This is a genomic window from Streptomyces sp. NPDC058291 (genome assembly GCF_042880855.1).
Taxonomy (GTDB): domain Bacteria; phylum Actinomycetota; class Actinomycetes; order Streptomycetales; family Streptomycetaceae; genus Streptomyces.
Genome location: NZ_JBHVYK010000008.1, coordinates 1 through 49,231, shown reverse-complemented (window position 1 = coordinate 49,231; position 49,231 = coordinate 1). Strand labels below are relative to the sequence as shown.

The following is a 49,231-nucleotide window of genomic DNA, read 5'->3' as shown; positions in this document are numbered from 1 at the left end:
TCACCCGCTTGGGGGCGTCCGTCCCGCCAATGGCGTCCGGCCGCGCGCGCTCCGGGCGCCCCCGGGCTGTGATGGCGGTGGGGCGGTGACGCCCCGTCCCGCCGCCACCGGCCGAAGGAGCCGTCCCATGGGTCGCACCGCCCACTTCCTCTCCGCCCTCGCCGTGGCCGGCGCCGTCCTGGTCGCCGTCGCTCCGGCCGCCTCCGCGGACCCGGCGGCGGAGGTCAGTCCGGGGAGCGTCGCCCCCGGCGACAGCGTCAGCGTGTCCGTCGCCTGCGGACCCCTCGCCGCCTCGGCGCCGGAGAGTCTCGACGCCACCTCGCAGGCCTTCGCCGAGGGCACCGTCAAACTGAGCAAGGTCCCGGGCGACGACGCGCAAGCCGGTGCCGCCTACCGGGGCACCGCCCACATCACCCCCGCCGCCGACCTGGAGGCGAGCCCGGACGCGGTCGGGGCGGACGCCGCCTGGACCGTCGACGGCACCTGTCCGGCCGCGCCCGGCGGCCAGGGCAAGCCCTGGAGCGCCACCCTGGAGGTCGCGCGCGGTCAGGAGCAGCCGTGCGCCGCGCCGACCGGCGGCGCGTCCTGCGCCACCGGCCGGTCGTGCCCCCAGGCCCCGGGCGCCTCCCAGCCGCACCCCGAAGCCTGCCCCACCGCCCAGCCGTGCGCCCGGCCGGAGCCGCAGCGGCACACCGTCCCGTCGGACGGCGCCTCCTGCGGCCCGGCGACCGTCGACCACGGCGTACAGGCCGGCGAGGGGGGCGCCTTCACCGACTCGGCGCCCGCCCTGGTGGGCGGCGGACTGCTGATCGCCGGCGCGGTGGGCGCCGCCGTGCACCGGCTGCGCCGCCGCTCTTCCGCCGGTGAGGCCTGACCGCGCCGGACGGACGGCCCGGCCCCCGCCATGTGACCGGCGCAACGCGAACGTCCGGTCATGGAGCGTGGACCCACCGGGTACTCGGCAGCCGCGGGCACGATCCGCCTCGTACGCGGGCCCGGCCCCCCGGCGAGCGCCGAGCCCCGTAGGAGACGTCACGCACCAACGTCCCGCGACGCCGTCCCGCGGCCGGGACGGCACAGCGCGCCGACGACGGCGCCAGGGAAGGACTGCGCGGAGGTCGGATGCGACGGACGGAACCGGGGGACCACGGCCCCGTCCACGACCGCGGGCCCGGCCGGCGCCAGGAACCCCCTCACCACGGGGACGACGAACCGGTCCGGGGCGAGGACCGTGGACCGGTCCGGGAGGAGGGCTCCGCGCACGGCCACGGTCCCGTCCGCTACGGCCCGCCGCCCCTCTCGGACGGACTGCCGGTGCTTCCCGAACTCGCCTCGGTGCTCGCCCGGGCGGCCGGCCGCGCCGAGGGCGAACCGGTCGGCGGGGGCCCCGCCCTGCTCGACGCCGCCCGCGGCTACTGGTCCCGGCGCGGCGCCCCCGCCCACCCGGGCCGGGTGGCGGCCGGCCCCGGCGCCCCCGCCCTGCTGCTCGCCCTGACCGCCGCCCTCGGCGGCGACGTGCTGGTGCCCCGGCCCTGCGCGGCCTGGTGGGCGCCGTACGCGCGCCTGCTGGGACGGCCCGTCTTCCATGTGGCGACGCCCGCCGAGTGCGGCGGCGTGCCGGACCCCTACGCCCTGCTGGAAACCGTGCGCCGGATGCGCGCCGAGGGCGGCGACCCGCGGCTGCTGGTGCTGTCCGTCGCGGACGACCCCACCGCGACCGTCGCGCCGCCCGAGGTGCTGCACGAGGCCGTGGAGGCCGCCGCGGGCGAGGGTCTGCACCTGGTCAGCGACGAGACGTGGCGCGACACGCTGCACTCCCCGCACGAGACCGTGCTGGTCAGCCCCGCCGAGATGCTTCCCGGGCAGGTCACCGTCGTCAGCGATCTGGCCGGCGCCCTGCTGCCCGCGGGCTGGCCGGCCGCGATCGCCCGCTTCCCGGCCTCCGCGGCCGGCGACGGCCTGCACGCGCGCGTGCTCGACGTGCTCACCGCCCTCGACGCGCGCGTGGCCGCCCCGGTGGCCGCCGCTGCCGCCTACGCCCTGGCCGAGCCGGAGCCCGTCACCGCGCGCGTGGCCGCCGCCGTACGCCTGCACGCGCGCGTGGCCGACGCCCTGCACCGCGCCGTGGTCGGCGCGGGCGGCCTGGCCCTGCCGCCCAGGGCCGGCCGTCACCTGTACGCCGATCTGAGCCCGCTGCGCGAGGCGCTGTCCGCGCACGGGGTCGGCGACGCCCAGGAACTGGAGGACTTCCTCTCCGCCCGGCTCGGCATGCCCGCGCCGGGCGGCCACCGCTTCGGGGACGACCTCGGCGCCCTGCGGGTCCGGCTGTCCACCGGCATGCTCCTGGACGGCACCGACGCGCAGCGCACGGAATGCCTCACGTCACCCACCCCGTGGGAACTGCCACACGTGCAACGCGCGTTGACGCTGGTGAGGTCCGTCCTCGACGGCCTCCGTGACGACGCTCAGCGATGGGAGCCTCCTCGATGACGCAGCAGTCCGAGACCACCGCCGACACGGTCGCCGCACGCGAGCCCACGCCCGCCGTCGGCCCGCTCGCCGCCCGCGACCACGACGCACCGGCCCCCCTGTCGTCGCCCGCCCCGCCGCTCGCCGGGCCCCGTCCGCTGGGGGAGCGGCGGGTGTGGCCGCGCAGCTTCCACGACCGGCTGACGTCCCCGCTGCCCGACTTCAAAGCCCTCGCCCGGTTCGCCCGCGAAGGCTCGGTACGGCCCGGCAGGGAAGGGCTCGCGGACATCCCCCGACTGCCGGTCGCGCCCGCCCCGCCGCCCCGCGTGGACGCCCGCACGATCGCCGTCGCCTGGGCGGGGCACGCCAGTTGGGTCGTGAGCATCGGCGGCCTCACCGTCCTGACCGACCCGGTCTGGTCCCGCCGCATCCTCGGAACACCGGCCCGCATCACCCCCGTGGGCGTCCCCTGGGAGGAGCTGCCGCGCGTCGACGCCGTCGTCATCAGCCACAACCATTACGACCACCTGGACGCCCCCACGCTGCGCCGACTCCCGCGCGACACACCGGTGTTCGTGCCGGCCGGGCTCGGCCGCTGGTTCCTGCGCCGCCGGTTCACCCGCGTCACCGAGCTGGACTGGTGGGAGGCGGCCGAACTGTCCGGCGTGCGCTTCGACTTCGTGCCCGCGCACCACTGGTCCAAGCGCAGCCTCGTCGACACCTGTCGCACCCTGTGGGGCGGCTGGATGCTCACCGCCCCCGACGGACGGCGCGTCCACTTCGCCGGGGACACCGGCTACGGCCACTGGTTCTCCCGCATCGGGCAGCGCTACCCGGGCATCGACCTGGCCCTGCTGCCCATCGGGGCCTACGACCCGCGCTGGTGGCTGAGGGACGTCCACTGCGACCCGGAGGAGGCGGTCCGCGCGGCCCTCGACCTCGGCGCCCGCCGGATGGCCCCGATGCACTGGGGCACGTTCGTGCTGTCGGCGGAGCCGGTGCTCGAACCCCTCACGCGCGTCCGCGCGGCCTGGGAGAAGGCGGGCCTGCGGCGGGACGACCTGTGGGACCTGCCGGTGGGCGGTTCACGCGTCCTGGAGTGACCCCCGCCGAGCCGGCCGTCCCGGGGACGCGGCCTCGGCCTGGGGGCAACGCCGCCCGGACGCCGCCCGGGGGCGGGCGATCCGACGCGGGCTCAGGCAGTGCGGGTGCGCCGCAGCCGGCGCCACAGGCTCGGGGCCCCGCCGACGGCCACGGTGAGCACGACCGCGGCGACCACGCCCTCCCAGGGCTCGGGGAACAGCGAGCCGCCCAGGATCCCGATCAGCTGATAGGTCACCGCCCACGCCAGACACGCGGGCAGATTGCCCCGCACGAAGCGGCGCAGCGGCCACTCGGCCAGCAGACAGGCCAGCATCACCGGTATCCGGCCCGCCGGCACCAGCCGGGACAGCACCAGAACGGCCACGTTGTGGTCGGCCAGCTTGCCCTGCGCCTGCTCCAGCCGCTCCTCGGGCGCGCGCGAGCGGATCGCCTCCAACCAGCGCGAGCCGTTCTTCGACCGCATCCCGCGCCGCCCCAGCCAGTACAGCGCCGCGTCGCCGCAGAACGCGGCCAGGGACGCCGTCACGAACACCAGCGCCAGGGAGAAGGGCGCCTTCTGGTGGAAAGCGACCACCGCCGCCGTGCTCACCAGGGCCCCCGTCGGCACGACCGGCACCAGCGCCCCGATCAGCACCAGCAGGAACAGCGAGGGATAGCCGAGCGCCTGTTGCGTGGCCTGCGTCGGTATGACGGTCGAGGCCGCGGCGGCCAGGACCGTCACCGGGCGGCCTTCAGGCGCACGCTCTCCCCGTGCCCGAGCCGGTGCACCGCGACCCCCGGCGCACGCTTCGCCGCCAGGCGCACGAACTCCTCGCCGGGAGCATGGAACTCATGGGGGCGCACGGCGTCCATGCCGATCGGCCAGTACGTCCCGTAGTGCACCGGCACGGCGCTGCCCGGCGCCAGCCGGCGCAGAGCCTCGGCCGCGCGCCCCGCGTCCAGATGCCCCTCGCCGAGATTCGGACCCCAGCCGCCCACCGGCAGCAACGCCGCGTCGACCGGCCCCACTTCCTCGGCCATCTCCTCGAACAGGCCGGTGTCCCCGGCGAAATAGGTCCGTGCCCGGCCCTCGATCACATAGCCCAGCGCGGGGGAGCGGTGCCGGCCGACCGGCAGCCGGCGCCCGTCGTGCCGCGCGGGCACGGCCCGTACGAGCACGTCGCCGACGACCGTCTCGTCGCCCGGCGACACCTCGCTGACCAGCAGGTGGCGCAGCCGGCGCAGTCCCGGCACGGCGCGCGGAGCGCCCCGGGGCACCAGCAGGCGCGTGCCCGGCGCTAGGCGCGCCAGCGAGGGCACGTGCAGATGATCGGCGTGCAGGTGGGAGACGAGCGCCACGTCCGCCTGCCAGGCCTCGGGCGGGGGCACGGCGCCCCGGCGGCGGCGCAGATGCGCCAGCCGGCGGGCGAACAGGGGGTCGGTGAGCACACGCACGTCCGAATCCTCGACCGTGCAGGTCGCGTGACCCCACCACGTGATCTCCACCGGCACCTCTTTGCCTCCTTCGCGCGACTCCCCCGAAGCCTACGGGCAGGAGTAGGGTCGGCGGCGAAACCCGGAGGTGAGGGGGACGCCATGGGACCGGTGCGGGTCATGCGGGTCACGGCGATCGCGAGTCTGACGCCGCTCGAGGAACTGGACGCCGATCCCTTCCTGGTGGACTCGCGCAGTCAGCACGCGATGTGCGCGCGGTGGGCGGCGGAGCGCGGATACGTCGTCGGCCGGGAACTGCTGGTGCGCGGAGTGCGCGCCGACCACTGCGTGCTGTGGGACGGCGTCCGGCCGGGGGCCGACCTGTTCGTCGCGCCGAGCCGCCGGGTGCTGGAGAGCGCGCTGTCCTCCGTCGAGGAGTTCTCCGCGGAGTGCGCGCGTCGCGGGGTGCGGGTGGAGACGGTCGGCAGCGCCGAGCCCGCCTACGACGCGCAGATGAAGGCCCGCGTGCACCGCAGGCTGTCGATGCCGACGGCCGGCTACGACGGACGCTGACCCCGACCGCGCCCCCGACGGCGGTATGACAGGGTGGACGACGCCCCCCGACGGGCGTGGGGCCGGAACGCGAGGTGTACGGGGCGTGCGTGGGGTGCGGTGGCGGCGGGCCTTCAGCCAGGCCGGGCGCAGCGTCGCGGTGTGGGGCGTGTCCACGCTGACGATGCTGGTGCTGGCCGGGATACTGCCGGACTTCCGGCTGCAGTCCGCCGACGGCGACAGCTCCACCACCATCGCGGTGACCGCGGCCGTCGGCGCCGGGGTGTTCGGCGTGCTGTCGGCCCTGGTCTGGCCGCTGCTGGTCCGTCTGCTGCTGCTGGTGCCGGCGCTCGTGCTGGGACTGCTCGTGTTCTTCCTCAACGGCTCGCTGCTGTTGCTCGCCCTGCGGCTGAACCCGTCGGGGCAGAGCGAGGCGGCGCCCGAGACGGCCGTCATCGTCGCCGCCGTGATGTCCGCCGTGGCCTCCGCGACCGGTGGCGCCCTGGCCGTCCGCGACGACGACGCCTACCGCCGCCGTCTGTACCGGCTGGCCGACCGCCGCCGAAGAGGCGGTCCCGCCTGTCCCGGCACGCCCGGCACCGTCTTCCTCCAGCTCGACGGCGTCGGCCACGACGTGCTGGAGACGGCCGTGCGCAAGGGGCTGATGCCGACCGTCGCCCGATGGCTGGGCAGCGACCCCGGACCGGGCGGCGCCCCGGACGCCGACCACGGCGCCACCCACCGGCTGACCCCTTGGCGCACCGACTGGTCCAGCCAGACCGGTGCGAGCCAACTGGGCATCCTGCACGGCAGCAACCACGACGTGCCCGCCTTCCGCTGGTACGAGAAGGACACCGGGGAGGTGATGGTCTGCAACCGCCCCACCAGCGCCGCCGAACTCCAGCGCCGTGCGGTCGAACGCACCGGTGACGGCGGCCTGCTGTCCGCCGACGGCGCCAGCCGCGGCAACCTCTTCGGCGGCGGGGCCGACGAGCAGGCGCTCGTGCTGTCCATCGCCGCGCGCCGGCGCAGCCGGGAGACCCGGTCGCGGGACGGCTACTTCACGTACTTCTCCGACCCGGCCAACGCGGTGCGCACGGCCCTGTCGTTCGTCGCCGAGGTCGTCCGCGAGATCGCCCAGTCCACCCGCGCCCGCCTGCGCAAGGAGCGCCCGCGGGTGGGACGCGGCGGCCTCTATCCGCTCGTGCGCGCCTTCGCGACCGTCGTCGAACGCGACGTCGTGGTCGCGGCCGTGACGGGCGACATGCTGGTCGGCCGCACCGCCGTCTACGCCGACCTGGTGGCCTACGACGAGGTCGCGCACCACTCCGGCCCGCTGGGCCGTGACACCGAGCAGGTCCTCGGCCGGCTCGACCGGGCGCTCGCGCTGATCGAGAGCGTCGCCGAACACGCCCCGCGCCCCTACCGGATCGTCGTGCTGTCCGACCACGGCCAGAGCCCGGGCGAAACGTTCCACGCCCGCTACGGCCTCACCCTCGGCAACCTGGTCCGGGCCGGCTGCGGGCTGCCGGTGCCGCGCAGGGCCGAGCGCACCCACAGCGGCGCCGAGGCCCGAGCGGCCGTCCGCGCGGCGCTGCGCCGGCCCGTGGAGGAGGGCGGCCGACGGCACCGCCCGGCCGACCGCCGCTCGGAGCCGATCGTGCTCGCCTCGGGCAACCTCGGCCTCGTCTCCTTCCCGGACGTGCCGCACCGGATGAGCAAGGAGGAGATCGACGCCCGCCACCCCGCGCTGCTGTCGACGCTCGCCAACCACCCCGGCGTCGGCTTCCTCCTGGTGCGCAGCGAGCGGCACGGCGGGGTCGTCCTCGGCGCGTACGGCGCGGAGATACCCCTCGACCGGCTCGACGACGACCCGGGCCCGCTGGCCGCCTTCGGGCCGGGCGCGGCCGACGCCGTGCGCCGCACCCACTCCTTCCCGCACACCGCCGACATCATGGTCAACTCCTTCCACGACCCGGCCGACGGCGAGGTCCTCGCCTTTGAGGAGCAGATCGGCTCCCACGGCGGCCTCGGCGGCGCCCAGGCCCGGCCGTTCCTCCTCTCCCCGCTCACCCTGTCCGCGCCGGACGACGCCGGCGCGGAGCCGGTCGGAGCGGAGCACGTGCACCGCGTGCTGCGGCGCTGGCTGCGCGAGTCCAACGGACCCGAGGTGCCGCTGGAGACCGCGCCGCAGGAGCACGTCGCCTGACAGCCGGCCGCGCCCGCGGCTCCCGCCGCCGCGGCCCCGCCCGGGCCCCGACCCGCACCCGGAACCTCACGGATCCCGCAGGGACGCCGGCCGCGCCCGCGGCTCCCGCCGCCGTGGCCCCGCCCGTGCCTCGACCCGCATCAGGAACCTCACGGATCCCGCAGGGACGCCGGCTGCCGTCCACGGCTCGGGAGCCGGTGTTCCGGGTGCGGTGAGCGAGAGTGTGATCGGATGGGGGGACGGAAAACCCGTCCCCCGACGGGAAACCCACGCGAAAGGAAGAACCGTGGCCACCACGCGCTCCGCACACACCGTCTGGGAAGGCAACCTGATCGAGGGCAACGGGGTCGTCACCTTCGACTCCTCGGGCGCCATCGACCAGCAGCCCGTGACGTGGGCCGCCCGCACCCAGGAGGCGAACGGCAAGACCAGCCCCGAGGAACTGATCGCGGCCGCCCACTCCAGCTGCTTCTCCATGGCCTTCTCGCACGCCCTGGCCGGCGCCGGCACCCCGCCCGCCAAGCTGGTCACCTCGGCCGACGTCACCTTCCAGCCGGGCGAGGGCATCACCGGCATCCACCTGACCGTCGAGGGCACCGTCCCCGGCCTCGACGAGGAGGCCTTCCTCGCCGCCGCCGAACAGGCCAAGGTCAACTGCCCCGTCAGCCAGGCCCTCAAGGCCGTCCCGATCACTCTCTCGGCCAAGCTCGCCTGAGCGAACCCGCCACCGCACCGCCGACCGCGCCCGCACCGGCGGCCCCGCGAAGCGCCCGCGGCGGACGATCCGCCTACGGCGTGCCCGCGGGGCGGACGATCCGCCTAACGGCGCGCCCGCGGCGGTGCGGCCGGCGCTCGTCGGTCCCCGGGCAGCATTCGGCGACGCCGACCGGAGACGACCGGGGACGGACCGGACCGGCACCTGCGGGTCGGCGACCCGCGTCGGTCCGGACGCCCACCGCCGCCGGCCGGGCCGGGACAGGGCGAGGGCCGGACCAGGCCGCTGGATCACACCAGGCCGCTGAGACCCCTGATCGCCTGCCCGGCGGAACCGGCGAACACCACGCGTCCCTAACGGAACCGACTGCCCGTCAGGGTGGCGGCCGCGGGGCGGCCGCACTTGGACGCACACCCCGCCGGGCGCCCGTACCTCCACCCGGTCCAGGACGAGGGTGCCCGCCTGGCAGTCGACGACACCGGCGTCGGCGTCGCGGCCGATGAGCACGAGACCTCGCACCACGACCGACCCGAGGGCGTCGAGCACCGGGCCCCGCGGCCGGGTCGCCACCACCGAGCCGGGCTCGCCGAGCGCGACCAGCTCGACCTCGTCGCGGACGGTGAGCTGTTCCTCGTAGGGGCCCGGAGCGATCTCCACCCGCGCCGCCCTGCCCCGCGCCGCCCTGCCCCGCGCCGCCCTGCCCCGCGCCGCCCTGCCCCGCGGGGCAGGGCGGACCCGGTGTCGGGATGGGCGCCGCGAACCCCGTGCGGCGACACGACGTACCTCTTGACCCTGCCCGCTTCCCCCGCCGCACCGACCGTGAAGAACCGTCCACTCAAGGTCACCGATGCCAAGGAGCGGATCACACGACGGGTGGGTCGTGCACGGCCCGCACCCGCCCGCCGACCGGCCACCCGGTCTGCCCCTGGAGAGTCGGTCCGGGACAGGGGAGACGTTCAGAGGCCGGCGCGGACGTCGCGCAGGATCTTCTTGGTGTGCAGCGCGGACGCGGCGTGCGTCGTCATGTGGTCGAGGACCTCCAGATGCGCGGAGACCTCCTTGCGGTCGTCGAGATACAGCGCGCCCGTCAGATACTCGGTGACGACCATGTCGGGCAGCTCGGGCTCCGCGAAACGGAACAGCGAGAACGGCGCGGACGTCCCCGGATGCGGGCCGGCCGCGAACTCGGAGATCTGCAGAGTGACCCGGTCGCGCTCGGCGAACTCCATCAGCTTGTCGATCTGTTCGGACATCACGGCGACGTCCACGCTCACCGGCCGGCGCAGCACCGTCTCGTCCATCACCACCCACAGGTGAGGCGGGTCCTCGCCCTCCAGCAGTCGCTGACGCGCCATGCGCAGCGACACGTGCCGCTCGATCGCCTGCGGGGTCGTCCGCCCGACGGTGCCCGCCTCCAGCACGGCCCGCGCGTAGTCCTCCGTCTGGAGCAGCCCGGGCACGAAGTGCGGCTCGTACGAACGGATCAGCCGGGCCGCGCCCTCCAGGCTCACATAGAGGCTGAACCACTCCGGCAGCACGTCGTGATAGCGCTGCCACCAGCCGGGCCGGTTCGCCTCCTCGGTGAGTGAGACGAACGCCTCGGTCTCGGCCTCGGGGACGCCGTACGCCTCCAGCAGCACCTGCACATAGGGGATCTTGAGCGCGACGTCGGCCGTCTCCATGCGCCGCACCGTCGCCGGGGCCACGCGCAGGGCGCGGGCCGCCTCCTCACGGCTGAGGCCGGCCGCCTCACGCAGCTCCTGCAGTCGCCTGCCGAGCACCACCTGGCCCACCGTGGGTGCGGGCCGCCGTTCACTCACGCCACGTCTCCCCTACACGTTCGGGCACACGGGCCAGTGTGTCACGTTCCGGCGTCCGACTCACGGGAACGGAGCCGTCCATTCCTCGCGGACTCCGCCTGCCGGCACGTCAACCGGACGACATGTGGAGGTATTTGACAGTCGCGGGGTCGGCCGGGAGGAACGTCTCGACGGCCAGCTCGGCGACGGTCACGTCCATGGGGGTGTTGAAGGTGGACACGGACGAGATGAAGGAGAGGATCCGCCCCTCGTGCTCGATCCGCATCGGCAACGCGAAGTACGGAACGGGCTCCGAAGGAACGTCCGCAGCGGCGCTCTCGGCCACGGGGTAGGCGGCGACCTCGTCGTACAGCTCCCGCAGCGGCGCCGAACGGTACAGCGCGATCTGGCGTTCCATCTGCGCCAGCAGGTGGCCGCGCCACTCGCGCAGGTTGCGGATGCGCGGTGCGAGACCCTGCGGGTGCAGGGTGAGGCGCATCGCGTTGAGCGGCGGCGTGAGCAGGGCCTCCGGCACGCCCTCCAGCAGCATCATGACGCCCCGGTTGGCCGCCACCACGTCGTACCGCGCGTCCATCACCAGCGCCGGATACGGCTCGTAGCCCCGGATCAGCCGCTCCAGGCCCGTGCGCACCACGTCCAGTGCGGCGTCGTCCAACGGGGTCTGCGGGTAGCGCGGGGCGTAACCGGCGGCCAGGAGCAGGGCGTTGCGCTCCCGCACGGGCACGTCCAGCCGTGCGGCCAGTCGTAACACCATCTCCTCGCTCGGCCGGGACCGGCCCGTCTCGACGAAGCTGATGTGCCGGGCCGAGGAATCGGCGCTCAGCGCCAGCTCCAGCTGGCTCATCCGCCGGCGCTCCCGCCAGGCCCGCAGCAGCGGACCGACACCCCGCTCGGCGGCAGCGGCGGCGGGGACGGAGGCGGAGGCGGGAACGAGGGGAGACGCGGGGGAGGCGGGGGGCGCGGCGGAGGCGGACGGTGCGGAGGCGGGGGCGGCAGGAGCAGCGTTCGTACCGGTCGCGGCAGTGGTCATGGAGAAGACCGTAGTTGAGGAGCACAGGCCTGGACGAGTGGCGGCCGACGATCGGGCGGTCGGAGCCGGTCCATCGCGGGCCCCGTCGCCCACTGACCCGGGCAGCTCCCTGACCAGGGCCGGAACGGTGTTCCTGTGGCACGCTGGACAGGTACGCGACACCCAGGAAGGGAGCCGGGCATGGCCGTGGAACCGCTGTCGAGCAAGGAGATCGAGGAGCTGCTGGCCGAGCTGCCCGGCTGGTCCCTGGACGGCGACCGTCTCACCCGCTCGTACCGGCTCGGCTCCCACTTCGCCGCGACGGCCCTGGTCGTCCATGTCGCACGGATCCAGGAGGAGCTCGACCACCATTCCGAGCTCACCCTCGGCTACGACACGGTGTCCCTCGCCGTGCACACCCACAGCGCGGGGGGTGCCGTCACCCGTCTCGACGTGGACCTCGCCCGCCGGGTGGAGGAGGCGGCCTCCGCGCACGGGGCGCGCTGACCGCCTTCCGTCCGGTGCGCGCAAGGCGAGAAACAAGGGCCAAGAACCAACAACAGGAAACAACAGGAAACAACAGGAAACGGCGGGGCCACCACCCGGAATCAACAGGAAACGGTGGGGCCGGACGGCGGCCGGGGGACGGGGAGCGCGCGTGCTGGACTACGACAAGGAAGCCGAGCGCTACGACGTCTCGCGCGGCGGAGAGCCCCGGGCCGAGGCCGCCGCCGAGGGCGTCCTCAGCCTCGTTCCGGCGCGGGCGCGCAGTCTGCTGGACGTCGCCTGCGGCACCGGCATCGTGACCCGGCGGCTCGCGGCCGGACGGGCGGGGCTCCGGGTGACGGGCGTGGACCGGGCCCCGGTCATGGCCGGGCACGCGGCCGCCCGGCTGCCCGGCGCCGTCGTCCTCGCCGACGGACGCCGACTTCCCTTCCGGAGCGGCGAGTTCGACGCCGTGAGCAGCGTGTGGCTGCTCCACCTGGTCGAGGATCCCGCGGACGCGCGGAGGATCGTCGCCGAGTGCGCGCGAGTGCTGCGGCCCGGCGGGACGTACGTCACCACGGTCGACAAGGGCGCCTCGCACAACGTCGGCAGCGACATCGATGTCGTGCTGGCCGCACGTCCGCCCCGTCCCGCCTCCGACACCGCCGAGGTCGTGGAGTCGTACGCTCTCGGATGCGGTCTGCTCCCGGCAGGGGAGGCCCGGTTCGCCGGCCGGGGGCAGGGCCGCAGCCCACGCCGGGCCATCGCCGACCTGCGACGCGGCTGGTTCGTCACCCTGCCGCCCGGTCACCCGCTCGCCGACGACTTCGCCGACCGCCTGGCCGCCCTGCCCGACCAGGACCGGCCCCGCCCGGACCCGGTGTTCACGCTCAGGGCGTTTCGGAAATCGCTTCCCGGGGTGTTTCCGGATGGCTGGCCTCGGCAGGAGCAACGCGGTGCGTAACCGGTTTCGCAACCGGACCCGCGGTGTTCCCGCTCAGGGCGTTTCGGTAGCCGCATCCCGGGTGTTTCCGGCCGCGGGGCTTCGGCAGGAGCAACGCGGTGCGTAACCGGTTTCGCAACCGGACCCGCGATGTTCACGCTCAGGGCGCTTCAGTAACCGCTTCCCGGGGTGTTTCCGGACGGGTGAAGTCCATGATCCAGTTGGTCAGCCAGGTCTCGCCGCCGTCCGACGAGAAGGCCTGCTCCCAGCGGGCGGACGTGTCCGAGACGCCGGACCAGATGTACCGGGCCCGGATGTCCTTTCCGTCGTGGACGTCGTCGCCGTAGAACTCACCGCGGCGGGGACGGTTCTCACCCGAGCCGCCCCGGCCGGCGCTTCCCTCGACGTCGTCGAAACCGCCGATCACCGGGGGGTAGAGGCGGCCGCTGCGGCTGGACGACCAGTTCAGCGACCACTGGCCGCTCTCCCGGTCGAAGAGTCGCAGCGTCAGCCCCTTCGCCCCGAGGTGCGGCATGTCGATCTCGTCGATGTTCGCGGCCCCGTCGAACAGCGGCCGACAACTGCTCGTGGACCCGAACTCGTCCCACGTGCTGTTCGGGTCGAGGAAGTCGGTGCGCCGACGGTGGCGCACCTCCCACTCGCCGTGGAGGAAGTCGAAGTCGTGCGGGCTGCTCATGAGCGGTCCCCCGTGGTTCCCTCGGCCAGGGAGTCGGCCACGTAGGCGTCGAGGCGGGCGTCGAGGTCCCGGGTGTCCGACGTCTCGCGAGCGAGCAGGTGCCGCACCCACGCGTCCCGTTCGTGCAGGATCGGCGGCAGTTCCCAGACGCAGCCGATCCACGGCCGCTCGGTGCGCACGAAGTGGGCGGGGTCGTGGTCGGGGCAGCCGAGCACCGGCTGGCCCGCGGCGGCGCCCCGGAAGTGCAGGACGTTGTCCCACACCCAGCTGTACGCGTTGAGATAGGCGCCGTCGTCGCCACCGCGGTGCAGGACGACGAACGTGGCCGGCGGCGTCCCGTCCGGCTCGGGCAGCAGTTCGGGGAGGATCGCGTAGGCCGCCTCCTCGACCTCGGGCGCGATGCCCGCCGGGTCGGCGGTGACGTGGTAGCGCTTGATCCTGCGCCCCGCCACCTCGATCGGGGCAGGCGCGGTCAGCAGCTTCTCGGCGAAGGCCACCAGAGGCTCGGAGGGCGCGGAGGACACGGAGGGCGCGGTCGGGGCGGCGGAGGCGGTGGACGCGGGGGGCGCGATTCCGCCGGGGGGCGGGGCCGAAGAGGCGGAGAAGGTCATGAGCGGGACGGTAGAGCCGCTTCACTGACATCCTGTGTCAGTGAAGTCCAGCCGTCTCGTCTCGATCCTGTTGCTGCTCCAGACCCGGGGGCGTCTGACCGCCGCGCAGCTCGCCGAGGAGCTGGAGGTGTCGGTGCGCACGGTCTACCGGGACGTCGAGGCGCTGGCCGCGGCGGGCGTGCCGCTGTACGGCGACGCGGGTCACGCGGGCGGCTACCGGCTGCTCGACGGGTACCGGACCCGTTTGACGGGACTGACCGCCGACGAGGCGGAGGCCCTCTTCCTGGCCGGCGCTCCCGGCGCCGCCGCCCAGCTGGGCCTCGGGTCGGTGCTGGCCGCCGCCCAGCTCAAGGTCCGTGCGGCGCTCCCGGCGGAGCTGCGGGCGCACGCCGACCGGGTCAGCGGTCGGTTCCATCTGGACGCGCCCGGCTGGTACACGGAGGCGGGCGCGCACGAGGCGCCGTATCTGACGGCGGTCGCCGACGCGGTCTGGAACAACAGGGTCCTGCACGTCGTCTATCGCCGGTGGCGGGAGCCCACCGACGTCGAGCGCCGTCTCGAACCCTACGGTCTGGTTCTCAAGGCGGGCCGCTGGTACGTGGTGGCCGGCCCGGGACCGCGCACCTTCCGCATCGACCAGATTCTCGAACTCACAATCACGGAAGCGGAGTTCGAGCGCCCCGCCGACTTCGACCTGGCCGCGCACTGGACGGAGTACCAGCGCGGATTCCATGAGCGGCTGTACCGGGACAAGGGGGAGGCGGTGGTGCGGCTCGCGCCGGGAGCGGCGCTCGCCCGGGCGAGAAGGCTGAACGAGGAGGTGACGGCGGACGGTTGGACGACGGTCGCGGTACCGATCGAGTCCGTCGAGCACGCTCACGCCGAGTTCCTGCGCCTGGGCGCGGACGTCGAGGTGCTCCAGCCGCCCGAACTGCGGGCGCGGATCGCGCGTACGGTGACCGAACTGGCCGCCAGGTACGGTACCCGCGGCACCTGAGCCGCTTCCGGGCCGCCGGTCCGGCACGCCCCGGCGCCCGGGCCGCCGGTCCGCACCGCCTGACACAGGCGGGACCAGGCCCGCCCGACCTCCCCGCCCGACCTCCCCCGTCGGCACCCTTCCCCGTCGGCCCCTCCCCGTCGGTCCCTCTCCGTCGGTCCCCGCCGACCTCCCCCGTCGGTCCCTCCCCGTCGGGCCCCTCCCGACCTTCCCCGTCGACCTCTCCCATCGGCCCCGCCCGACCTTCGCCGTCGCCCCCTCTCCGTCGCCCCCTCTCCGTAGGCCCCGGCCCGTCGGGGCCGAACCGGGGCGTCAGGTCGGCTTCTGCCGGCTTCAGAGCACCGTGCAGCTCTGATCGCCGAATGTGAACGTGGTCGGTTTCGCGTTGGACGCCGACCAGTTGCCGGTGAAGCCGAAGCCGACCGACGATCCGGCCGCCACGTTGCCGTTCCAGCCGATGTTCTTCGCCGTCACCACCGGACCCGACTGGCTGTAGTCGGCGTTCCAGAGCTGGGAGACCGTCTGCCCGTTCGGGAAGGCCCAGTGGAGACTCCAGCCGGACCACGCGCTCGTACCGGTGTTGGCGAGCTTGACGTCCGCCTGGAAGCCGCCCGACCACTGGTTGGTGATCGTGTACGTCACCGCGCAGGCGCCCGTCGGAGTGGGCGGCGTGGGGTCCGTGCCTCCACCGTCGCCACCGCCCCCGCCGCTGGTGTCGGAGGTGTCGCCGTAGACGACGCCCCGGCCGTTGGTCGACACGTACACCCGCCCGTACACCCTCGGATCGCCCGTGATGGCCCCGCCCGTCCAACCCCACTGGTGGGCGTCGTCGTTGACGCGGGTCCAGGTCGCTCCCTTGTCCGTCGAGCGGAAGATGCCGCGGACGCCGGCGATCTTCGCGCTGGTGTACAGGGTCTGGTAGGACGCTCCTGGCGCCGCCTTGCCGAAGCCGATCGTGTCCGCCTGCTCGACGTTCGACAGCTTGGTGAAGGTCGCGCCGACGTCGGTGGAGTGCCAGAGCCCGTACGCGCCGTCGCTCGCCCCGCCGGCCAGCCAGACGTCGCCCCGGACGCCGGGCAGTGCCTTGAAGCGCACGGTGTCGCCGCTGGGCAGGCCGGTCGCCGCGGATCGGGTGAAGGTCGCGCCGCCGTCCGAACTCACGTAGAGCGCACCGGACTTGAAGCCGTAGAAGACCTTGGGGTCGACTCGGTCCGATTCGACGACCGCGCCGGCGGGGATCCCGCTCGCGGTCTGCCAGGACGTGCCGAAACCGGTGGTGTACTGCACCGCGGCGCCCGCCGGGCTCCAGACGAACCGGCTGCCGTCCGCCGCCGCGGCGACCGTCCCGCCGCCGCTGACGCCCGCGGGGTCCGTGCCCGCGAACCAGTTGGCGCCGTTGTCCGTGGAGAACGCCACGTGCGGCCCCGCGTCGAGGTCGCCGACCCGCACCACCGTGTCCGGGTTCTTCTCGGCGAAGTCCAGACTCGTCGTCGTCGTGAAGTTCGGTGAGGTGAACATCATCGAGGGGGTCTTCGTCAGGTCCGTGTGGCGGAAGCCGCCGACGTCGCCGAGCGCGCTGAGCAGCGGGGCGCCGGACGGGGGAGAGGCGAGGTCGTTGACCGCCGTCTCCTCCAGCCCCTGCACCATCGGCTTGATGGCGATCTGCCCTCCGCTGTCCCAGTTCGCGAGGTTCTCCGTACCGTAGATCGTCGCGCCCGTCCCGTACATCATCCGGTTGGAGTCGAACGGGTCGATCTCCAACGCCTCGGTCATCCACCCGAGCTTCGGGCTCTGCTCCGGCGGCGACGGGTTCGCTCCCCAGGACAGCCACGGCGCCGAGGAGACGTCCATCGTGTACCGGTTGGCCCGGTTGGGGTACGACGTGTAGTCCCACGCCTTGGTCCAGGAGCCGCCGCTGTCCGTCGAGCGGAAGATCTGCGTGTCCGGCCACCAGGAGCTGTACGCGGTGGCCATGATGGTGCCGGGTCTGCGGCGGTCGACGGTCAGCCCGCTGAAGCCGTAGTAGGTGTCGGCCTCCGCGACCGGGCTGATGTCGGTCCAGGTCCCGGTGGTCGTCGCGTACCGCCACAGCCGGCCCTTGCCGCCGTCGTACGGTCCGCCCGTGTCGCTGTACGCGAGGTAGAGATAGCCGTTGACGGCGTCCAGCACCGCCTTGTGCGCCAGGTATCCCGTCGGCTGTCCCGCCAGCCGCGTCCAGGTCGCGCCCGCGTCCGTCGAGCGGTACACGGCGTTGTCCTTGTCCGCCACGCCGACGTAGACCGTCTTCGTCGCGGTGCCGGACGTCCCCGTGGACTCGTCGAAGGTGACCCAGACGACGCCCTGGTTGTCGGAGGCGTACCCGCTCGCGTCGGTCGGATCCTGCCGGTAGTTGCCGACGTTGGGGAAGTTCGTCACCTGCGACCAGGTCACGCCCGAGTCGGTCGAGCGCCACAGGCCCTTGCCGCTCGGCGCGCCCAGGTACAGCACGCTGTTCTTGTGGGGGTCGACCGCGAGCCGCTCGCCCATGCCCCGGCCGGGCATGTTGCCGCCCAGCTTGAAGGGGAGGTCGGTCCTGTGCCAGCTGGCGCCCCGGTCGGCGGAGCGCAGCACGGCGCCGTTCCCGGGGTCCCAGCTGTTGGTGTAGGTGCCGACGGCCGCGTACACCTTGTTCGGGTCGACGGAGTCGGAGGCCAGGCTCACCACGCCGGTGTGCCCCCAGTCGGTCCAGCCGACCGAGTCCAGCAGCGGGGTCCAGGTCCTGCTCGACTCCTGCCAGCGGTACGCTCCGCCGATGTCGGTGCGGGCGTAGGCGAGGTTCTTCTCCTTGCGGTTGAAGACGATGCCCGGAACGAAGCCGCCGCCGTCGATCCGGGCGTTCTTCCAGGTGTACGACTCGGCGGCGAGCGTGGCCTTGGGGCTGTCCGACGCGAGCGCGGGCGGGCTGCCCGCGATCAGGCCGGCGGCGAGCGCCAGCACGGCCGTGAGGATGCGGGTTCTTCGCACGGTGGGGGTCCTTCCTCGCGGAGCCATGGGTGCGGGGGGATGGTGGTGCCGGGGGCGGGACGTGCGATGGCCGGGCGGCCCCCTGTGCGGGTGGGGGCCGCCCGGCCAGGACCCCGTCGTCCGGTGACGGGGCCACGTACGCGAAGCCTTCGAGCGGTTCCGCGGAGCGGGCGGCGTCACCCCGTGTCCCGGAGCGCCCGAAGGGCGACCAGGGACGCGGGGAGCCGCACGACCGGCCACGTCCGGCCGGCGGACGGACGCCGTCCGACCCGCGGAGCGCTCAGCGGGGTTTATTCGAGAAGCTCCGCGTACGAGCCCATGGCCAGGGCGATGTCCGCCTGGGCCCAGAAGCGGTGGTACGTGAACACGGGCGCGGCGCCGCCCGCGAGGTAGCTCTGGATCTTCGACCAGGCCGGGTCGTTCTTGTAGAAGGAGCGCAACGAGGCGAAGGTCGAGGAGGAGTTGACCGTGTCGCCGTTCGGCATCTTGCCGTTGAAGGTGCTCGGGACGTACACGGGGTCGTCGAAGCGGTTGTAGTCGGCGCGGGTCTCCGGGACCGCGATGCCCAGGGCGTCCTGGTTGTTGGCCCACATCCCGTCCAGCAGCGCCTTCGCCGTCGTCTTGGCCTTCGTGTCACCGGACTTGGCGGCGTAGTACGTCAGGGTCTTGGCGTACGCGGCGGCCACACCGACGTCGTTGGTGTAGTCGGCGACGGTGACGTGCAGGCCGGTGTTGGCGCCCGGACTCGACGCGTTCCAGGTGTCGGGCTGGCCCGACCACTGGAGGGTGGAGGGGATCAGGAAGGTGCCGTCCGGGTTGATGGTGGTCTTGGACAGCGCCCAGTCGACCCACTTGTCGAGGACCGCCTTGGCGCTCGCGTTCCCCGTCTGCTGGTAGTACTCGGCGACCCGCTCCATCGACCACGCCTGGAAGCCGAACCACTGGTTGGACGGCGGGTCGTGGTAGACGGGCTGCTGGTCGTAGTACATGCCGTAGAAGGTCGAGGTGCCGGCCGGGGGAGTCGCGTAGCGGCCCGCCCAGCTGTTCGTCGCCCCGCCGGCGATGGCGCCCTCGCTGGACTGCAGCCAGCGGTAGAACTCCAGTTGCCGGGTCAGCGATTTCGACCAGTCGGCCTGTCCTGTCGCCGACTTGGGCTTCAGGTCGGCGTAACTGCTGAGCGCGTAGGCGGCCAGGGGGTTCTGGTAGCCGCCGTGGGTGTGACTGGATCCGATGCGCCAGGCCCAGCCGGCGCTGGTGTCCGTGGCGCCGCCCCAGGCGTAGTACCAGGACAGCAGGTAGTGCGAGGCGTCCTTGCCGGTGCCGGCCGGGCAGGCGGTCGGCCCGACGCAGTTGCCGATCTTCTTGAAGTACTTGTCGTACATGGCGTAGCGCAGGTAGTCGCCCATCTTCGCGGCCTTGCCGACGGCCGCGGAGACGTCACCGCCCTTGCCCTGCGCCTTGGCCCAGACGTCCGCCCAGTACGCGGCCTGGACGACCCGTGCGTCCGCGTCGGGGGCGTCGGTGTACTTCCACTGCTTGGCGTAGGAGGAGTCGCCGGTGAACAGGTCCAGGTAACCGTTTGTGCCGCCGTACTTGAAGGCGTCGCAGGTCGGTTGCGGAACCGTTTCCCACACCGATTCCTGCGCACCGCGCTGGAAGGTGTTGATGTAGGAGGGACCGGTGTCCGTCGGGCCGGCCTCGCACTTGCCGGGCGCGTTGCCGTAGCCGTACGTGTTGTCGACGTCCTGCAGCCAGTGCATGCCGTAGACGTCGTCCGTGCCGTACGCGGACTTCAGCTCACCGGCTATCGGGTCCGTACCCACGGACGCCCCGGTGTCCAGCTTCGCCGGATACTCGTTCGGCGTGTCCAGCTCGGGCGCGTACGTGGCCGGCTTGGACGCGTTGTAGAAGGAGTTGGTCGGCTGGTCGGCGTGGGTGGGGATCATGTACTTCTCCATGATGTCCCAGGCGCCGTTGAACTTGGTCCAGTCGCCGGTGATCTTCCCGTACATGGCCTGCAGCCAGAGGAGGTAGCTGTACGCCTCCGACGTCGTCTCGTGGCCCTGGTCCGGGGCCTCGACGATCAGCGTCTCGACCGAGTGGTACGGGATGCCCTCGGGGGAGAAGTAACCGTTTGCCGGGTTGGTGATCTTTCCGTAGAGATCGAGGAACCGTGCGTCGTACGCCTTGGCGCCCGGAATCTCGGTGGCCGTGACCGAGGCCTTGGCGTGCCCGGTGGCCGTCGACTCGAAGGTCGCCGCGCCCGTGCCGGAGGCGTTGGCGGTGATGGTCACGGTCTGCGCCGTGCTCCAGTTCGACGGCGTGAAGGTGAGGCTCGCGCCGCCGGTCACCGTCAGTCCCGTGTTACCGGTCGTGCGGGCCGTCGTCACGGTCACGTTGGCCGAGGGCTGCGTCGACAGCTTCAGCGAGTAGGTGCCCGTCTTGCCCTGCTGGACGGCCAGTTGGTTCGTGGAGGCGACCACCGCGGGGCCCGAGGCGACCGTGATGCCGACCGGCGTCGACGACGCCGACGCGCCGAGGCTGTCGTACGCCTTGGCGACCAGGGAGTGGCTGCCCACGGACAACCCGGAGGCGGACAGCGTGTACGGAGCGCTTGTGTCCGTCCCGAGCAGGGTCGTGTCGTCGTAGAACTCGATCTTGCTGATCGTCGCGTTGTCGGCGGCCGCGGCGGTCGCCGCGAGCGGCACCGCGTCGCCCTGCGTGTAGACGGCGCCGGCTGTCGGGCTCGTCAGCACCGCTACCGGCGGCTGGTGTGCGCCGACGCAGGGGGCGCCGTTGACCGCGAAGCTCGCGGGAGCGGCGTTCGTGCCGCTGTAGGTGAACTGCGCACCCGTGCTGACGGCCGCCCCGGCGGCGATCGTCCCGTTGTACGAGGCGTTGTTCACGGTGATCTGCTGACCGGACTGCGCCCAGCTGCCGTTCCAGCCGTTCGACAGCTTCTGGTTGCCGGCGTAGGAGTACGTCAGGGTCCAGCCGCTGATCGGGTCGGCGCCGCGGTTGGTGAGGGTCAGATCCGCGGTGAATCCGGAGCCCCAGTCGTTGGTCTTGTAGTCCACGTTGCACTGAACTGCCGCAGCCTGCGCGGGAGTCGTGCTCGTGCTCAGCATGGCGAAGGGGAGGGCGAGGGCCGCCACGGCGGCGGTCCACAGGCGCCGCGCCCCGCGGCGTCTGCGTGAGGGATCCATGTGCTGGTCCTCCTTGCGGCTCGGAGAAGTGGGGGAGGAGCAACAAGCCTTGAACCAGTGGGAGCGCTCCCATAGTGGGGATGGGGGTGTACCCGGTCAAGATGCTTGAAGAGTCGAAAAGATTCGACGCGTCAAGTTGAGGGAAAGTCAGCGACCCCTCTGTTCTTTGCCAGCACTTGGCGCTAGCTTCGAAACACCAGTGGGAGCGGTTCCATTCAGTCGACGCGTCCGTCGCGACGCGCCTGAGCTGCAAGGAGTCGCTCATGCGACACCCCCCGCGTTCAGTGCTTTCCGCCGTCTTCGGCACGGTCGCCCTCGTCTCGGGCGCCCTGCTGCCGGTCGTCACGGCGCAGGGAGCAGCGTCCGTCTGCACGGTGGAGTACTCCGTCACCGGTCAGTGGGACGCCGGCTTCCAGGGCGCCGTGAAGATCACCAACAACGCGGCGGCCGTGGACGGTTGGAGTCTCGCCTTCGACTTCGCCAACGGTCAGAAGGTCACCCAGGGCTGGAGTGCCAAGTGGTCCCAGTCCGGCACGACCGTCACCGCGGTGAACGAGAGCTGGAACGGCTCTCTGGGTGCCGGCGCGAGCGTCAGCGCGGGTTTCGTCGCCTCCGAAGTGGGGGCGAACACCGTACCGACGACGTTCAGGCTCAACGGCACGATCTGTAACGTCGACTCCCAGCCCACACCCACACCGACCCCCACGCCCACACCCACACCGACCCCGACGTCCACACCCACACCGACCCCGACGCCCACCGCGCCTCCCTCGACCGATCCGCCGGGCACCGGTGGCAGACCGCCCGCGCTGCACGTGTCCGGGAACAAGCTCGTGGACGCCGACGGCAGGAACCGCCGCCTGCTCGGCGTGAACCGCTCCGGTGGCGAGTTCATGTGCGTACAGGGACGCGGCATCTGGGACGGCCCGGTCGACGACGCGGCCGTCCGGGCGATCGCGGACTGGAACGTGAACACCGTCCGCATCCCGCTCAACGAGGAGTGCTGGCTCGGCCTGTCGAACATCGGCTCCCCCTACCGGGGCGCGACCTACGTCGCCGCCGTCAAGGACCTGGTGGCGCGCGTCGAGGCGCACGGCATGACGCCCGTCGTCGAGCTGCACTGGACCTACGGGCAGTACACCGGCAACTCGGCGGGATGCGCTGACGTGCACGCCAGTTGCCAGAAGCCGATGCCGGACATGCAGTACTCGCCGTCGTTCTGGTCGTCGGTGGCCGACACCTTCAAGAACGACCAGGCCGTCGTGTTCGACCTGTTCAACGAGCCCTACCCGGACCGCGCCACCTCCACGACCACCCAGGCGTGGCAGTGCTGGCGGGACGGCGGGGCCTGCCCCGGCATCGCCTACCAGGTCGCCGGAATGCAGGATCTCGTCGACTCCGTACGGGCGACCGGAGCCAGGAACGTGATCCTGGCCGGCGGACTCGCCTACTCCAACGACCTCGGCCAGTGGCTGACGCACAAGCCCGACGACCCCACCGGCAATCTCGCCGCCGCCTATCACGTCTACAACTTCAACAGCTGCGCCGACGCCCGCTGCTGGAACTCGACGCTCGCCCCCGTGGCCGCCCAAGTGCCTCTCGTGGCGGGCGAGATCGGGGAGAACACCTGCTCGCACGGTTTCGTCGACCAGGTCATGAAGTGGTTCGACGACCACGGCCTGTCCTATCTGGGTTGGACGTGGAACACCTGGGACTGCTCGACGGGGCCGTCCCTGATCTCGGGCTACGACGGTACGCCCACGACGTACGGCACCGGCCTGCGCGACCATCTGCGCGCACTCCACGGCTAGGTGCACCGAACAGACACACCGAAGAAACGGACACTCCTCCCCGCAACCAAGAAGGAAACCCGCACTCATGAGCCGTAGCAGAACAGCGGTACTCGCCGCGCTGGCGCTGGTCGCCGGCGCCTCAGGGACGGCGCTCGCGGTCGTCCCGGGCGACACGGGCGTCGCCGCCATCCCGTGCAGCGTCGACTACAAGGTGCAGAACGACTGGGGCAGCGGCTTCACGGCCGCCGTCACAGTGACCAACAACTCGGCCGCCAAGTCGAGTTGGGCGGTGAAATGGACGTACGCCGGCAGCCAGAAGGTGACCAACGGCTGGAACGCGAAGGTCAGTCAGTCGGGCACGGCCGTCACCGCCGCCAACGAGACCTACAACGGGACGCTGGCGACCGGCGGTTCGGTCAGCTTCGGGTTCCAGGGCACCTACAGCGGCACCAACGCGGTCCCGGCCACGTTCACCCTGGACGGCGTGACCTGCAACGTCGACGGCGGAACCGGCGGACCCACCGACCCCGGTCCGACCGACCCGGGCCCCACCGACCCGGGCACCCCGTCCACCAAGGTCGACAACCCCTACGCCGGCGCCAAGGTGTACGTGAACCCGGAGTGGTCGGCGAAGGCCGCCGCCGAACCCGGCGGCTCCCGGGTCTCCAACCAGCCCACCGGCGTCTGGCTCGACCGCATCGCCGCCATCAACGGCGTGAACGGGGGCATGGGCCTGCGCGCCCACCTGGACGCGGCCCTGGCCCAGAAGGGCAGCGGCGAGGAAGTCGTCCAGCTGGTCGTCTACGACCTTCCCGGACGTGACTGCTCGGCCCTCGCCTCCAACGGTGAGCTCGGCCCGACGGAGATCGACAAGTACAAGACGCAGTTCATCGACCCGATCGCGGCCATCCTCGGTGACAGCAAGTACGCCTCGCTGCGGATCGTCACCACCGTCGAGATCGACTCGCTGCCCAACCTCGTCACCAACACCGGCAGCCGGGCCACCGCCACCCCGACCTGCGACACCATGAAGGCCAACGGCAACTACGTGAAGGGCGTCGGCTACGCGCTGAAGAAGCTCGGCGCGATCCCCAACGTCTACAACTACATCGACGCCGGTCACCACGGCTGGCTCGGCTGGGACGACAACTTCGCCCCCTCCGCCCAGCTCATGTACCAGGCCGCCACCTCCGAGGGCGCCACCGTCGACGACGTGCAGGGCTTCATCACCAACACGGCGAACTTCAGCGCCCTGAAGGAGAACAACTTCACCATCAACGACTCGGTGGCCGGCAAGTCGGTCCGCGAGTCCAAGTGGGTGGACTGGAACCGGTACGTCGACGAACTGTCGTACGCCCAGGCGTTCCGCAACCAGCTGGTGACGACGGGCTTCCGGTCGAACATCGGCATGCTGATCGACACGTCCCGCAACGGCTGGGGCGGTACCGCCCGGCCCACCGGCCCGGGCGCCACGACCAGCGTGGACACCTACGTCGACGGCGGCCGCTACGACCGCCGTCTCAACACCGGCAACTGGTGCAACCAGGCCGGCGCCGGCCTCGGCGAGCGCCCGAAGGCCGCACCGGCCGCCGGGATCGACGCGTACGTGTGGATGAAGCCGCCGGGTGAGTCCGACGGCTCCAGCTCCGCCATCGCCAACGACGAGGGCAAGGGCTTCGACCGGATGTGCGACCCGACGTACACGGGCAACCCGCGCAACAACAACAACCTGTCGGGCGCCCTGCCGAACGCCCCGCTGTCCGGGCACTGGTTCTCCGCCCAGTTCCAGCAGCTGATGCAGAACGCCTACCCGCCGCTGTAGGCCGATGCGCCGATCCGGGGCCGCGGACCCACGACGACGATCCGCGGCCCCGGGGCGTCGACGACGGCCCGCCCACGCGGTGAGGCGTCGACCTTCCGTGTCCGCCGTGAAGGGACGCCGTCGCGTGTCCGCGGTGCGGGGGCGGTGATCCGCCGGTGCGCTCGGTCCTCCCGGGCCTGCCCCGGCGGATTCGACCGCGGAGTCATCCCGAAGGGCGCTCCAAGTGATGGACTGCGAGACGCACTTGGGTGTGGGCGCTGCGTCAACCGGCCGGCGTGGACGTCAACACCGTCGTCGTACGGCCGATCGGCCAACCCAACTGACGGGCCGTCACGGCGCGTCGAGGGCGCCCCCGACCAGGGGCGCCCTCGACGTCGTGTGCGGAGCCGGCCCGCGGTGGGTGCTCAGGCGACGTCGAACGTGGCCGGGTCGGGGCCGATGCGCCGGTCCTCGTTCAGGGCGCTGATCGCCGCCAGGTCCTCCTCGTCCAGGCTGAAGTCGAAGACGTCGATGTTCTCCTGGATCCGCGACGGCGTCACGGACTTGGGGATGACGACGTTGCCGAGCTGGAGGTGCCAGCGCAGCACGACCTGGGCCGCGGTGCGCTGATGCTTGCGGGCGATGGCGACGATCGCCGGGACCTCCAGCAGCCCCTTGCCCTGACCGAGCGGGGACCAGGCCTCGGTGGCGATGCCGCGCGCCGCGTGGAACTCGCGGGAGGCCCGCTGCTGCAGGTGCGGGTGCAGCTCGATCTGGTTGACCGCCGGGACGACCGAGGTCTCGCCGATCAGCCGCTCCAGGTGGTCCGGCAGGAAGTTGGACACGCCGATCGCCCGCACGCGGCCGTCCGCGAGGAGCTTCTCGAACGCCTTGTACGTGTCGACGTACGTGTCACGGGCCGGGAGGGGCCAGTGGATGAGGTACAGGTCCACGTAGTCCAGGCCGAGCTTCGCCAGGGAGGTGTCGAACGCGCGGAGCGTCGAGTCGTATCCCTGGTCGCCGTTCCAGAGCTTGGTGGTGACGAAGATGTCCTTGCGGGGCACGCCGGAGGAGGCGATGGCCTTGCCGGTGCCCTCCTCGTTGCCGTAGATCGCCGCTGTGTCGATGCTGCGGTACCCGGCCTCCAGCGCGGTGGAGACCGCCTGCTCCGCCTCGTCGTCCGGCACCTGCCAGACACCGAAGCCCAGCTGGGGCATCTCCACGCCGTTGTTGAGGGTGATCTGGGGGACCTTGCTGCTCACGAGCTCTTGATCCTTCGGTTGTCCGTCAAAGGGGTACTCCCATCGTCAACGATCACGGCGGGCGTTGCATTCCTGCCCCCGCTGATCGGTTTCTCGGGAGCCTGTCGCAAACCCGTCCCGTGCTCGTCGGTAAACCGTTTCACCGCCTTCGGCGAGATCATGTGCGGTACAGGGCGTCGACTTCTTTTGCGTAAGCGTTTTCGATGGCCTTGCGCTTCAGTTTCAGCGACGGGGTGAGCAGCCCGTGCTCCTCCGTGAAGGGCTGGGCGAGGATGCGGAAGGTGCGGATCGACTCGGCCTGCGACACCAGCGTGTTCGCCGCCACGACCGCGCGGCGCACCTCCGCCTCCAGGTCGGGGTCGCGCACCAGCTCGGCGGGCGTCAGTTGCGGTTTGGCGCGCATCTGCAGCCAGTGCTCGACGGCCTCCTTGTCGAGAGTGACCAGCGCGGCCACGAACGGCCGGTCGTTGCCGACGACGATGCACTGGCTGACCAGCGGATGGTCGCGCACCCGCTCCTCCAGCAGCCCGGGCGAGACGCTCTTGCCGCCCGAGGTGACGAGGATCTCCTTCTTGCGGCCGGTGATGGTGAGGTAACCGTCTTCGTCGAGCGAGCCGAGGTCTCCGGTGGCCAGCCAGCCGTCGTGCAGGGTCTCGTCGGTGGCCTTGGGGTTGTTCAGGTAACCCTGGAAAACGTTCTCACCGCGCAGCCAGATCTCGCCGTCGTCCGCGATGTGCACGGTCATGCCGGGGATGGCCTGGCCGACGGTCCCGTAGCGGGTGCGCCCGGGCGGGTTGGCGGTCGCCGCCGCCGTCGTCTCGGTGAGGCCGTAGCCCTCGTAGATCAGCACGCCCGCGCCGGCGAAGAACAGGCCGAGTCTGCGGTCCATGCCCGAGCCGCCCGACATGGCGTGCCGCACACGGCCGCCCATGGCCGCGCGGACCTTGGAGTAGACGAGCTTGTCGAACAGCTGGTGCTGCATGCGCAGTCCGGCGGAGGGGCCGGGGCCGGTGCCCCATTCCTTCGCCTCCAGGGCCTCGGCGTAGTTCACCGCCACCTCGACGGCCTTCTCGAAGGGGCCGGCCCTGCCTTCCCGCTCCGCCTTGCGCCGGGCCGCGTTGAAGACCTTCTCGAAGATGTACGGCACGGCCAGGAAGAACGTCGGCCGGAAGGCGGCCAGGTCCGGCAGAAGGGCGGCCGCGTGCAGCTGGGGCTGGTGGCCGAAGCGGACCCTGCCGCGGATCGCGGCGATCTGCACCATCCGGCCGAAGACGTGGGCGAGCGGCAGGAACAGCAGGGTCGCCGCCTCGTCGCCCTTTCTGGAGTGGAACACCGGCTCCCACCGCTCGATGACGGTGTCCGCCTCGAACATGAAGTTGCCGTGCGTGATCACACAGCCCTTGGGCCGACCGGTCGTCCCGGAGGTGTAGATGATCGTCGCGGTGGAATCCGGGGTGACCGCTTCCCGGTGCCGGTGCACCACCTCGTCCTCGATGGCGGCGCCGGCGTCGTACAGCTCCTGCACGCAGCCGGAGTCCAGCTGCCACAGCTGCCGCAACTGCGGAAGTCGGTCGATGACGGTGGCGATCGTCATGGCGTGGTCCTCGTGCTCGACGACCGCGGCCGTGCATTCGGCGTCGTACAGCATCCAGAAGCACTGCTCGGCGGACGAGGTCGGATAGACCGGCACCACCTGCGCGCCGATGGTCCACAGGGCGAAGTCGAACAGGGTCCACTCGTAGCGGGTGCGGGAGACGATGGCGACGCGGTCGCCGAACCGGATGCCCTGGGCCAGCAGGCCCTTGGCCAGGGCGAGGACCTCGTCGCGGAACTCACCGGCGGTGACGTCGCGCCACTCGCCCCGCTCGTCCTTGCGGCCGAGGGCGATGTACCGCGGGTCCTCCTGGGCGTGCTGGAAGACGACGTCGGCCAGACCGCCCACCGGCGGCGCCAGCGCCAACGGAGGGTTGGTGAACTCGCGCAAACGCACCCCGCTTCTCATGGCCCCACAGCGCCGTGAAAGCTACCCCACCCGGCGACAGGGCGGGAGGGGGGCGGAAAGCGAACGATGCTCTCGTCCGCTCTCGTCCGCGCTGGTCAGCCCAGGAAAATGGGCGCACATGGGGAAGGGTCGGACACAAAGCTGACGGTTGAGTAAGTTTCGGTACCGTAATCTCCACCGAATCTGCCCGCACCGCTTACGCTGCCCGACCCTTCCGGGGGTCTGTCACGGTTCGCGCTGCCCGACCCTTCGGGGGTCTGTCACGGTTCGTGCCGTCCGACCCTTCCGGGGCGCTGTCACGGTCGTGCCGTCCGACCCCCCATCGTCGTCACCGCGGCGTTCCGTGACACGGCCGCCTTCCCGCCTACCTCGCCGGGCCGCTGGGGCGGCTGAAGGGCATCCAGCACGTCGAGACCACGCCGCTCCTGCGCAGGCTGAAGCAGCTGACGTATCAGTTCGGCGCCCGGGAGAAGGACCGGAGCGGTCAGCCGGCGCCGGTTTCTCGCCGGCCCTCCCTGCGGGCGGTGTCCGGTGCCGCCCGCCGCTGCAGTCGGTCGCCGCCCGTCAGGATCGCCGCCGCCAGCGCGTCGGCCGCGCCCTGGGCCGACGTCCGCCTACGGCCGTGCACCAGGACGAAGTCGACGCGCCCCAGCTCGGGCAGCCCCGCGCGTTCCGGGATCCGCACCAGACCCGGCGGGATCAGCCCCCGCGAGTGCGCCATCACGCCCAGCCCTGCCCGCGCCGCGGCGATGAGGCCGTTCAGGCTGCCGCTGGTGCAGACGATCCGCCAGTCCCGACCCTGCCGTTCCAGCGCCTCCAGGGCCAGGGCGCGGGTGATGCCCGGGGGCGGGAAGACGATCAGCGGGACCGGACGGCCGGCGTCCAGACGCAGCCGCTCGGCGCCGATCCACACCAGTTCGTCGTGCCACACCAGCTCGCCGCGCGGGTCCTCGGGGCGCCGCTTGGCCAGCACCAGGTCCAGTTTTCCGGCGCTCAGCTGTTCGTGCAGGGTGCCCGACAGCTCCACCGTCAGTTCCAGACCGACCTCGGGGTGGTCGTGACGGAAGCCTTCCAGGATCTCCGGCAACCGGGTCAGCACGAAGTCCTCCGAGGCGCCGAAGCGCAGTCGCCCGCGCAGCCGGGTGCCGGTGAAGAACGCCGTCGCCTGCTCGTGGACGTCCAGGATCCGGCGGGCGAAGCCGAGCATCGCCTCGCCGTCCTCCGTCAGCTCCACGGAGTGGGTGTCCCGGGTGAACAGCGTCCGGCCGGTCGCGTCCTCCAGCCGCCGCACGTGCTGGCTGACGGTGGACTGGCGCACTCCCAGCCGCCGCGCGGCCTGCGTGAAACTCAGCGTCTGCGCCACGGCGAGGAAGGTCCGCAGCTGGGAGGGGTCGTACACGCCTGCCACGCTACTCGGTCATCGCGATGCGTGATGACAGTGAGAACGGTATGGCGGATTCCCGATCACGGTGTCGTGCAGGACGATGGAGGCAGACCTTCCGGGCCCGGCGCCCGTCCATCGAAGCGCACGTGGAGCACCGTGAAACGCCTGCACTGGCCCCGTCGGATGCCGGTCGACCCCTACATCCTGCTGCTGCTCGGGACCGTCGGGCTCGCCGCGCTGTTCCCGGCGCGCGGCGGCGCCGCCGACGTGGCCTCCGGCGCCTCCACGGCCGCGATCGCCTTCCTCTTCTTCCTGTACGGGGCCCGCCTGTCCACCCGTGAGGCGATGGACGGGCTCAAGCACTGGCGACTCCACGTGACCGTCCTGGCCTGTACGTTCGTGGTCTTCCCGCTGCTCGGCCTGGCCGCGCGCGGCCTCGTCCCGGCCCTGCTCACCTCACCGCTCTACCAGGGGCTGCTCTTCCTCACCCTGGTCCCGTCGACGATCCAGTCGTCGATCGCCTTCACCTCCATCGCGCGCGGCAACGTGCCCGCCGCGATCTGTGCGGGGTCCTTCTCCTCGCTGGTCGGCATCGTCGTCACCCCGCTGCTCGCCGCGGCCGTGCTCGGCAGCAGTGGCGGCGGCTTCTCCGCGGACTCGCTCGTCGAGATCGTGCTGCAACTGCTGGTGCCGTTCGTCGCGGGGCAGTTGCTGCGCCGGTGGATCGGCGGATTCGTCACCCGGCACAAGAAGGTGCTCGGCCTGGTCGACCGCGGTTCGATCCTCCTGGTCGTCTACACGGCGTTCAGCGAGGGCATGGTCCGCGGCATCTGGCACCAGGTCAGTGCCGTGCGCCTCGGCGGACTGCTCGTCGTCGAGGCCGTCCTGCTCGCCGTGATGCTCACCCTGACCTGGTACGGCGGCAAAGCGCTGCGGTTCGGCCGTGCGGACCGCGTCGCCCTCCAGTTCGCGGGCTCGAAGAAGTCCCTGGCCTCCGGACTGCCCATGGCGAGCGTCCTGTTCGGCGCCCACGCCTCCCTCGCCGTCCTGCCTCTGATGCTCTTCCACCAGATGCAGCTCATGGTGTGCGCGGTCATCGCCAAGCGCCGCGCGCGGGACCCTTTGGACCCGACGGGCGCCCAGGCCGACGACCGGACCCCGGCGACGGCCTGAAGGGTTTGCGCCGCCCGGGCGGCCGGGCCCGGTCCGCGCGACCGTGTCCGTGTGGCCTGTCCGTGTGGCCTGTCCGCGTGGCCGGGGCCGTGCCGGTCAGGCCGGGTCAGGGCACCAGGATCACCTTCCCCCGGTTCTCGCGCCCCTCGATCACCGCGTGCGCCTTCGCGGCGTCCTCCAGGGCGAACCTCCCGTGCACGGACGGCTTCAGCGCTCCGTCCGCGTGGAGCCGCCACAGCTCCCGCCGCCAGCGCTCGTACAGCTCCGGCTCGCCGCGCGCCGTCCGGGCCGTCTGGAAGCCGATCACCGACTTGGCGCCGACGATCAGGTCGTACGCCTGGACGGTCCCGCCGCCCGAGCTGTAGGCCACGAGCCGCCCGCCCGGGGCGAGGGCCGCGACGGCCGGGGTGAGCAGGTCGCCGCCGACCGCGTCCAGGACGTAGTCGGCGCTCGCGCCCCAGTCGTCCTGGCCGTAGACGATGACATCGTCGGCGCCCAGAGCCCTCACGAAGTCGGATTTCGCCGGGTCGGACACCGCGCCCACCACGCGCGCCGCACCACGCGTCCTGGCGAGTTGCACGGCGAGGTGGCCGACCCCGCTCGCCGCGGCGGTGACGAGCGCCGTCTCGTCGGGTTCGGGGCGCGCGGCGCTGAGCGCGCCCAGCGCGACCAGCCCGCTGCGGACGAGGGCGACGGCGTCGACCGCGTCGGCGTCGTCCGGGACGGGGGAGGCCATCGTCTCGTGCACCGGGGCGAAGTCGGCGTAGCCGTGGCCGAAGCACAGGCCCGTCACGCGCTCGCCGACCCGGAATCGGCCGACCCCGCTCCCGACCGCCATGATCCGCCCGGCGATCTCACCGCCGAGCGCGATCGGCTCCGCGGCCTCGGTGACCTTGCGGACGACGGGGAGGGTCACGCCGATCGCCTCGCACCGCAGGAGGAGCTCGCCGGGTCCGGGCTCGGGGACCGGCGCCTCCTCCAGGAACAGCGGCCCACCGGTGGACTCGTACCGGACGCGACGCATCGCACCTCCAGGGTTTACGTTCGTCAGATTCATTGGGAGGACCAACGATAACGGCAAGTCGTGGGGAGGACCAATGACTTATCGGTAGGGTGTGACCATGACCGAAGCGCCCCTTGCCGCGATCCGCTCCCTCCCCAGCTGGCTGCTCGGCCGGGCCGCCGCGCGCGGCCGTTCGCTGGTCGCCGACGCCCTCGCCGTCGAGGGCGTCAAGATGTGGTCCCACGTCGTGCTCTGCGCCGTCCGCGATCTCGGCCCCGTGGCCCAGGCCGACCTCGGCCGCGGTGTCGGACTGGACCCGAAGGACCTGGTCGGCGTCCTCAACGACCTTCAGGCGGCGGGCCTGGTCGTGCGTGAGCCGGACCCGAACGACCGCCGTAAGAACGCCGTGTCGCTCACCGGATCGGGCGAACGCGTGCTCGCCCGCTGCGAGAAGGCCGCCCGTGCGGCCAACGACGCGCTGCTCGCGCCGCTCACGACAGCCGAACGGGACCAGTTCACGGCCCTGTTGGCCCGGATCTCCGGCACGGACGGCTGACGGTCGGGGCGGTCGGGCGGTCGGGGCGGTCCGGACGGCGACGGACGGCCGGCCGGGGCCCAGTCAGGGCCGCCCCGGCCGCGCGAGGGACGGGCCCGCGCTTCGGGGCCCCGCCGCCGGGTCTCGGTGCGGCCGGGTCAGCTCCCGGCGGTCGCGGTCCGCAGGGCGATGCGGTCCTCTCCCGCGTAGACGTTCATGGAACTGCCCCGCAGGAAGCCCACCAGCGTCAGACCGGTCTCCGCCGCCAGGTCGACGGCCAGGGAGGAGGGCGCCGAGACCGCCGCGAGCAGCGGGATGCCCGCCATCACGGCCTTCTGCGCCAGCTCGAACGAGGCCCGTCCCGAGACGAGCAGGATCGTCCGCGACAGGGGCAGGCCCTCGTTCTGCAGGGCGCGCCCGACCAGTTTGTCGACCGCGTTGTGCCGGCCCACGTCCTCCCGCACGTCCAGCAGTTCGCCGTCCTCGGAGAACAGGGCCGCCGCGTGGAGCCCCCCGGTCCGGTCGAACACCCGCTGGGCCGCGCGCAGCCGGTCGGGGAGGCTCGCGAGCAGTTCCGGATCGACCCGCAGCGGGGGAGTGTCGGCGATCGGCCAGCGGGCCGTCGTGCGGACCGCGTCCAGACTCGCCTTGCCGCACAGGCCGCAGGACGAGGTCGTGTAGACGTTCCGCTCCAGGGTGATGTCGGGAATCGCCAGGCCGGGGGCGGTCCGCACGTCCACCACGTTGTACGAGTTGGAGCCCCGCCCGCTCTCGGCTCCGCCCGGGAGGGAGGGATCTTCAAGGGTCGCGCCCGCGCAGTAGACGATGTTCAGCAGATCGGAGGCCGCGGCCAGCACGCCTTCGCTGACCAGGAAGCCGGCCGCCAGGGCGAAGTCGTCGCCGGGGGTGCGCATGGTGATGGCGAGCGGCTTGCCGTTGAGCCGGATCTCCAGCGGTTCCTCGGCCACGAGGGTGTCCGGCCTGGTGGTGACCGCTCCGTCCCTGATGCGGATCACTGTGCGTCGTTCGGTGACTCGTCCCATGTCGTGATCAGCCCCGGTTCTGTGCGTGCTGGTAGCCGAAGCGGCCCAGGCTGCGGAGATCGCCGTGGGTCACCGGGTCGTCGTGCGGCGCGGTGACCTTCACTGACTCATTGTCCTGCACACGGAGCGCGGGGCCGCGGGCCCCCGTCCATCAGCAGGCGCATGCGCGCTGGTGATCCTCTCCTTCTACAGCGGCGGCTTCGCGACGATCCCCGCCCGCCTCAAGCCCTGTTCATCATGATCGGGCTGCTGGCCGTCGGCTTCGTCGCCAACGAACTCGTCCGCCCCGTCGACGCCCGACACCACGTCCCCGCCTCGAGGAACCGCCGATGCCGAACGCCAGCAGCCCGAGTCCGCAGCCTGCCGGCGGCCGCTGATCGCCCTCGCCTGGCTGTGGGTGGGGGCGCCGCTCGCCTACGGGCTGTTACGAGCTCGTCCAGAACGCCACTCGCCTACGGGCTGCACGAGCTCGTCCAGAAGGCGACGCAGCTGTTCGCCGGGCAGCGAACCCGTGGGGCGCGTGTTCGGGGAGTGCGCGTTCGACGGTTGGCCGGGCGTCCGAGGCCTATGGGGAAGCCGACAACCCGGGAACCGGTTTCCTGTCGCTTCACGCGCCCCCGTACCCGTGAGTCACTGATCAGACTGGTGGATCCCGCTACCCAAGGCAACGAGGGGACCCCCCAATGAACGGCTCGCGCATCGCCGCCGTCGGCCACTACCAGCCCGCCAAGGTGCTCACCAACGAGGAGTTGGCGGGCCTGGTCGACACCAGTGACGAGTGGATCAGGAGCCGGGTGGGCATCCGCACGCGACACATCGCCGGCCCCGACGAGCCGGTGGACGAGCTGGCGGCGAACGCCGCCGCCAAGGCCCTCGCGACGGCCGGTCTCACACCGGACGACATCGACCTGGTGCTGGTCGCGACCTCCACGGCCGTGGACCGCTCGCCCAACATGGCCGCCCGGGTCGCCGCCCGACTCGGCGTGCCGCGGCCGGCCGCGATGGACGTCAACGTCGTCTGCGCCGGTTTCACCCACGCGCTGGCCACCGCCGACCACACCGTCCGTGCGGGCGCGGCCACCCGTGCCCTGGTGATCGGCGCCGACAAGATGTCCGAGGTGACCGACTGGAGCGACCGGACGACCTGCGTGCTGGTCGGCGACGGAGCGGGCGCCGCCGTGGTCGAGGCCTGTCCCGACGGCGCGACGCCCGGCATCGGGCCCGTGCTGTGGGGTTCCGTCCCCGAGATGGGGCACGCGGTGCGCATCGAGGGCCAGCCGGCCCGGTTCGCGCAGGAGGGGCAGAGCGTGTACCGCTGGGCCACGACGCAGCTGCCCCCGCTCGCGCGCCAGGCCTGCGAGCGGGCGGGACTGGCTCCCGAGGACCTCGCGGCCGTCGTGCTGCACCAGGCGAACCTGCGCATCATCGAACCCCTCGCGCAGAAGATCGGCGCGGTCAACGCCGTGGTCGCGCGCGACGTCGTCGAGTCGGGCAACACCTCCGCCGCCAGCATCCCGCTCGCGTTCTCGAAGCTCGTCGAACAGGGCGCCGTCTCGACCGGGGACCCGGTGCTGCTGTTCGGATTCGGCGGCAACCTGTCGTACGCGGGACAGGTCGTGTACTGCCCCTGAAAGGGGCGGGCCCGGGCCCGGGACGCCCTCGAAGCGGTGGCGGAGCCCAGCGGCAGGGCGACGCGTGCCACAGTGCCCCGCTCGGGCCGGCGCCCGAGCGCCGTGCACTGCGGACGGAAGACCGTCGATACTCGCTGTGGACGTCGCGGGACCCGCCCGAGCGCGACTGGCCTCTCGCCTGGGCGTCTCACGACAGCCGGTGCGGGTGCGTGAGGGCCGCACCGCATCCTGGGCTCCGTACGGCGACGGCCCCGTCGACGGGGAAAAGTGAGCGGGCGGTCACCCGCCGTGAGACCGCGTCGCGAGGGCGCCCGCACCGGCCCGGCCAGCGGATATGCAGGTGAAACGCACGCCGAAAGCTTGGTATTGTTGTCCATGTCGCCGCCGGGAACACCGGTGTGCGGCAGACACCTGGTCCGGGTGGCGGAATGGCAGACGCGCTAGCTTGAGGTGCTAGTGCCCTTTATCGGGCGTGGGGGTTCAAGTCCCCCCTCGGACACTCTCTCTCCACTCTCACTCTCCGTATCGAGCGGCTCTCGCTCGGTGATCTTCACATTCCCGCATTCGGCGTCGACCGGATGCGGGTTTTGCTGTTTCCGTCCGCGTGAACGCCCCAATGTCGCGGAAGACCGTTTATCGGTCGTCCTGTCTCCCTGCTCGCCGTCCCGGCCCCGAGCCGCTCGCTCGGCCCTCTCCGACACTCTCCGGCACCCTTCTGGATGCCTTCGGGACGCCTCTTCCCACTACGACTGACGGTTCGTCAAGGTTCATCTCTGCACCCGGATTGGCCGTCTGAGGCTGCTTCTTGTGATGATACGATCACGCTCGCTTGTAGAGCGGGCGGATGGGTGCAAGACGACATCTCCGACTACGGGGACAGTCCGGGCGGTCACCCCGATGCGGGCGGTCCGCCGGTCCACCCGCGTTGACGGGAATCAGCAACTGGCCGTCAGTCGCCTGAAGAGAGTCTTATGACTGATTACATACGGAACCCGGTACTCTGGGCTCTCCTCGTCGCCGTACTCGTCGCCGTCGCCCTCATTGTTCGCCAGCGCAGGGCGGCGCGGACGTTACGGCAGGAGTTCGCAGATCTCCGGGCTCGTCACGCCGAGCTCGAGAACGGGTACGCGAAATCCGTCGAGGCAGCTCACGAAAGAGCCGAAGAGGCTACGAAAACGGTCCTCAAGTCCGCGATGCGGACCCTCCAGGGCCTCGCCGCGGAACAGCAGTTGATCGTCTCCCGGCTGCAGAACAAATACGGCGAGTCGGTGATTCTCCAGGACCTCCTGGAAATCGACCACACGAACTCCCAGTTCGGTCGCCGCGCCCAGTCCATCGCCGTCCTGTGCGACGGCTGGCTCGGGCGTCAGCGTGATGTCGCGTCGGTCTACGACGTCGTCCGCAGCGCGCAGGGCAGGGTCCGTCACTACCGACGGGTGGAAATCCTCTCGCAGGTCGACTTCGGCATCACCAGCCGTGCCGTCGAACCCGTCGCACTGGCCCTCGCGGAACTCCTCGACAACGCCACGAGCTATTCCAGCCCGGACACCGTCGTCGAGATCAACATCCGCACCGTCCCCAAGGGCATCTGCATCGTCGTGGACGACGCCGGCGTCGGCATGAACGACGAAGAGCGCGCCCGTGCCGAGAAACTCCTGTCGAGCGAACGGGTCTCCGGTGTCTCCGCGCTCGGCAACCCGCCGCAGTTCGGCTTCGCGGTGATGGGCGTGCTCAGCGAGCGCTTCGGCTTCGAGGTGTCCGTGGACTCCACCTCCCCCTACGGAGGCGTCCGGGCGGTCCTCCTCCTGCCGCACGACCTGCTCACCAACGCGCCGGAGCAGAAGGAGCCGGCTCCGGTCGCCCCCGCTGCCCAGGCCGCCCCCGCAGGCGGGGGCCCGGAGGCCGGCCTGACCGCGACCACCACCTCCGACGGCCTGCCGAGGCGGCGCCGCAAGCGACCGATGGCCATCGTGCCCGGCAGTGCGTCGAACACCCCAGCCTCCTCGCGTTCCGGCGCGGAGACGGCGGCGATCATGGGCGCGTTCCAGCGCGGCACCCGATCCGGCCGGGCCGCGCAGACGGATCCCGCGGAACAGTCGAGCAGCACCCGTGGTGCGAGCAGCGAAGGGCATGAGTTCTCGTGAACGACGACCTGTCATGGATGCTTGACAGCGCCCTGGAGATCCCCGGGGCTCTGCATGCCGTCCTGATCTCCGCCGACGGCCTGCTGATGGCACGCACGCAGGACTTCGGCAAGGACGACGCGGACCGGGTGGCCGCGGCGATGAGCGGCGTGCAGTCGCTCAGCCGCTCGCTCGCCTTCTTCTGCGAGGACTCCACCCAGAAGTGGCGGCAGACGCTGGTCGAGTTCGAGGGCGGCTGGGTCTTCCTGATCTCGGCCGGCGAGGGCGCCTATCTCGGCGTCTCCGCCTCGCCCGAGGTCGACATGGCGGACATCACCTTCCGCATGCAGCAGCTCGTCGGTCAGCTGGGCAAGGCGCTGACCACGCCGCCCCGCGAGAACCTCGGCGTGCGGTCATGACCGGCTTCGACGAACTGGAGCCGCAGACACCGGAGTTAGTGCGCCCCTACGTCATCACCAAGGGACGCGGCCTGCCCGACGAGGAGCAGCTCTCCCTCATCACCCTGGTCACGGCGGTCGCCGACCACCAGCAGCGGCCCACCCGGCTGTCGCCCGAGGAACAGCGCCTGCTGGAGCTGTGCGCGGCCGGCTACCTCTCGGTCGCCGAGATCGCGGGGCACACCCAACTGCCCCTGGGCGTGGTGAAGATCCTCCTCGCCGCCCTCACCGAAGGCGGATACCTCGTCACCCGCCCACCGGTGCAGCGGGCGCCCCTCGCCGACCGGGACATCCTGGAGGAGGTGCTGAATGGTCTCAGGGCCAAGTTTGGATGAGCGGGCCTACGTCCGCGGCGGAGCGACGCAGACGGCGGTGAAGATCCTCGTCGTGGGCCACTTCGCGGTCGGCAAGACGACGTTCATCGGGGCGATCTCCGAGATCGAGCCGCTGTCCACCGAGGAGACGATGACCCGGGCGGCCGAGTCGGTCGACGACCTCAAGGGGGTCCAGGGCAAGACCACCACCACGGTCGCCATGGACTTCGGACGGCTGACGATCAGCGACCGCGTCGTGCTCTACCTGTTCGGAACGCCCGGCCAGCAGCGCTTCGTGCAGATGTGGGAGGACATGGCGCGCGGCGCGCTCGGCGCCCTGGTGCTCGTCGACCCCGAACGGCTCGCGGACTCCTTCGCCGTGATCGACCTGATCGAGCAGTACGGACTCGACTACGCGATCGCCGTCAACCACTTCGACGGCTCGCCCCTGCGGGACGAGCAGGCCCTGCGCGAGGCGCTGGACCTGCTCGACGACACGCCCGTCGTCACCTGTGACGCACGGGACGAGAAGTCGTCGGCCGAGGCCCTCATCACGCTCGTCCGCCACCTGCAGGACCGTGCCCACTAGGGAGCAGAAATGGACCGACCCACCGCACCCGTGCCCCCGCCCGGGTGCCCGGCGCACCAACCCGGCGGCAGAGTGCCGCTGCACGGACCGGAGTTCGCGGCCGACCCCCAGGCCTACTACTCCTACCTGCGCCACTACGGGCCCACCGCGCCCGTGGAGCTCGCCCCCGGAGTCGAGGCGACGCTCGTCACCGACTACGCGACCGCCCTCCAACTCCTCCAGGACTCCGGCTCCTTCCGCAAGGACGCCCGCCGCTGGCGGGACCTGAACGAAGGCCGGGTGCCCCCGGACAGCCCCGTCGTGCCCCTGCTGGCCTACCGGCCCAACGCCATGTTCAGCGACGGCGCCGATCACCTGAGGCTGCGGCAGGCCATCACGGACAGCATGGCCCGCGTCGACACCCGCAGGCTGAGCCGGAGCACCGAGCAGGTCTCCGACTACCTCATCTCCCAGTTCGGTGCGCGTGGATCGGCCGACCTGCTCGGCGACTACGCCAAGCAGCTGCCGCTGTTCGTGTTCAACGAACTCTTCGGCTGCACCGCCGACATCGGCGACCGCGTCGTGTTCGGCATCACCGGCATGTTCGACGGCGTGAACGCCGAGCAGGCGGTGGGGGTGATGTTCGGGGCCATCGGCGAGCTGGTGGCGCTCAAGCGCGCCAAGCCCGGCGACGACGTCCCCTCGTGGCTGATGGAGCACCCCGCCAAGCTCACCGACGAGGAGCTGGTGCACCAGATCGCCCTGCTGCTGGTGGCGGGCAACGAGCCGCTGCGCAACCTGATAGGCAACACCCTGCACCGGCTGCTCACCCACGACGCGTACGCCCACCAGGGCGGTCTGATCGACGAGGCGATCGACGACACGCTGTGGGAGAACCCGCCCATGCAGAACCTGGCGCCGCACTACCCGGTCTCCGACATGGAGTTCGCCGGGCAGAAGCTGCAGGCGGGCGACCTGGTGCTGGTCAGTTTCGCCGCGGCCAACACCGGTCCCGCGCTGACCGCGGCCCGCAAGACGGGCAGCAACCGCGCCCACCTCGCCTGGAGCGCGGGCCCGCACGCGTGTCCGTCCAAGGAGCCCGCCCGGCAGATCACCGTGACGGCCATCGAGAACCTGCTGAACAAGCTTCCCGACGTCGAACTCGCCGTGCCGACCGAGAGCCTGACCTGGCGGCCGGGCACCTTCAACCGGGGTCTGACCGTACTGCCCGCCAAGTTCACCCCGGTCCGGGCAGCGCCTGGGCCCGCTCCCGAGACCCGCACCGCGGCGGCCCCGCGCCGGGCGCAGACCGCCACGGGCGGTCGGGGCGAACGCGGCGGTGTGTGGAGCCAGTTCCTCAACTGGCTGACGAGGTGATCAGCGCGACACTCGTCAACTCGTCGTCACCGCATGATGGTTCGGCGCCCGGGGTAGTGAGGAACGCGGCATTCAGTGTTGCTCACGAGACAGAGGAGGTGTCGTGGACCTCATATCCACCGACGCCGTGTTCCTGCAACGCCCCATCCCCGCGCACTCCCTGATACCCGCCTCCCCGGGCGGGTATCTTCTTGGCGCGGCCCCGGCACGGGGTGAGGTCAGATGACCGCCCCCCGGTCCGGCGGCGCGGGCGCTTCGGCGGCGGCGACGCTCGGCGGTCACGCCGCCCGCCAGTTGTTACGCCTGGGCGAGAACGCCGGGCTGTCCGTCGCCGACTCCGAGGGCTACGCGCGCACCCTCGTCGAGGCGCTGGGCCCCGTGGCGCAGCGCCCCCTGGCCCTGCCGCCGCCCAGCCGGAGCTTCCTCTCCGACGACCACACGCCGGTGGAGTTCTCCCTGTCCTGCCAACCGGGCGCGGCGCCGGCGCTGAGGGTGCTGTTCGAACCCGGTGCCGGCGAGCAGGACCTCGTGCGCAACGGCCGTACCGGTCTGCGGGTGTTGAGGGGCATGGCGCGGCGCTGGGCCTTCAGCACCGACCGCCTCGAGGAACTCGAAGACCTCTTCTTCCCGTCGTCGCCCCGCGGTCCCCTCGCGCTGTGGTGCGCGCTGGAGCTGCGTCCCGGCGGGGTCCCCAAGGTCAAGGTCTACCTCAACGCCGCGGTCGCCGGGCGGAAACGGGCCGCCAGGACCGTGCGCAAGGCCCTGAAGCGCCTCGGTCACCGGGAGGCGTTCGCCGCGCTGCCCGAAGGCGGCCGTCCGCTGTTCTTCGCCCTGGACCTGGGTGACTGGGCGGAACCCCGGGCCAAGGTCTACCTCGCGCACGACGAGCTGTCGGCCGCGCAGGCCGGGGCCCTGTGCCGTATGGACGGCGGTCCGCGCCGGACGGAGATCGAGGAGTTCTTCCGCGTCGCAGCCGGTCACGACACCGGCTTCGGGACCGACCACCTCGAAGCCGGTGCCGCGGGTGAGGGGGGCGGGGGGCCGCGGGTCGTCCGTCGGCCCGTGCAGACCTGCCACGCCTTCACCGACACCGGCAGCGGCCGGCCGAGCGGCTTCAGCCTCTACGTCCCGGTGCGCGACTACGCGCGGCACGACGGCGAGGCACTGGGCCGGGCGACGACACTGCTCGGCCGCTACGGCGTAGACCCGGCCCCGGTGCTCCGAGCCACGACCGCGGTCACCTCACGGCAGCCGGAGGACGGCGTCGGACTCGTGGCCTATCTGGGCCTGGCCCACCAGCGGGGCCGTCCGCCCCGGGTCACGACGTACATCTCCTCGGAGGCGTACGACGTCCGGCCGCCCGCCGCCGCCGTCCGCACCGCCCGTTCCGCGGACATCCTGGCCACCGTCCCCCTGCCGCCCGCGCCCCTGCCGGCCGGGCCGTGACCGAAGGCCCGACGACCGCCGGCGGGGACAGCCGGACAGGAGGGCCCGCCGAGCGGCAGGGCCTGTAGGACGTCACGGGCCCGTCCCACGAAGACAGGAACGTACGGCCGCCCCGACCGCCCGGGCGGCCTCTTCGCCGCCCGGCCGAGGACGAGTCCTCTGGGAAGAGCGCGCCCGGCCGCCGGGACGAGACGTCACTCCTGGCGCAGCTCCTCCAGATAGGGCGCCACGTTGACCTGGATCGAAGCGCCCCGCGTCTGACCGTACTGATCGGCGATGCCGGCCAGATAGCCGGCGATCTCCTTGCGCATGACCTCCGGCTCCGGCAGTGACGCCGTGCCCGCCGCGATCCGGGCCACCCAGCGCGCCTGGGCCTCCACGAGCCGGGTGACGGATCCGTGCGGGCGGACCAGGCCGACGAAGTACAGACCGGGATGGCCGGGCGCGACCACCCGCTTGTACAGCTCGACCGATCCCTGCGGGCCGATCGGACAACCGGGCGGGAGGAACGGGTACGCCATGCGGTACCCGGTGCAGTGGACGATCGCGTCGGCGCGGGCCGACGTGCCGTCGGTGAAGACCACCCGGTCACCGTCGAGGAGAGCGATCGCCGGCTTGGGAGTGACCCCGCCGTGGCGTATGCGGGTGAGGATCTCGTCCGAGATGGTGACGGCCGAGGCGAAGATCGGGTGGTCCGGCTCGGGCAGACCGTAGTCCGAGAGCCTGCCGCGAGCGACGAGCAGGGCCTGCTCGATGAACCGGCGCTGCTCCGCCAGGGACATGGCCGTCCACCACGGGGCCTCGGCGACGTCGTCGAGAGGCATGCCGAAGACCTGCTTGGGCAGGATGTGCAGTCCCCGGCGCACCGAGAGGAACGTCCGGGCGGCGTGGCGGGACAGGTCGGCCGCGATGTCGACCGCCGAGGCGCCGAGCCCCACCACGACGACGTCCTGTCCGGCGTAGTCGCTGCCGTCGCGGTAGTCCAGCGCGTGGAGAATCGTTCCCTTGAAGCTGTCGGAACCGGGCGGCGCAGGGGGCAGGACCGGCTCCGTGTTGTGTCCCGAGGCGACGATCACCTGGGTGAAGTCGCGCGCGGTGCGCACACCGCGGGCGTCCCGGCTGACGACCGTCCACGAACCGTCGGCCGCCCGGCGCACCGACTCGACGGTCGTCTCCAGTTCGATGTGATCCAGTAGGCCGGCCCACTCGGCGAAGGAGCGCAGATAGGCGGCGACGTCGCTGTGCCGGGGATAGACCGGGTACGACGCCGGCATCGGGTGGTCGGCGTAACCCGTGAGCCGCTTGTTGGTGTTGAGGTGGAGCGACAGATAGCCCGGGCCGCGCTCGCCCGCCCCCGGCTGTCGCCAGAGTCCGCCGACGTCGGACGCCTGCTCCAGGCAGACGAAGTCGAGCTCCTCGGACTTGAGAGCATGGGCTGTCGCCAGCCCGGACAGACCTGCGCCGATCACACACCGGCTCACGCGTACCTCCACGGTAACGACACCACACGGCACCACCCCTTCGCATACCGGCAGTTGCATGCCCGATCGACACTCTTCCCACGCTTCTCACACCAGCGACAAGGATCACAGGCGTGATCACCGGCCGCGGGCGGCGCGAGAGGAGGGCCGGGCAGGGGGCGCGGGCACGGAACGAGTCCACCGCTGCGGAACGCGCCGACCACCGGGGAACGCGCCGACCCGCTCCGGGACGGGTCGGGCTCCGCGGTGCGCGGCCCGGCGAGGTTCAGGGGCGGGCGGAGGCCCACAGACCCCGCACATGTCCCAGGTGCCGGGTCATGACCTCGCGCACGGCCCGCTCGTCACGGGCCAGCAGCGCGTCCAGCAACTCCAGGTGCTCCTCGGCCGAGGCCAGCAGACGCCCCGACGCCGAGAGGGCGGTGAGGCCGTACAGGCGGGCCCGGCCGCGCAGTCCGCGGACCACCTCGACGAGGTGCGCATTGCCGGCCAGGGCGAGCAGGCCCAGGTGGAAGCGGGTGTCGGCCTCCACGTAGGCGATGAGGTCGCCCGCCACCGCGGCGGCGACGATCTCCCGGGCGGCCGGGCGCAGCGCCTCCAGCGACACCGGGTCGGCGCTCGTCGCCAGCGCTGCCACGGTGGGGATCTCGATCAGCGCGCGGACGTGGGTGTACTCGTCCAGTTGCCGGTCGGAGACGTCGGTGACCCGGAAGCCCTTGTTGGGGACGGCGGCGACCACGCCCTCCTTGGCGAGGTCCAGCATCGCCTCGCGCACCGGGGTCGCCGAGACGCCGAAGCGGGCGGCCAGCGTCGGCGCCGAGTACACCTCGCCGGGCCGCAGTTCGCCCGCGATCAGCGCCGCCCGCAGGGCGTCGGCGACCCGCTCGCGGTAACTGCTCCGCCTCCCGCCGAGCACGGGCAGCGCCGGCGCCGCAGCCGGCGCCGAGGGTGCGGCGGACGTTGCGGGCACAGCCGAGGCCGCCGACGCGGTCGACGCGGTCGGCGCGTTCGGGGACGCGGATACCTCCGATGTCCTGCTGTTGGTGCGCCGGTCGGCGGCCATGACGGGTCTCCTCGGAACGAACGGTGCCATGTCACTGTGAACCAGTGCACTGTGCCATGTCACGCGGTACCGGCCCGCCGCCCCACCGCCTGACGTGCGGCCGTCTCAGAGCACGAACCCGGACGGGAACGGATCCGTCGGGTCCAGCAGGTACTGGGCCGTCCCGGTGATCCAGGCCCGCCCCGTGAAGCTGGGCAGCACCGCCGGCCGGCCGGCGACCTCCGTCGTGCCGAGGAGCCGGCCCGTGAACCGGGTGCCGATGAAGGACTCGTTCACGAACTCGGTGTGCAGGGGCAGTTCGCCCCGCGCGTGCAACTGGGCCATGCGCGCGCTCGTTCCCGTCCCGCAGGGCGAGCGGTGGAACCAGCCGGGGTGGATGACCATGGCGTGCCGGGAGTGCCGGGCGGTGGCGCCCGGCGCGTGGAGGTGCACGTGATGGCACCCGCGGATCGAGGGGTCCTCGGGATGGACCGGCTTCTCCTCGGCGTTGATCGCCTCCATCAGGGACAGGCCGGCCCGCAGGATGTCGTCCTTGCGGGCGCGGTCGAAGGGCAGACCGAACTCCTCCAGCCCCAGGATGGCGTAGAAGTTGCCGCCGTACGCCAGGTCGTAGGTCACCGTACGACCGTCCGGCAGGGTGGCCGCGCGGTCCAGACCGACGGTGAAGGAGGGCACGTTGCGCAGGGTCACCGCCCTGGCAGCGCCGTCCTCGACCGCCACCTCGGCGACGACGAGCCCGGCGGGCGTGTCCAGGCGGATGGTGGTGACCGGTTCGACGACCTCGACCATGCCCGTCTCGACGAGCACCGTCGCCACGCCGATCGTGCCGTGCCCTTGTCGGAGACGAGGAGGTTGCCCTCACCCGCGCCGGTCGTGCCGCCGGCCACCGGCCCGCGGTCGACCAGGATCACGTCCAGCCCGGCGCGGGCCGCGTAGAGCGCGCAGGCGGCGCCGACCATGCCGGCGCCGACGACCACGACGTCACCGCTCGGTCGATGAGGCGCCAGTAATATGTCACATGGTTCTGAGGGGAGGAAGAACGCCGGAGACGCCGTCCCGTCAGTCGAACTGGCTGGGTTCGGGGGCCGGCGTGCGGCCTTCCCGGACGTCCTTGAGCCGGGTGGCGCCGTGGCTGACCGCGTCCTCGGTGCTGTCGTGGTCCACGCCGTGGGTCCCGCCGTTGACGACCGTGATCGCGTCGTTCCCGACCCGCACGACGGCGAGGTCCAGAGCGAGGGTGGCGGGGGAGCCGCCGGACACCCCCTTCACCGTCACCGTCAGGCCCTGCCGGGCGTCGCCGGCCTTCGGCAGTGAGGCCTCGACGACCTGAACCGTTCGCGTGGAGTTCCGCGAGCCGACCGCGCTGAACTGGTCGCACTCGGTCGGCAGCGACTTCAGCCAGGCCAGTGACGTGTCGATGTCGGCCTTGTCGTAGGCGGCCACCTGGTAGAACAGCCGGGAATCGCCCTGCTGGAAGCCGGTGAGCGCCGACCCGCCGGACGGCTTGCCGAGCAGGTCGTTCTCGTAGAGTCCGTCGAGCAACTGCTGACAGGCGGCGGCCTGGGTCTTGGCCGTGAGGAACTGGGCGACGTCGACCTTGCCGACGAGGAGGCGGTCGTGCCAGTTCCCCGCGGTCTTGACCTGCGTCCAGTCGTCCTCCAGGTCGCCCTCGGTGATCAACGCCATCCGTGCGCGGGCGTTCGTGAGCGGCAGGACGGCGGGCGCGGTGGTCCGCCCGGCGACCGGAGCGGCCGCGACGTCCGCGCCGGACGACGCGCTGTCGTCCTCGCTCGAACAGGCCGCCGTGGCCAGCAGAATCCCGCAGGCCAGGACGGCGGCCACCGACCGGCCCGGACGAGCCGGGCGGGTGGGACCGGCCGGGCCCGACGGGCGGGGCGGGCAGGACGGACGGGACGACGGACGGGCGGTGGTCACAGGTGCCTCCTGGGGACGGGGACGGCTGCCCCTGTCCTCCACGGCACCACCGGCCGAGCCGCTCTACCAGCGCGATGAGCCGGACGGGTGAGGCGGCCCCGAGAATAAATGCGAGGTGGCGCGGGCCGGAGCCGGGGCATCATGGCGGTCCCGGCCCACGGCCACACGGCCACAGACCATCGTCGGGGTACGACCGGGGGCACCTGTGACCGTCACCAACATCCTGCTGTCCGGCATCGTCGGCTCGACCGCCTACGGGCTCGCCCACGAGGGCTCCGACGTCGACCGCCTGGGCCTGTTCGCCACCCCCACCGAAGAACTGCACGGTCTGCACCGGCCGTCCGAGTCTCACGTCAGCACGGCGCCCGACCGCACCCTGCACGAGGCGGGCAAATGGTGCCGGCTCGCCCTCGCCGGCAACCCGACCGTGATGGAACTCGTCTGGCTGCCCGACGAGCTGTACGAGGTGCGCACCCCGCTCGGCGACGAACTCGTGGGCCTGCGCCAGACGTTGCTCGGCGCCAGGCGGGTCCGCAACGCCTATCTGGGCTATGCCACCCAGCAGTTCCGCAAGCTGCACAACCGCCAGGACGGGCCCCGCACCGCCGCGCTCGCCCAGCGGACCGCCAAGCACGCCCGTCACCTCAGGCGACTGTGCACCCAGGGCTACGAGCTGTACACCACGGGGCGGTTGACGATCCGCGTCGAGGACCCGGAGAGCTACCACCGCTTCGGCGAGCAGGTCGCCGCCGATCCCGAGACGGCGCAGCCACTGCTGCGCCGTTTCGAGGAGGCGTTCGCCGAGACGCGCAGCGCGCTGCCCGACCAGCCGGACGACCGCGCCGCCGACGCGTGGCTGCGCCGGGTGCGCAGGGAGTTCTACGCGACGGCGCAGACCGCGTCCGCGTGAACGCCCGGGTCGACGTCCGGGTGACGAGGCAGCGGCCGGGTGAACCGTCGAGGCGCGGTAAATGGCGTGCCGTCGCCCGTCGTTCGGTCCTAGACTCGCCGGACCGAGCGCCGCGCACGATCCGTGCGGCGCGTCGTACCGTGACGAAACGAAGGGAGCCCGGTCATGCGTGAGCACACCGCCGCCGCCGCTCCCTGCTCCCGCTACGAGGTGATCCTCGTGTCCTCGTCCGGCCGGTGCTCGCCGCGCGGCCGGCACCGGGAATCCTGACGGACGTCCGAACGCTCGGACACGTCGTCACGACACCACGCCTGATGGCACGTCAGAGTCAGCTTTCCCCCTCGTGGGATCTCGTCAGGACATCGCGCTGCCCGTTCCCGGAACACCCCGAAAGGCCAAAGGGCCATGCGCAACAACCTCGACCGTCAGCTCCGCGCCGTGCGCAACCTGGGCATCCTCGCCCATGTGGACGCGGGCAAGACCACCGTCACCGAGCGGATCCTGTACGCCACCGGCGCCACCCACCGGCGCGGCGAGGTCCACGACGGCACGACCGTCACCGACTTCGACCCGCAGGAGCGCGACCGCGGCATCACCATCTTCGCCGCGGCCGTCAGCTGCGACTGGGACGGTCATCGCGTCAACCTGATCGACACCCCCGGGCACGTCGACTTCGCCGACGAGGTGGAGCGGGCGCTGCGCGTCCTCGACGGGGCGGTCGCGGTGTTCGACGCCGTCGCGGGCGTGGAGCCGCAGAGCGAGTCCGTGTGGCGGCAGGCCGACCGGCACGGCGTCCCCCGGATCGCGTTCGTGAACAAGCTGGACCGGGCGGGCGCCGGCCTGGACGCCGCGGTGGAGTCGATCCGCGCGAGGCTCCACCCGGTCCCGCTGGCCGTACAGCTGCCGATCGGCGTCGAGGACGGCTTCACCGGCGTCGTCGACCTGCTCCGGATGAGGGCGCTGACCTGGAGCGACGGCGCCGACACGGCCGTCGAAGGGGCCGTGCCGGAGGAACTCCGGGAGGAGTCGCTGCGCCGCCGCCGGCTGCTGGAGGAGGCCGTTGCGGAGCGACATCCGGCCGCGCTGGAGGAGTTCTGCGACCACGAGACGCTCTCCGCGGCGACGCTCTCCGGGGCGCTGCGCGACCTGACCCGCACGGGCGACGTGCTGGTCGTGCTGTGCGGTTCGGCCTACCGCAACCGGGGGATCGAACCGCTGCTCGACGCGGTCGTCGCGTATCTGCCGTCGCCTCTCGACGTGCCGCCGGTCAGCGGCGCCCGAGAAGGCGACGCCGGTCCCCACGGCGCGCACCACGGCGGGGACGCGTCCGGCGACGGCGGACGCGACCAGGTCCGCGAGCAGCGTCCCGCCGACCCCGACGCGCCGTTCGCGGCGCTCGCGTTCAAGGTGGCGGCCACCGCCACCGGACGGCTCACCTACCTGCGGGTGTACTCGGGCACGATCGAGAAGGGAGACGCGGTGTGGGAGTCGGGCGCCCGGCGCACCGAGCGGATCGGCCGGATCCTGCGCGTACAGGCGGACCGGCACGCCCGGCTGGAGAGGGCGGTCGCCGGGGACATCGTGGCCGTGGTCGGACTGAAGTCGGCCCGTGCGGGCTCGACCCTGTGCGCGCCGGGGGCGCCCGTCGTCCTCGAACCGCCCGGGGTTCCCGACCCGGTCGTCTCGGTGGCGGTGGAGCCGCGGACGAGTGCCGATGCCGACCGGCTGGCCACGGCGCTGGCCCGGCTCGCCGAGGAGGACCCGTCACTGGCCGTCAGGACGGACGCCGAGACCGGTCAGACGGTGCTGTCGGGCATGGGCGAGCTGCACCTGGAGGTGGCGGTGGAGAAGATCCGCCGGGGCCACGGTCTGGAGGTCGCCGTGGGGCGTCCGAGGGTGACCTACCGGGAGACGGTCGTCCGCGGTGTGTCCGGCCTGGTCTTCCGGCACGTCAAACAGGACGGCGGAGCAGGGCAGTTCGCGCACGTCGTCCTGGACGTCGAACCGCTCGGCCCGGGTGGAGGCTGCGGTGCGGACGGCGACGTCGAAACCGGTTTCGAGTTCCGTTCCGCCGTTGTCGGCGGCCGGGTGCCGCAGGAGTACGTGCGCGCCGTCGAGGCCGGCTGCCGGGACGCTCTCGCGGAGGGGCCCCTCGGCGGTCACCCGGTCGTCGGGGTGCGGGTGACCCTGGTCGACGGGGCGACCCATGTGAAGGACTCCTCGGAGACGGCCTTCCGCACCGCGGGCCGGTTCGGGCTGCGGGAGGCCCTGCGCGGCTGTGCGATGGTCCTGCTGGAGCCGGTCGTCGAGGTCGCGGTCACCGTGCCCGAGGACGCCGTCGGCGCAGTCCTCGGTGATCTGTCCGGCCGGCGCGGGCGGATCACCGACTCGACCGTGCGCGGCGGTTCCGCCGTGGTCACGGCCACCGTGCCGCTGGCCGAGCTGTTCGGCTACGCGACCCGGCTGCGCAGCCGCACCCAGGGCCGCGGCTCCTTCACGGCCAGGCCGACGGGATACGCCCCGGCCCCGGCGGCGGCGCCGACGCGGTGACCGGCGTCGGTTGAGCGGGAGCGCGGGCCCACGGACCTCGGGACGTGGGCCCGCGCCCCGGCGGGGCGGGGGCGGGGGCGCGGCGGGCCCGGGCCCCCCCCGGACACTGCCCGGACGCGCCACCCCCCCAGGCCGAACGGCACCAGGG

General features: G+C 72.3%; 38 protein-coding genes, 1 tRNA gene and 5 pseudogenes. 25 read left to right on the top strand and 19 right to left on the bottom strand.

Features of this window, described 5'->3' with window-relative positions; translation table 11 throughout:
• Positions 1-127: 127 nt before the first annotated feature.
• From ACFVYK_RS06100 to ACFVYK_RS06090, 3 genes are all read left to right on the top strand, one after another.
• A complete protein-coding gene (locus tag ACFVYK_RS06100; protein WP_389769120.1) occupies positions 128-874 on the top strand; it encodes a hypothetical protein in 747 nt (248 codons plus the stop codon).
• A 248-nt stretch (positions 875-1,122) separates the two neighbouring features.
• The gene (locus ACFVYK_RS06095; RefSeq protein ID WP_389769117.1) at positions 1,123-2,490 is read left to right on the top strand and encodes an aminotransferase class I/II-fold pyridoxal phosphate-dependent enzyme; all 1,368 of its coding nucleotides are present in this window, start codon (positions 1,123-1,125) and stop codon (positions 2,488-2,490) included.
• Entirely contained in the window at positions 2,487-3,572 is a 1,086-nt protein-coding gene (locus ACFVYK_RS06090) for an MBL fold metallo-hydrolase (RefSeq protein ID WP_389769114.1), read from the top strand. The genes ACFVYK_RS06095 and ACFVYK_RS06090 overlap by 4 nt, the downstream gene beginning before the upstream one ends.
• A 92-nt stretch (positions 3,573-3,664) precedes the next feature.
• Here the strand turns inward: ACFVYK_RS06090 and ACFVYK_RS06085 are convergent, their stop codons facing one another.
• A complete protein-coding gene (locus ACFVYK_RS06085; protein WP_389769111.1) occupies positions 3,665-4,294 on the bottom strand; it encodes a DedA family protein in 630 nt (209 codons plus the stop codon).
• Positions 4,291-5,064: an MBL fold metallo-hydrolase gene (locus ACFVYK_RS06080; protein ID WP_389769109.1), complete on the bottom strand. Its 774-nt coding sequence runs from the start codon at positions 5,062-5,064 to the stop codon at positions 4,291-4,293. Before ACFVYK_RS06080 ends, ACFVYK_RS06085 begins: the two co-directional genes overlap by 4 nt.
• 84 nt (positions 5,065-5,148) lie before the next feature.
• Between ACFVYK_RS06080 and ACFVYK_RS06075 the strand changes: the two genes are divergently transcribed.
• The 3 genes from ACFVYK_RS06075 (at position 5,149) to ACFVYK_RS06065 (ending at position 8,462) form a co-directional block, all read left to right on the top strand.
• Positions 5,149-5,559 (top strand): hypothetical protein, encoded by a 411-nt coding sequence (locus ACFVYK_RS06075; protein WP_389769107.1) that lies wholly within the window; start codon positions 5,149-5,151, stop codon positions 5,557-5,559.
• Between the two features lie 25 nt (positions 5,560-5,584).
• Positions 5,585-7,747: a phage holin family protein gene (locus ACFVYK_RS06070; protein WP_389769105.1), complete on the top strand. Its 2,163-nt coding sequence runs from the start codon at positions 5,585-5,587 to the stop codon at positions 7,745-7,747.
• A gap of 286 nt (positions 7,748-8,033) precedes the next feature.
• Positions 8,034-8,462: an OsmC family protein gene (locus ACFVYK_RS06065; RefSeq protein WP_389769102.1), complete on the top strand. Its 429-nt coding sequence runs from the start codon at positions 8,034-8,036 to the stop codon at positions 8,460-8,462.
• Between the two features lie 956 nt (positions 8,463-9,418).
• Here ACFVYK_RS06065 and ACFVYK_RS06060 read toward each other — a convergent pair.
• A complete protein-coding gene (locus tag ACFVYK_RS06060) occupies positions 9,419-10,282 on the bottom strand; it encodes a helix-turn-helix domain-containing protein (protein WP_389769099.1) in 864 nt (287 codons plus the stop codon).
• Between the two features lie 109 nt (positions 10,283-10,391).
• Positions 10,392-11,312, bottom strand: a complete 921-nt coding sequence (locus ACFVYK_RS06055; RefSeq protein WP_389769096.1) for a helix-turn-helix domain-containing protein — start codon at positions 11,310-11,312, stop codon at positions 10,392-10,394.
• Positions 11,313-11,492: 180 nt separating this feature from the next.
• Here ACFVYK_RS06055 and ACFVYK_RS06050 point away from each other — a divergent pair, with 180 nt between their 5' ends.
• Both ACFVYK_RS06050 and ACFVYK_RS06045 read left to right on the top strand, forming a co-directional pair.
• Entirely contained in the window at positions 11,493-11,798 is a 306-nt protein-coding gene (locus ACFVYK_RS06050) for a 4a-hydroxytetrahydrobiopterin dehydratase (protein WP_389769093.1), read from the top strand.
• 151 nt (positions 11,799-11,949) lie between these two features.
• Positions 11,950-12,741: a class I SAM-dependent methyltransferase gene (locus ACFVYK_RS06045; protein WP_389769090.1), complete on the top strand. Its 792-nt coding sequence runs from the start codon at positions 11,950-11,952 to the stop codon at positions 12,739-12,741.
• Between the two features lie 139 nt (positions 12,742-12,880).
• On the opposite strand, the gene ACFVYK_RS06040 is transcribed toward ACFVYK_RS06045, so the two are convergent.
• Together ACFVYK_RS06040 and ACFVYK_RS06035 are read right to left on the bottom strand one after the other, a co-directional pair.
• On the bottom strand, positions 12,881-13,417 hold the full coding sequence (locus ACFVYK_RS06040; RefSeq protein WP_389769088.1) for a hypothetical protein: 537 nt from the start codon (positions 13,415-13,417) through the stop codon (positions 12,881-12,883).
• A complete protein-coding gene (locus ACFVYK_RS06035; protein ID WP_389769327.1) occupies positions 13,414-13,914 on the bottom strand; it encodes a hypothetical protein in 501 nt (166 codons plus the stop codon). The genes ACFVYK_RS06040 and ACFVYK_RS06035 overlap by 4 nt, the downstream gene beginning before the upstream one ends.
• A gap of 154 nt (positions 13,915-14,068) precedes the next feature.
• On the opposite strand from ACFVYK_RS06035, the gene ACFVYK_RS06030 reads away from it, so the two are divergent.
• A complete protein-coding gene (locus ACFVYK_RS06030; protein ID WP_389769085.1) occupies positions 14,069-15,025 on the top strand; it encodes a helix-turn-helix transcriptional regulator in 957 nt (318 codons plus the stop codon).
• A gap of 333 nt (positions 15,026-15,358) precedes the next feature.
• Here ACFVYK_RS06030 and ACFVYK_RS06025 read toward each other — a convergent pair whose 3' ends face one another.
• Positions 15,359-18,028 carry a cellulose binding domain-containing protein gene (locus ACFVYK_RS06025; protein WP_389769083.1) on the bottom strand — a complete coding sequence of 890 codons (2,670 nt, stop codon included), beginning with the start codon at positions 18,026-18,028 and terminating at the stop codon, positions 15,359-15,361.
• 290 nt (positions 18,029-18,318) lie between these two features.
• Positions 18,319-21,234, bottom strand: coding sequence for a glycoside hydrolase family 48 protein (locus tag ACFVYK_RS06020; protein WP_389769080.1), 2,916 nt, complete (start codon positions 21,232-21,234; stop codon positions 18,319-18,321).
• A gap of 263 nt (positions 21,235-21,497) precedes the next feature.
• Between ACFVYK_RS06020 and ACFVYK_RS06015 the strand changes: the two genes are divergently transcribed.
• From ACFVYK_RS06015 to ACFVYK_RS06005, 3 genes and pseudogenes are all read left to right on the top strand, one after another.
• Positions 21,498-23,045 (top strand): cellulase family glycosylhydrolase, encoded by a 1,548-nt coding sequence (locus ACFVYK_RS06015; protein WP_389769077.1) that lies wholly within the window; start codon positions 21,498-21,500, stop codon positions 23,043-23,045.
• A gap of 67 nt (positions 23,046-23,112) precedes the next feature.
• Positions 23,113-24,849: a glycoside hydrolase family 6 protein gene (locus tag ACFVYK_RS06010; protein WP_389769074.1), complete on the top strand. Its 1,737-nt coding sequence runs from the start codon at positions 23,113-23,115 to the stop codon at positions 24,847-24,849.
• Positions 24,850-25,097: 248 nt separating this feature from the next.
• Positions 25,098-25,172: pseudogene (locus ACFVYK_RS06005) on the top strand (oxidoreductase); the annotation flags it as partial.
• A gap of 81 nt (positions 25,173-25,253) precedes the next feature.
• On the opposite strand, the gene ACFVYK_RS06000 reads toward ACFVYK_RS06005, so the two are convergent.
• The 3 genes from ACFVYK_RS06000 to ACFVYK_RS05990 form a co-directional block, all read right to left on the bottom strand.
• Entirely contained in the window at positions 25,254-26,090 is an 837-nt protein-coding gene (locus ACFVYK_RS06000; RefSeq protein ID WP_389769071.1) for an aldo/keto reductase, read from the bottom strand.
• A 157-nt stretch (positions 26,091-26,247) separates the two neighbouring features.
• The gene (locus ACFVYK_RS05995) at positions 26,248-28,074 is read right to left on the bottom strand and encodes an AMP-dependent synthetase/ligase (protein WP_389769324.1); all 1,827 of its coding nucleotides are present in this window, start codon (positions 28,072-28,074) and stop codon (positions 26,248-26,250) included.
• 502 nt (positions 28,075-28,576) lie between these two features.
• Complete coding sequence (locus ACFVYK_RS05990) at positions 28,577-29,491, bottom strand: LysR substrate-binding domain-containing protein (RefSeq protein ID WP_389769068.1); 915 nt, start codon at positions 29,489-29,491, stop codon at positions 28,577-28,579.
• Positions 29,492-29,632: 141 nt separating this feature from the next.
• On the opposite strand from ACFVYK_RS05990, the gene ACFVYK_RS05985 reads away from it, so the two are divergent.
• Complete coding sequence (locus ACFVYK_RS05985; RefSeq protein ID WP_389769065.1) at positions 29,633-30,649, top strand: bile acid:sodium symporter family protein; 1,017 nt, start codon at positions 29,633-29,635, stop codon at positions 30,647-30,649.
• A gap of 106 nt (positions 30,650-30,755) precedes the next feature.
• On the opposite strand, the gene ACFVYK_RS05980 is transcribed toward ACFVYK_RS05985, so the two are convergent.
• The gene (locus tag ACFVYK_RS05980; RefSeq protein ID WP_389769062.1) at positions 30,756-31,673 is read right to left on the bottom strand and encodes a zinc-binding alcohol dehydrogenase family protein; all 918 of its coding nucleotides are present in this window, start codon (positions 31,671-31,673) and stop codon (positions 30,756-30,758) included.
• A 97-nt stretch (positions 31,674-31,770) separates the two neighbouring features.
• Between ACFVYK_RS05980 and ACFVYK_RS05975 the strand changes: the two genes are divergently transcribed.
• Positions 31,771-32,208 carry a MarR family winged helix-turn-helix transcriptional regulator gene (locus ACFVYK_RS05975; RefSeq protein WP_389769059.1) on the top strand — a complete coding sequence of 146 codons (438 nt, stop codon included), beginning with the start codon at positions 31,771-31,773 and terminating at the stop codon, positions 32,206-32,208.
• A gap of 137 nt (positions 32,209-32,345) precedes the next feature.
• On the opposite strand, the gene fdhD is transcribed toward ACFVYK_RS05975, so the two are convergent.
• A complete protein-coding gene (fdhD, locus tag ACFVYK_RS05970; RefSeq protein ID WP_389769056.1) occupies positions 32,346-33,230 on the bottom strand; it encodes a formate dehydrogenase accessory sulfurtransferase FdhD in 885 nt (294 codons plus the stop codon).
• Between the two features lie 7 nt (positions 33,231-33,237).
• Positions 33,238-33,357: pseudogene (locus ACFVYK_RS05965) on the bottom strand (Fe-S-binding domain-containing protein); the annotation flags it as partial.
• Positions 33,358-33,375: 18 nt separating this feature from the next.
• Between ACFVYK_RS05965 and ACFVYK_RS05960 the strand changes: the two are divergent.
• From ACFVYK_RS05960 to ACFVYK_RS05920, 9 genes and pseudogenes are all read left to right on the top strand, one after another.
• Positions 33,376-33,588: pseudogene (locus tag ACFVYK_RS05960) on the top strand (MFS transporter); the annotation flags it as partial.
• A gap of 325 nt (positions 33,589-33,913) precedes the next feature.
• Positions 33,914-34,861, top strand: a complete 948-nt coding sequence (locus tag ACFVYK_RS05955; protein WP_389769053.1) for a beta-ketoacyl-ACP synthase III — start codon at positions 33,914-33,916, stop codon at positions 34,859-34,861.
• A gap of 414 nt (positions 34,862-35,275) precedes the next feature.
• Positions 35,276-35,360 (top strand) — tRNA-Leu (locus ACFVYK_RS05950).
• A 472-nt stretch (positions 35,361-35,832) separates the two neighbouring features.
• Positions 35,833-37,005 (top strand): ATP-binding protein, encoded by a 1,173-nt coding sequence (locus ACFVYK_RS05945; RefSeq protein ID WP_389769050.1) that lies wholly within the window; start codon positions 35,833-35,835, stop codon positions 37,003-37,005.
• Positions 37,002-37,403: a roadblock/LC7 domain-containing protein gene (locus ACFVYK_RS05940; protein ID WP_389769047.1), complete on the top strand. Its 402-nt coding sequence runs from the start codon at positions 37,002-37,004 to the stop codon at positions 37,401-37,403. The genes ACFVYK_RS05945 and ACFVYK_RS05940 overlap by 4 nt, the downstream gene beginning before the upstream one ends.
• Entirely contained in the window at positions 37,400-37,777 is a 378-nt protein-coding gene (locus ACFVYK_RS05935) for a DUF742 domain-containing protein (protein WP_389769044.1), read from the top strand. Before ACFVYK_RS05940 ends, ACFVYK_RS05935 begins: the two co-directional genes overlap by 4 nt.
• Positions 37,752-38,345 carry an ATP/GTP-binding protein gene (locus ACFVYK_RS05930; RefSeq protein ID WP_389769042.1) on the top strand — a complete coding sequence of 198 codons (594 nt, stop codon included), beginning with the start codon at positions 37,752-37,754 and terminating at the stop codon, positions 38,343-38,345. Before ACFVYK_RS05935 ends, ACFVYK_RS05930 begins: the two co-directional genes overlap by 26 nt.
• A gap of 9 nt (positions 38,346-38,354) precedes the next feature.
• Entirely contained in the window at positions 38,355-39,701 is a 1,347-nt protein-coding gene (locus ACFVYK_RS05925) for a cytochrome P450 (RefSeq protein ID WP_389769040.1), read from the top strand.
• Positions 39,702-39,923: 222 nt separating this feature from the next.
• Complete coding sequence (locus tag ACFVYK_RS05920; RefSeq protein ID WP_389769038.1) at positions 39,924-41,147, top strand: tryptophan dimethylallyltransferase family protein; 1,224 nt, start codon at positions 39,924-39,926, stop codon at positions 41,145-41,147.
• Between the two features lie 194 nt (positions 41,148-41,341).
• Here the strand turns inward: ACFVYK_RS05920 and ACFVYK_RS05915 are convergent, their stop codons facing one another.
• The 5 genes and pseudogenes from ACFVYK_RS05915 to ACFVYK_RS05895 form a co-directional block, all read right to left on the bottom strand.
• Positions 41,342-42,628, bottom strand: coding sequence for a flavin-containing monooxygenase (locus ACFVYK_RS05915; protein WP_389769036.1), 1,287 nt, complete (start codon positions 42,626-42,628; stop codon positions 41,342-41,344).
• A 265-nt stretch (positions 42,629-42,893) separates the two neighbouring features.
• Entirely contained in the window at positions 42,894-43,688 is a 795-nt protein-coding gene (locus ACFVYK_RS05910; protein WP_389769034.1) for a GntR family transcriptional regulator, read from the bottom strand.
• 105 nt (positions 43,689-43,793) lie between these two features.
• A pseudogene (locus ACFVYK_RS05905) lies at positions 43,794-44,522 on the bottom strand (proline racemase family protein); the annotation flags it as partial.
• Positions 44,518-44,647, bottom strand: a pseudogene (locus ACFVYK_RS05900) (FAD-dependent oxidoreductase); the annotation flags it as partial. The pseudogenes ACFVYK_RS05905 and ACFVYK_RS05900, both read right to left, overlap by 5 nt.
• A gap of 100 nt (positions 44,648-44,747) precedes the next feature.
• A complete protein-coding gene (locus ACFVYK_RS05895) occupies positions 44,748-45,623 on the bottom strand; it encodes a hypothetical protein (RefSeq protein ID WP_389769032.1) in 876 nt (291 codons plus the stop codon).
• 205 nt (positions 45,624-45,828) lie between these two features.
• On the opposite strand from ACFVYK_RS05895, the gene ACFVYK_RS05890 reads away from it, so the two are divergent.
• Together ACFVYK_RS05890 and fusA are read left to right on the top strand one after the other, a co-directional pair.
• Entirely contained in the window at positions 45,829-46,533 is a 705-nt protein-coding gene (locus ACFVYK_RS05890) for a DNA polymerase beta superfamily protein (RefSeq protein WP_389769029.1), read from the top strand.
• 405 nt (positions 46,534-46,938) lie between these two features.
• Entirely contained in the window at positions 46,939-49,083 is a 2,145-nt protein-coding gene (fusA, locus tag ACFVYK_RS05885) for an elongation factor G (protein ID WP_389769026.1), read from the top strand.
• The last annotated feature ends 148 nt before the right edge of the window (positions 49,084-49,231 follow it).

What these genes read in the sequence shown, in the direction of transcription:
- ACFVYK_RS06015 (WP_389769077.1), top strand. Translation starts at nt 21,498, where the DNA reads ATGCGACACCCCCCGCGTTCAGTGCTTTCCGCCGTCTTCGGCACGGTC.
- ACFVYK_RS05930 (WP_389769042.1), top strand. Translation starts at nt 37,752, where the DNA reads ATGGTCTCAGGGCCAAGTTTGGATGAGCGGGCCTACGTCCGCGGCGGA.
- ACFVYK_RS06010 (WP_389769074.1), top strand. Translation starts at nt 23,113, where the DNA reads ATGAGCCGTAGCAGAACAGCGGTACTCGCCGCGCTGGCGCTGGTCGCC.
- ACFVYK_RS05910 (WP_389769034.1), bottom strand. Translation starts at nt 43,688, where the DNA reads ATGGCCGCCGACCGGCGCACCAACAGCAGGACATCGGAGGTATCCGCG.
- ACFVYK_RS06090 (WP_389769114.1), top strand. Translation starts at nt 2,487, where the DNA reads ATGACGCAGCAGTCCGAGACCACCGCCGACACGGTCGCCGCACGCGAG.
- ACFVYK_RS06070 (WP_389769105.1), top strand. Translation starts at nt 5,585, where the DNA reads ATGACAGGGTGGACGACGCCCCCCGACGGGCGTGGGGCCGGAACGCGA.
- ACFVYK_RS06095 (WP_389769117.1), top strand. Translation starts at nt 1,123, where the DNA reads ATGCGACGGACGGAACCGGGGGACCACGGCCCCGTCCACGACCGCGGG.
- ACFVYK_RS06055 (WP_389769096.1), bottom strand. Translation starts at nt 11,312, where the DNA reads ATGACCACTGCCGCGACCGGTACGAACGCTGCTCCTGCCGCCCCCGCC.
- ACFVYK_RS05980 (WP_389769062.1), bottom strand. Translation starts at nt 31,673, where the DNA reads ATGCGTCGCGTCCGGTACGAGTCCACCGGTGGGCCGCTGTTCCTGGAG.
- ACFVYK_RS05925 (WP_389769040.1), top strand. Translation starts at nt 38,355, where the DNA reads ATGGACCGACCCACCGCACCCGTGCCCCCGCCCGGGTGCCCGGCGCAC.
- fdhD (WP_389769056.1), bottom strand. Translation starts at nt 33,230, where the DNA reads ATGGGACGAGTCACCGAACGACGCACAGTGATCCGCATCAGGGACGGA.
- ACFVYK_RS05945 (WP_389769050.1), top strand. Translation starts at nt 35,833, where the DNA reads ATGACTGATTACATACGGAACCCGGTACTCTGGGCTCTCCTCGTCGCC.
- ACFVYK_RS05935 (WP_389769044.1), top strand. Translation starts at nt 37,400, where the DNA reads ATGACCGGCTTCGACGAACTGGAGCCGCAGACACCGGAGTTAGTGCGC.
- ACFVYK_RS06050 (WP_389769093.1), top strand. Translation starts at nt 11,493, where the DNA reads ATGGCCGTGGAACCGCTGTCGAGCAAGGAGATCGAGGAGCTGCTGGCC.
- ACFVYK_RS06075 (WP_389769107.1), top strand. Translation starts at nt 5,149, where the DNA reads ATGGGACCGGTGCGGGTCATGCGGGTCACGGCGATCGCGAGTCTGACG.
- ACFVYK_RS05975 (WP_389769059.1), top strand. Translation starts at nt 31,771, where the DNA reads ATGACCGAAGCGCCCCTTGCCGCGATCCGCTCCCTCCCCAGCTGGCTG.
- ACFVYK_RS05955 (WP_389769053.1), top strand. Translation starts at nt 33,914, where the DNA reads ATGAACGGCTCGCGCATCGCCGCCGTCGGCCACTACCAGCCCGCCAAG.
- ACFVYK_RS06020 (WP_389769080.1), bottom strand. Translation starts at nt 21,234, where the DNA reads ATGGATCCCTCACGCAGACGCCGCGGGGCGCGGCGCCTGTGGACCGCC.
- ACFVYK_RS06040 (WP_389769088.1), bottom strand. Translation starts at nt 13,417, where the DNA reads ATGAGCAGCCCGCACGACTTCGACTTCCTCCACGGCGAGTGGGAGGTG.
- ACFVYK_RS06100 (WP_389769120.1), top strand. Translation starts at nt 128, where the DNA reads ATGGGTCGCACCGCCCACTTCCTCTCCGCCCTCGCCGTGGCCGGCGCC.
- fusA (WP_389769026.1), top strand. Translation starts at nt 46,939, where the DNA reads ATGCGCAACAACCTCGACCGTCAGCTCCGCGCCGTGCGCAACCTGGGC.
- ACFVYK_RS05920 (WP_389769038.1), top strand. Translation starts at nt 39,924, where the DNA reads ATGACCGCCCCCCGGTCCGGCGGCGCGGGCGCTTCGGCGGCGGCGACG.